The sequence below is a fragment of the [Clostridium] clostridioforme AGR2157 genome (genome assembly GCF_000424325.1).
Classification (GTDB): domain Bacteria; phylum Bacillota; class Clostridia; order Lachnospirales; family Lachnospiraceae; genus Enterocloster; species Enterocloster clostridioformis_A.
In genome coordinates this window covers 1-57671 of sequence record NZ_AUJR01000007.1, presented here as the reverse complement: position 1 = coordinate 57671, position 57671 = coordinate 1, and the positions used below count along the sequence as shown (strand labels likewise).

Below are 57671 nucleotides of genomic sequence, written 5' to 3'. Positions count from 1 at the left end.
GGTGACAGACGGATTCTTTGGCTTTCCTGAACTTAAACAATTTCTTCCTCTCCGCTTAGATGAGGATAATGACTCCCTGCTTTTGATTCAGTCCGTTGAAAACTCCCAGGTGGCTTTTGTAGTCATTGCGCCAACCATTCTATGCCCGGATTATTCCCCTGTCCTTACAGAGGAAGATTTGGCCGCACTGGATACAGAAGACTGCAATGAGCTTTCCTATTATGCAGTATGTGTTATAAAAAATGACTACCTGGAGGACACTGTCAACCTCAAATGCCCGCTGGCTATCAATCCTAAAACAAAAGCAGCCCGTCAGGTAATTTTAGAAAATACCGATTACGGATACCGCCATAAGCTGAATACCTTTTCCAGCATTACAAAAAAAACACAAGACAGGAGTAACTGCCATGCTGATACTGCACCGGAAAACGAATGAAAGTATTTTAATAGGGGATCATATCAGAATTACAGTGATTGAAAATTCATCTATGGGGGTTCGTCTGGCGATTGACGCCCCCAAAGATATTAAGATCATGCGGGAGGAGTTGGCCATTGCCGCCAAAACAAACGAAGCATCTCTTCTGCCTTCCATCAGTTCCATCCATTCCCTGCAGGAGATATTGGAACAGCAGCGAAAGGAAGTCCAGGAGTAATATCAATCCGGCTTCTTTTTAAACATATTGCTTATGATCAATCCCTTTAACTGCCGTATTCCCCTCCATATCCAGCAGATTGGCAAAAGAATTGAAAAATCCTCCAGTATGGGATAGATAACGCACATATATTTATATTCCGGAAATACCCATCTCAATATCCGTCCTATGTTTTTCCGTCTCTTTCTCCACTTTTCAGTGAAAGCAGCCCTCTTTTCCCGGGACTGTTCCCTATTAATTTCCCGTTGGACTAAACGCTCCAGTTTTAATGCCTGCTGGTCCGTCTCCTTGTTCAGAAGGCCTCTGCTCAAAACCCGGTTCTCCAGAATATCATATACCTTTATATCCTCAGTCAGGCCGTCAGATGCCTTTTCACCTTTGCTCCCAAACCACATATATGCAATCTGAAGGATTTTCTTTCCCAATTCATCAACCCGAAATCCCTCCATCCTTTTCTCAATGGATTCTTCATTCATTTTTTCTCTCCACGTCCTGTGAAACACATACAGATCCAATACATCGCGGATTAAAAGCTCATCCGCCGCATATGCGTAAGCCGCTCTTGCCAGCATAAACACAAATTGATTTTCAAGGGAAAATCCCCTCACATATTTATATCTGCCCCAAAAAGGCGCGGTCTCCAGCATAAGCTTCATATTTTTATCATACAGCCTGGTGCGTAAAGGCAGCTTATAATAGATCTCCATGTCAAAGCCGGCTGCATTCTTCATATGTTCTCCATAGCCCTTATAATAATAGTCTGTCTCATAGCCCAAATCCACCATATACCCCTTGGCCAGGACATAACTTTTTTCATCCACCAAAAGCTTAAGCAGTCCGCAGGCCGCCATCTCCGGAACCGGGTATAATTCGCGGATTGCACAGGAAGAAATAACAAAACAGGGAAGATTCATCATTTCCATCATCATCAGAACTTCCTGCTGAGCCTCCCTGCACACATCCCCAAACCCCAGGGCTTTCTGATAGCGTTCAAAAAACCGTTCCCTCCACCGCTCCGGTATTTTGTCGCCATTTCCCAATGAAGCTAAATATATGATATTGGCAATTTTATGGTAATCCGCTTCCCGGAACATTTTTTCCCAATTTACCCTGCTGTACATTACCCGCAAATCATCCTGACGCATAATCCCGCCTACTGTGTTAACAAGAAAACGGCCTTCGTAGATTAATCGTTCCATAAAAATCTCCTATTATTGAACTAAGTATACTTCCTTCCTCTGCCTTCCGAATCTGACCGCCTCCTCATGGGTATCAAAATAAATGTCAATCACATTGCCTGTCGCACTCTCCCCTGTATCCTCTACGGTATAGACAATCCCACCGATTTCCACTTTTGTACCCATTTCCAGAATGCTTGGATCTGCCGCCACAGTATGTCCGGCTCTTGGTATGGTCTCTGATTTTGTCAAATAAATCTCCTTCTTTCCGCAGCACACTTCACAGCTGCAGTAACCGGTAATATCAAATACCCCTAACAGCGTCCCTTCATGCACTTCCTTCTGATGGATCATATGTACCGGAAGTCTCGTCCTTCCAAAAGCCAGGGCAGCCTCATGGCTGTCAAAATACAGGCTCAGGGTTTCTCTGGCCCTGGCCGACAGCTTATCCTGTACTTCGTATACATGTCCTCCAATCCTTAATTTATCTCCTATCCGGAAAACCTCAAGATTGGCAGCCACAGTAATACCCTGTGCGGGCCTCTGCCCGGAATAGGTAAGATAGCCGTCCGATTTCTTTACACAGATTTCGCAGCTGCAATAAGCAGCTATCTCCATCTCTCCCAAGTATTCTTCTGTTTCCAATTCCTCGACTGATGTTAAAAAATCGCCCCTTTGTCCTTCATCCACAACAGGTGCGGTTACATCCTCTTTTAACGGGATAATTGCTGTTAAATCCGCTCCTGCAGGTTCCGTATCGCCATTACTGGTAACTACCGCTGCCAGGACGCTGATTATAATTACCGCCACTCCTACACTGCATTGAATGGCAATGGAAAACCGTGATCTTGTGCAAAAACGTTTTTTCAACATCGGCCTCACTCCCTCCCAAGTTCCATTTGCGAGTATTACTTCTGTGCTGCCCTGACCTGGCAGCCCCATGTACGGTTTACTACAGCTTATAAAACGTGTCTCGGCTCTTCCTTGACCTGCAGGCAGGATTTAAGAATCTCAGTAAAAATTCTGACTTTAAATTTATTTTCGTAAAATCCTATCATTGGAGCCACCGAATCCTCATGGGCCACAACATATTTGGACGGAAGCCGGGTTAAAATCAATGCCTTTACATCTGCGCAGCAGCGGCTGCACCTGCACACACCGTACTGCTCCATATATTTTTTTAAATCCATGCGCGTAATGATATTTTCCATAACATTTTCAATGTGGCATTCCTCCTGTCCGGAATCCCGGTCCCCGTCCTGGGGTTCCTGACCTCCGCCCTGGGGTTCCTGACCTCCGTCCTGGGGTTCCTGACCTCCGTTCTGCGCTTCCTGGTTCTCCAACTGCTTTGCCAAATCATCTAAAATCTTGTGTGAGATATACTCCTCCTGATCATCCACCACAACTACCCTCTTATCGCCCGAAGGAGATACCTTTGGCACTCTTTCTCCAGCCAAATCCTGTCCGGAGATTTCCTCCGGGTCTGCACCATTGGTAAGCAGGCTCAATACATGAGATGTCTTATTCGTTTTCTTTGGCATATCCCGCCGCCTCCTTTAAGTGAATCCTGTCTGCAATCTCATCAATCAAATCCTGATAATCTTTTACCGCGGCTGAACGGGGATTATAATCAAAAATGCTTTCCCCATGGGCCGGCGCTTCTGCAATCGCAACTCCGCTTCGTATTTTCGTATCAAATACAGCTGTTTTTATCTGCCCGGCCAGCTGCTGCGCCATTTCCAGCACATCCCTTGAAAGAAGAGTCCGCCTGTTAAAACGGGTTAATAAAATTCCCAGCACATTTAATTCCGGGTTCAAATTTTCCTGCACGGATTCTATGGTTTCCTTTAATTGTGACAGCCCCACCAGACTAAGGATATCGGACGCCATGGGAATGATCAAAAAATCAGATACCACATAAGCATTCACTGTGAGAAGGTTTAGCGCCGGCGGTGTATCAATAATAATATAATCGTATTTCTCCATTACGGGCATCAGGGTATCGCGTAAAAGATATTCTTTTCTTCCGGAATTTCCCTGCTCCAGGCCGCTGCTGCTGAGTGTAATATCCGAGGGCAGGATATCACAGTATTCTGTCCGTATGATGGCTTCCTGTATTGGGATTTTTCCTTTTAAGGCATCCAGCACTGTGGACATATCAGAGGAGCCAAGCCCAAGGCAGAACCCCAGATTTCCCTGGGGATCCAAATCAATCCCCAATACCCGCCTGCCCGTGGAAGATATTCCTGTAGCCAATGCGGCTGAGGTAGTGGTTTTCCCGACACCGCCTTTCTGATTAGAAACAGTTATGATAATAGCCAAAATATTTCCTCCCTATTCTTTCGTGTATGTTCATATCAAAATCACCGGACTGTTTTCAGATACATTTTAACGCTGCCACAGGGCAAGCTCATTCTCTGACGGACTGCAATCCACCTTCCGTTTTATATTCTCTTCATTTACCGGCAGCAGATATTCAGAAAACGGCGCCCCTGCCTGGGTCTGCGCAATTTCAGCCGCATCCTCCCATTCCTCTGCATCCGCCTCATCCCCATTGACATAATACACCGGATCTCCCCAGTCATCGTGTTCCAGCTCCAGGCTCCATACATTCTCAAAATCGCAGCCCCCTTCCTTAAGGGAAAAATAATTTCTTCCCCCATTGTCCTCCACGATTGTAAGATAGGTTAATTGTTGTTCCGCATTATAGGTGAGGAAGGATTGCTCCGCCGCATCGGAATCCGATTTTGATGAGACGGCCAGTTCCTCATCCTCAGGCATCCACACTGCTGCCAGCAAAACACGTTCAGGTAATATGGCATTGTCAAATACCGCAATATCCCTGTATCCGTCCCCGTTTAAATCCGCCAGCAGAAAACCGGGCTGTTCCATATCCGCCGCCTTTTTATCAGCAAATGCCTTCAGCTGCTTTGATACCTTCCTGCGGTAAGTGTCAAACTCCTCCAGTATGATTCCTTCCGGCCCCACATAATGGTTATCCGGGGTAAAGACATTAAAGCATTTCGCTCCGTCTTCCCCCAGGTAATAACGCTGCTTGTCTTTCCTGTCAGTTACCCATCCTGTACGCATGTATCCATTGGAATCCACATAATATTCCTTTCCCTGGTCTTCAATCCATTGGTCCACAGCAGGTTCTCCGGGAGAATACATGTATTTCCACCGTTTTCCATCCTCCTGAAGTTCCCAGGTACCCTTTGCGGCCAGAGAAAGGAAGGGGGACAGCAGGGAAAAAGCAACCGCAGCCGGCAGCATCCGGAATATGATGCGCTTCCCCTTCTCCATATCCATACTACCCCCTTGCTTTTGCCCTTTCCTCTTCATATTCTTTGAGAAGCTTATCCATCAGCGCCACCAGGCGCCCGATCTCCGGTTTTGCCAGCTGGCCATCGGCTCCCAGTTCCTTTCCTTTTCTCCGCATCTGGTCGTCAATCAGGGATGAAAAGATGATGACAGGAATCTTCTTAAGCCTGGAATCATCCTTAATAAGCTTTGTGAGACGGTGCCCGTCCATCTGGGGCATCTCAATATCTGTTATTATAAGCTTGGCTTTCTCATATAAATCAGGTTCATCCTTAATGGATGACAGATAATCCCAGGCCTCCTTTCCGTTTCCAAAATTATGTATGTTGGTAAAGCCTGCCCGTTCCAGTGAATCGTCAATCATTTTCCTGAGCAGAACAGAATCTTCCGCAATCACAATGGGCGCCTCGTTTAAAGGCCGGTCTCCCATGGCATCTACCTCTGAAACCTGAATGGTGGTTTCCGGGGCAAGCTCCGCCACGATTTTCTCAAAATCCAAAATAGTAACCAGCTGGCCGTCGCACTGGGCAATCCCTGTGGCTATGCTTTCATCCCCATTGGCTATGGTTTTATCCGGTTTCTGGATATCTCCCCAGGATATGCGGCTGATCCCCTCAATCCCATGAACCCGGAACGCCACTGTCATTTTATTAAAGTTGGTCACAATAAATAAATCCCTGGCCCCTTTTTCCACCTGCGCCCCTGAAAGATAGCATGCCAGGTCGATCACTGTGATAAGCGTATCCCTTGGTTTAAAGATTCCCTCTACGGACGGATTGGCATGGGGCATGGATTTTACCTTTTGACTCATCATAATTTCCTTGACCTTTGCCACATTAATGCCGTAAAACTCATCCTGGATCGTAAACTTCATGATTTCAATTTCATTTGTTCCGGATTCAAGCAAAATTCCTTCCTTTTCCCTTTTCATCAGTTACCTCCTCTATAAATGCCGCTCAGGCTTTCCCATTGTTCGGATTGCAACCTCACCGCTTTCAATATCCAATATCATGGTCCTTGCAAAGGCGCCGCCGGTATCCTCTGCCGCAATCCTCATATTCTCTTCCTGCAGTATCTTTTTTACCATAAAAGTATTCCTGGAGCCGATATTTCCAAACTCCGCATTTCCGCGGATTTCAAACATCTTCGCGCCTCCGGCGATTTTAACCACGGTTCTGGATTTTACCATGCCGAAAGCGCTTAATTTTCGGATCGTCTCATGGATACCGGAATCAGCGTATTTATAAACATTCCCCTCCTCCGCGTCATGACGTTCAGGAAGCATAATATGAAGAAGCGCTCCCAGATGTAAAAAGGGGTCCCAAAACGAGATTCCAATGCAGGAGCCCAGAGCATATGTAATGATCTTCCCGGTGCCTCTGGTAAATTTCATATCTCCAATTCCTACCCTCAGTTCCCTCTCCTGCATTATAAGACTCCTAACTTGTCTAAAATATCATTTAAAGACTTCATATCAGGAAGCATTAAAAGCCAGTCTGAAAGCCGCGTTTCATCCATAATAAAATCCGAGTTAAAATACATCAGTTTATCTGTCTCATATCCGTATTCCGCCATAGGAACCGTCAATATACCGCCCAGCATATTCACGGTGGAGCTGGGCACTGAAAGCCGTATATCCATCTTCACCAGCTGTGCAAAGGCATTTATATATGAACAAATCGTGATATTTCCTACCTCTTCCAATGCGGAATAAGCCAGGGCGTCCAGTTCTTCAAAGCTGGAGAAACGTTTTCCCAGAAGCTTTTCCAACAGCGTATTGGCAAACTCCATGTTAAACAGAAACAGCATCAGCCCTTCCACGTCCCCGCTCATTTTAACCAGGGTCGCTGCTACGATCTCTTCAATATTGCCAATTCGGTTCACTGCGTCCTCATATCCCAGGACATTGACCTGGGGAAGGGTAATGCGTATTTCCTTTTGAAGAAGTTTGGAAAGAGCCGTGGCCGCATGGCTGGTGCCAATACTGCTGATCTCCCGCATCACATCCAGTTCCTGCAGCTTCAGTTCCCCGTAATCATTTATCTTCATGTCCATCTCACCTTTACCGTTTATTCATCATCTTTCCCTATCCCCGCAGAGAGTTAATGGTCCCCTCAATTTCATCTGATGTAATTACCATGCGCAGCGCATAGGAAAATGCCCGCTGGCACTCAATCAGCCTGGTCATCTCTTTGGCCATATCTGTTCCCGACGCTTCCAGGGCTCCCTGTGCCAGGGCCGGTTTTTCTATCAGAACCGCATCCACGCCCGCATCCCTGGGAACATACTCCTGGCTGCCCGTGCTCACAAGCCTGCTGGGATTCTGAAACGTATATAGACTGACCTTTGGCTTCTCGTCCTCATCCGTTATTTCCTCATCCCTCTCATACCCTTCTTCCATCTCCGCCCGCAGCTCTTCCACATCCGCTACTTCCAGTTTAAGCGGTTCGCTGTTTTGGTCCAAAACCAGCTTTCCGGCATCTGTCATCAGATAAAAGCCATCCTCCCGCTCCGCCCGATGAAAGTGTCCGTTTCTGGTATAGCTGATTGCCCCTGTGCCCGGGTCCTGGACCTTAAAAAATGCGTTGGGCTCCAAAATTGCGTAATCATACTGAGCCCCGGTCTGAGTAATTCCCGCGCTGTCAAAACTGGTATATGTCCTTTCAACACGTGAACCGGCTCCTGCCTGCAGTTGTGTCACCGCGCCGGGAGAATCATTGAGATTGTAGTTAATCAGATCGGAAAAAACAGCTGTCTTAGGCTTAAATCCATTGTTATTTACATTGGCAAGATTATTTGCAATGACGCTGAGCTTTTCCGTGCAGCTTCCGGCGCCAACGGCTCCCACATAAAATGACTGGTTCATATCCCTTCCTCCTTATACCCTTCCTACGTCAGATGCAGACTTTCCCATGATCTGATCGTACATTTTTAATACCTGGGCCGCGCTCTGAAGCGCTCTTTGGGAAGACATCATTGCAGTCATTTCATCCACCATGTCAACGTTTGATTTCTCAAGTGTCTTCCAGAGAATCTGCGTTTCTTCCCCGCTTACCTGCGCCCCTGCCTGGTTTGCGGAGAACAGCCCGTTATCCTCCTTATGAAGCTGTCCGTAATCCCCAAAATCCACAATCTGAAGCGTCCCCAAATCCATCTGTTCCGCGTTTGCGTCCGTCTGTTCAGAGGCTGTAATACGCCCTTTATCATCCACCGTAAAATTTTCATTCTGAATCCGGATGGGCTGGCCGCCGGCTGAGAGTACCCTGCCGTTTTCCCCCAGTACAAGGTATCCTTCAGAATCCACGGCAAAGGAACCGTTTCTGGTATACTGAACCCCATTTGGCGTCTGTATGCAGAAAAACCCCTTTCCCCCAATTGCAAAATCATATATGCCTTCCGTAGGCTCATAGCTTCCCTGCTCATAATTCACATAGGTCCTGGAAGCTGTACGGATCTTTGATGTGGAGGCCAGCGGTTCAGCTGTTCCTTTACCGCGCCTTCCGGTGCGGTAAAGCATCTCCTCCTGAAAGGTGCTGGAAACCATTTTATCCCGCTTATAACCGGCGGTTTGAAGGTTTACCATATTATTGCTGATAACATTTAAGTTCCGGTTCTGGGTAAGCATTCCAGAAGCCAGATTATAAAATCCCTGATACATTTTTGCTTCATCCTCCTTTTTATTATCCAAGATGTGATTTCATGTATGCTTTCAGCTTTCGGATCGCCTCGCTGTGGATTTGGGAAATCCTTGGCTCGCTCACATTTAAGACCTGAGCAACCTGCGTCATGCTCAATTCCTCTACATAATAAAGAGAGATAACCAGCTTTTCTTTTTCTTTCAGCTTTTCAACTGCCTCAACCAGTGTTTTTACCGTTTCTCCCTTAAAAAAGATATCCTCCGGCTGTCCCTCGATATCATCGCTTGGCACCTGAACCGTCTGCCCGTTCTCATCCCCCCGTGTAATCATATCCAATGAAAGTACATTCATCATGGTGCTCATCCTCTGGATCCGCTGAAATTTTCTTAGATTCATCCTCAAATACCCTGCTATCTCTTCATCGGACGGTATATGCCCCTGCTTTTCATACAAATACTGCCTTGCATTTTCAATGGACTGACGGTTCTTGTGATAATTTCTTGGTATCCAGTTATTTTGGCGGATAAGATCTATCACTGTTCCTCGTATGCGCCGCGAAATAAATGTCTCAAATTTACTGTCCCGTTCCGGCTCATATCGGTCAATACCTTTCATGATCGCAATAACCCCCTCATGAATGATATCTTCCATCTGCATAAAATCAGAGTACAGATTGTTCATTTGAATTGCCACGGACTTTGCCAGGTAAAGATACCGGAGTGTCAATTCCTGTTTTATTCCCTGGTCCCTGCTCTCCTGGTAAAGGACAAACAGCTCCTCATTCGTCATTTCTTCCATTCCCTTTTGCATCTTAACCACCTTCGCTATCATCACATATGGTTCCTGGTCTCCTCCAGTCTAAGGCTGCCGATTGATTGTATCTGCACATTGTTTGCAATCTCATTAAATGACAGAACACGCACTTTCGGATAGAACTGCTCGATTAAATGGTAAAAATGTATCCGCATTACCTGTGAGGTCAGAATAACCGGGTTTTGTGTAAGGCCATTAAATTTTTTCATCTGTTCAGCCAGCTGGCTTATAAGACTCTGGAGAATATCCGGCTGCAGGGCCAGATACATTCCGCTCTCACCTTTCTGTACAGACCCTGCCATGGTGCGTTCCAGCTCCGTATCCAGGGTAATGACTTTCATGCTTCCATCCTCGCAGTACAGTCTGGTAATCGTCCGTTTCAGCGCTATCCGTATCTGCTCAATAATTCCGTCAAAATCCCTGACGGGAAGACCTGCCTCAGATATGGTTTCTATCATGGTTTCTATGATGGTCTCCAGGTCCTTGACAGGCACGCCCTCTTTTAAGAGAGCCGTGAGAACACGCTGAAACAGATTATAGGAGATAAGGCCCGGAAAGGCTTCCTCCACCAGTTCCGGAGAAGTCTTTTTCACATTCTCGATCAAACGGAGCACTTCCTGTCTTGTAACAAGCTCAAAGGCGTGCTGCCGTATGATTTCCGAGAGATGCGTTACCATAACGGAAAGAGGGTCAATGACCGTATATCCGTACAGTTCCGCCCGTTCCCTGTCCTCCGGCCGTATCCAGCGGCTGGGAATCCCGTAAGCCGGCTCAATGGCTTCGATTCCATCCACCTCTTTTTCCGGGTGTTCCGGTTCCAGAGCCAGGTAATAATCCACCAAAAGCTCGCCCCTTGCCACCTCCTCTCCCTTTATCTTGATGCAGTATTGGTTGGTGCTAAGCCCTGAGCTGTCCCTGAGCCGGATGGATGGGATCACAAAACCCATATCCTGGGCATATTGTCTGCGGAATATGACAATCCTGCTGATAAGCCTTCCTCCCACTGATTCATCGGCCAATGGAATAAGGCTGTATCCAAATTCCATCTCTATGGGCTCCACTGACAAGAGTGTGTAAACATTATTGACATCCTTGAAATACTCGTCCTCTGCAACAGCATTGGACGCCGCAGCTTCTGCCTGGGATGCCTGAGCCGCCTCGGAATCCTGATAGAGCACCGCTCCCGGAGCATAGGAGGCTTCCGCCACTTTTCCGGACAGATAGTATCCCCCTGACATTAAAGCCGCGGAGATAATAAGCAGCTGCAATACCGGCATCCCCGGGATAAAAGCCAGGACCGCCATTACCACACCGCTCATCATAATGGCATAGGGCTGTGACATAAACTGTCTGGAGATATCCTCATTCAGACTGCCGTCAGAAACAGCTCTTGTTACGATCATTCCAGTTGAAACAGATATGAGCAAGGCCGGAATCTGGGATACCAGTCCATCTCCCACTGTTGCAATAGAATATGTATTTAATACCGTTCCAATGCTGCTTCCTGACTGAAGGATGCCTATGACGCTTCCCCCGATCAAATTGATCGCCGTTGTAATCAGGGACATGACGGCGTCTCCCTTAACTATCTTTGTGGCGCCATCCATTGCGCCGTAAAAATCCGCCTCTCTCTGAACCTTTTGTCTGCGATCCTTTGCCTGCTGCTCGTTAATAAGGCCGGAGCTCAAATCCGCATCAATGGCCATCTGTTTCCCCGGCATGGCATCCAGGTTAAATCTGGCCGCTACCTCCGCAACGCGCTCAGCTCCTTTTGTAATGACAATAAACTGCATTAAGACAATAATAAGGAAAATGATAAAACCCACTACCACATTCCCGCGAAGGATAAAATCACCAAAGGCTTTTATGATCTGTCCTGATGAACCTCCATTGGAAAGAATGTTCCGGGTTGTAGAAACATTGATGCCAAGCCGGAAAAGAGTGGTTACCAGCAGAAGGGATGGAAAAATTGAAAGTTCCAGGGGTTCCCGTATCGTCATGGTGGACACCAGGATCATCATGGAAAGAGCCATATTTAATATGATTGCAACATCCACCATTCCGGCCGGCAGCGGTATGATTAATAAAAGTATGATGGTCAGTACAAACAGCACAACCGAGTAATTAAGTATCTTTTTCATGAAACTAACTCCATCCTGGTTTTATTGGAACATGTCTTCCCTGCGGCTGGCTCTGTAGATATATATAAGTATCTCCGCTACCGCGCCGTAGAACTCCGCCGGAATCTCCTGATCCAGCCTGCAGGAAGCATACAAGGCTCTTGCCAGGGGTTTATTTTCAATAATAAAAACCCCGTTTTCCTCTCCTGCCTTTACAATGCGCAGCGCCAGCTCATCCTGGCCTTTTGCCAATACCACCGGCGCCCCATGGCGCTTTGGGTCATATTTCAGGGCCACTGCAAAATGCGTAGGGTTCCTTACGATCACATCCGCCTCCGGAACCTTCTGTATCATCCTGCTAAGAGCCATCTGTCTCTGGATCCTGCGTATGCGTCCTTTTATTTCAGGATTCCCTTCCGTCTGCTTATATTCATCCTTTACCTCCTGCTTGGTCATTTTCAGATTTTTCTCATACTCCCATCTCTGATACAGAAAATCAAAAAACGCTACAATTACAAATACCATACAGACCTTGAGAATTAACTGAAACGCCATTTGGAGCAAATGGATACATGAATTCAGGGGCTCCACATCAATCATCCGGGCCACCTGTACGATATCGCCTTTAATCAGGTTAAAAAGCAGGATTCCCAGTACTGCGATTTTAAGCAGGTTCTTCAGCAGCTCCACCGCATTTCTTACAGCAAACATTTTTTTTATTCCACTGATAGGATTAAGCCTGTCAAATTTAGGCTTTAACGTCTTAAACGATATATTAAAACGCGTCTGGACCCCATGGGCCGCAATTCCCAGAGCCATGGAGGAAAGGAGCAGCGGAAGGCTGCATTTTAAAAAAGTAATGGCTGTGGCTGCAAATAGCCTGTATGCCAGGACAGACTCCTGTTCCAGACTGATGCTGTCAATCACAAACTTCATATAATCCCGTATATTGCGGTATATAAACGGCATCAGCAGCCGCATCACAAAAAAAATCCCCAAAAGCATTACAACCGTGGCAATATCCTTGCTCTGGAATACATTTCCTTCTTTTCTGGCATCTTTGCGGCGTTTACTGGTAGGTTGTTCGGTCTTTTCCTGTCCGCCGTGATCCGCCACCCCTCACCACTCCCTTCTCCGTGCAATCACCTCATCATCAGCGCCATCCTCCAAAGGGACCGGAACATGGCATCCATTATCACGTTCAGCTTATCTGACATGGGGCTGAACAAAAACATCAGCATCAAAATTCCTACAATGATCTTCATCTGGAAATTGATCACAAACACATTGATATGGGGAATCATACGCATAATGACCCCCACTGCCACCTCCGCCACCAGTTCCATTGCAATAAGGGGCATTGCATACTGGAGCCCCATCAGGATGCTGTCCTGGAATATTGTCAATACCGCTTCCGACAGTTCCGGCCTTATTGACACAGAACCAAAGGGTATGAAACGGGCCGCGGCGAAAAAAATCCCAAACAGCTTCAAATGGCCGTCAACAGCAAAAAAAAGCAGCATCAAAAATGCGTAGTACATTCCTGATGTAATTGTCATCTGGGAGTTGTACTGAGGATCGTAAATCTGCGCCATGTTAAGTCCCATCATATAATCCATGACAGACGAGGCAAAACGGACCACCAGAACGCATAATTCTATTCCAAAGCCTAAAATAAACCCAAATAACAGTTCTGACGCCAGCATCACACCGTATTCTATCAGACTGGCTGGTTCGCGTTCCAGAGCCTGCCCCATACCGGCGTAAAGCATAAGCGAACATACAAACACAAAAGCGGCTTTTGCAGAAGACGGGAAATTGTTTCTTCCAAATATGGGGTTTAAAGCAATTGCCCCGCTCATCCGCATGACGATCAAGGAAAATAATATAAACATCCCTTATCATCCTCCGGCTATTATTTCAAAAATCATCCTGACAAAATCCTGAAGCATTACCAGCATGGAACTGCCCAGTACTCCAAGAAGCCCTAAAATAGCCAGTAACTTTGGAACAAACGTAATCGTCTGTTCATTAATCTGCGTTGCTGCCTGAAAAATGGCAACAAGCACGCCAACTGCCATGCTGATGATCAAAAAGGGCAGCGACAGCCTCATCATCAGCTGTAATGCCTGGTACATCACATCCAATACCTGGACGTTGCTCATAATTACCTCCCATCCGGCCTGCCTAGCGGAAGCTTCTCACAATACTGGAAAACAGCAGTTCCCATCCGTTAACAGTTACAAACAGCAAAAGTTTAAAGGGCAATGAAACCATTGTGGGAGGCAGCATGACCATTCCCATGGACATAAGCGTTGTCGCAACCACAATATCAATCAGGAGAAACGGCAGGTAAATAAGAAAGCCTGCCATAAATCCGCGCTTCAGTTCACTGGTCATAAAAGCAGGAGTCACTATGGTCATTGGATAAGCCGTTACATCCTCCCTTATCTCTGCTCCGGACATTTCCACAAAATGATCTAATGTTTCCTTTTCCGTGTTGCGCAGCATGAATTCTTTCATTGGAACAGACATCTGAGCCACAGCCTCCTCCTGCGTAAGCTCTCCCCGCAGATAGGGCTGATATGCGGTCTCATTGATCTGTCCTATAACAGGCCCCATAATATAAAGGGTCAAAAACAAAGAAATCCCGGCCAACACCAGATTAGGGGGGGTCTGCTGAATCCCCATTGCATTTCTGGTGAAAGAAAGGATAATGATGGTTCTTGTAAAAGAAGTCATCATGACTACAACGGATGGAAGCAGCCCCACTAATGTAATCATAAAAATCAATTCCAGAGCCGGTACATTGCCTCCATTAAGCCCTGTCAGAAGATCATTCATTTTCTTCCTCCTGTTCCTTTCCTATACGGGCCTCATATTCTCCTTTAAAATCCTCTCCCAGTTCAGCCAGCATCTGAATCCCTGCCTGGCTGACTCCGATCAGAAACACTCTCTCCCTCATCTTCATAAGCAGAAGACGCTGGTCTGTCCCCAGACGTATTTGTTCAAGAATCCTTATGTTTTGATCTGAAGACGCTTTCATATAACGGCTGCCCAGCTGCCGGCTGAACCACCAGGCCAGCAGCAGCACAAGACACACTATAAATATGGCGCTGAATAATGAAAAAAATCCCATCATAACTATAAAATCTCCGGGTTTAAATTCCTGGCAATGATTTCAGTGATACGGATGCCAAAATTGTCTTCCACCACCACAATGTCTCCTCTGGCAACGCACTGGCCATTGACATACAAATCAGCCTGCTCTCCTGCCATTTTGTCCAGCACTACCAGGGACCCCTGGGTCAATTCCAGAATATCCTTGACCAGCTTTTTTGTCCGGCCGATCTCCACGGATATTTCCAATGGAACCTTCATCAGCATTTCCTGGTTTACGGTCTCCTCCTCTCCGCTTAAGGCGCCTGCCTCCAGCGGCTTATTTTGGGCCGGATGAATCAGCGTGCTTTCCCGGCTTCCCCTTTCCTTCATATCCCTCATCAGTTCCATCATCTGCATCTGAGACTGCTGCATCTGGTTTATCAGCTGCAGCATCCCTGAATCCACAGGCGTTGGCTGATATCCGGGAGATACCGTAAAAGCGGAAGGTGATACTGCCGGCTGTGGCTGTAACACTGGCTGCGGCTCCTGTACCGGCTGCCCCTGCCGGTCCGCCGTCAGCTCTTTTGGCCCTTCCGCTGAGTCCGGTTCCGGAATTGCCCCGCTCTCTTCTGATTCCGCCGCGGTTTGGCTTTCATTTTCTTTCAGGCTTTCTGTAAAAGGCTCAATCAAGCGCTTTGCCAAATCAGTGGACATAATATTCAAAAATTCATTTTTCAGCTTTCCTTCTATTTCAAGCAGGAAATGTACCACCACCATCTTTTCGCCCTGGGGAAAGAATCGTTCCTTAAACCACTCTTCACTTTCCACAGGAAAGGATACCGGCGTGGATATATTAACGGCATAGCCAAAGAACTCAGAAAGCGCAGTTGCTGATGACCCCATCATCTGGTTCATAACCTCGCATATTGCACTCATATTGATCTCATTCAGCTCAAATTCCTCCGCCGGTATCTCCGCCCCCATGAGCATCCCTACGATAATACGGACATCATTGAGGGCAAACATCATAACATTATTGCCCGTTAATCCTTCTACATAGGCAATCTCAACCCCTACCGCCGGTTCCAGTTTTTTAAAATCAAAATCATCTCTCATTAATACCCGGACAGTAGGGGTGGTAATATTTACCGTTTCGCCAAGCATTTTAGATACGGCTGTTGCCGACGCCCCCAGGCTGATATTCATTATCTCGCCTATGGCATCCAGTTCCATTTCCGTAAAATCACAAGCGCCCATTGTTTGTCTCCTTTTGCTCTTTCATTTTCTTACCGTACCTCTATTTCCCTATATCCAGCGCTTTCTGAGCCATAACCTTCATTGCATTTAATGCCGTCACATTTGCCTCATAGGATCTGGTGGCCGACATGCTGTCTACTGTTTCCTTTAGTAAATCCACATTTGGATAATTCACATATCCCTGTGCGTCGGCATCCGGGTGTCCCGGATTGTAGACCCGCTTCAGTTCCCTGTCATCCTCAATAATACCTGCCACCCTCACCCCCGCATTCCTGCTTAAAAATCCCTTTCCCAGGGAAGCATTGCGCAAAGCCTCCCGGAAGGAACCGGCCCCGTAGCTCTCAAACAGCACATCCTTTCTTCTGTAAGGCCCTCCTGCCTCTGTCCGCGTGGTGTCAGTATTAGCTATATTTTCCGCTGCGATATCCATCCGGAGTCTCTGAGCGCTCATACCGGAGGCGGCAATATCAAAAGAGCTTAAAAACGCCATCTGTATCCCTCCCTATTTTCCAAAAATGGAATTTACTGTCTGGACAATCCTGTCCGCATTAAACGGCTTTACAATAAAATCCTTTGCCCCGGATTTTATGGCATCCACCACCATACTTTCCTGTCCCATTGCGGTACACATAACTACTTTTGCGGACGAATCACCTTCCTTGATTTTCTTTAGGGCCTGAAGGCCATCCATATTGGGCATGGTAATGTCCATGATAACCAGATCCGGCTTTTCCTCCTCATACTTTTTCACTGCCTCCGCCCCGTCCTGCGCCTCGACAAAATTACTGTAACCGCTCTTTGTTAAAGCATTTTTTATCATCATCCGCATAAACGCAGCATCATCTACCAACATAATTTTTTCCATCTTCTTATCCTCGCTTTAATTTGTATTTTCCTGCCTAAGATGCCCTTCACTTTCTCCGTTTTCAGCTTCCTCATAAATCTGTTTTTCAATGCAGACAGCTATGTTCTTCTTATAGGCCCCCATCTTTCCGGTAAACCAGGGCTGGCGGCCCACAAAAATCTTTACATTTCCATCCTTGGGTTTATTCATGGAAATGACATCCCCCACCTTCAGGTTATAAAGGGTCTCCAGCTCCAGTTCCACGGTGCCCAGCTGTCCTGTTACAGGAAGAGCCGTATAGCGCAGGTTATCCATGATCACTTCTCTGTTGTCCTCATAGGAATAGCCTCTGGCAATATGCTTGCGGCTGTCGATCAGATGGAACATGTACTCCAGCAGCGTGCCTGGAATGCATATTTTTATCTTTTCTACCGCCATGCCTGCCACATCCACATTGAGAAGTATGATCGCCACTGTCTCGTCAAGACCGATTTCCTGGACCATGCTTGGGTTTTCTTCAATTCTTTGTACCTCAAAACCGGCATTGATATAATTGGAAAAACCGTCTTTTAGCGCCTGCACAAAATACTTCACCACTCTCCGGTATAATGCCACTTCCACATCAGAATAATGGTAATTTTCCTCCAGCTTCACGATTTCATCTCCGCCGCCCAGCATGTGGTTGATCAGTGTGATGATCAATCCGGGAGTAACATACACCATGAGCGGAACATTATTCTTTCCCTTGTCAGAAATCTCAACATCCGCCAATGTAATACTGTCATTTTCATGAAGTGAATTGACGAACTCATAGTATCTGCGCTCCTGCACTTCCATCACGGTTATGTCTGTAAGAACCCTGAATATTCCGTTTACCTGAGAAGTCAAAATACGGGCATAATTTTCAAAGACGCTGTTCAGTATTTTTATTTTGTCCTTTGTAAACTTTCTTGGACTGTAGAAATCATATTTACTGTACTTTGTCTCTTCGGCCTCCGGCTTCTTCTCAACTGACTGCTCCATCTTTTCAGGACCATCGCTCTGCATTGACTTAAGAAGCGCATCTATCTGGCTTTGGGATAGTACATCTGCCATTGCTGAAACCACCTTTACTCTTTTATTCTGATGTCTCTCCGCCTGCAAAAGCCTCTGTGCCTGAGGGCGGCATTGTGCTGGCTATATTCTCAGGCGAGGGCTGTGTCTGTGTAAAACCAGAGTCAGCGTTCCCGTTCTGACTGCCTGTCACAACGGTCTTGTCTGTATTTTTTTCACTGTTATATTCTTCAATATATTCGCTTATGGAACGTTCAGCCGTGCCCTCATCAATCAGCAGCATCTCAACCCTGCGGTTTTTTGCCCTTCCCTCCGAGGTGTCATTGGAAGCCACCGGCCTGAACTGTCCATAGCTGATATTGATTAATTTATCCGGTCCGATCACATTCTTTTCCTGTATAAAAGTGCACACCTCCGCCCCCCGCATGGCTGACAGCATGCGGTCTACACGCGGATTGTTAAGCCGTCTGGGGTCCCCCTGGGCCGTATGGGCCATAATATTAATCTGGGACAGCTTATCACTCACCGGGCTGATTGCCGAGCAAAAGGCAGCCAGAATCCTTTGGCCGGATTCCGTTATAGCAGACTCATTGCCGTTAAAGAACACATTGTCGTTAAAGCTTACGTATGTGTATCCGTCTCCTCTTGAAATTGTCACGCCCTCAGCCCCATTCTCATTCATTCGCTGGGCAATGGTCAGATAAAGCTTATTCAAATCTTCCGCGTCATCTGTGGTGAGTTCGTCCGGCTTCATTCCCTCTACCGCTGCATCCGGGTCAATGATTCCGCCAACATCAATCTGTTCCTGGGCTTCCTTCAAATCCTCAGGATATATACTGCGGACAAAGATTTCCCATTTCTGTTCGCTTAAACTGGACATAGAATAGAGCATGATAAAAAATGTCAACAGCAGGGTAACCATGTCGCCGTATGTATCCATCCAGTTTCCGCCCCCGTCTGTGGGACGGTTCCCTTTCTTTTTCTTCATTGCTACTCACCTGCCTCTGGATTGGGGGCCTTTTCTGCTTTTGCCAGCAGCTTACGCTGAACGGATTGTTTCGTGGAAGCCAGAAGGTGCTCCCGCAGATATTTTGGATTTTCCCCTGCCTGTATGGCAATAATCCCCTCAATAATGGTGGAACAGTAAAGCTCCTCTTCATCATTGCGGATACGCAGTTTTTTAGCAATTGGATGGAAAAACAGATTGGAGAGAAAGCTTCCGTAAAAGGTAGTAATAAGAGCTACCGACATATCCTGCCCCAGATTGGAAGCTCCTCCGCCGCCATCCAGATTAAGGCCTTTCAGCATGTTGATCAGTCCAACCAGCGTACCCACCATTCCAAAAGCCGGAGCATAGGCAGACGCCTTTTCATACAGCCCCGCCGCCGCGTCATGGCGGACCATCATGTTTTCCAGTTCCCGCTCCAGCACAAACCGGACCTTGTCCGGATCATTGGCATCAACGATCATCAGCACACTCTGTTTAAAGAACGGGTCCTTAATCTCCTCTGCCTTTTCCTCCAAAGCCAGCAGGCCATTCTGCCGCGCCACCATGGCCAGATCCACCATCTGCTCCACCAGTGCCGGAATATTATATTTTTTTCCCCGGAACAATATTAAAATATGTTTTGGTATATCCAGCAGGATGGATAAGGGATAGCTGGCAATGGTGGCGGCAAGGGTGCCTCCCACCACAATCAGGATACTGGGTATATCCACAAAATTTCCAATTTTATCCAGTCCAATTCCGTTGATAACCAGAAAAATACCGCATACGATTCCTATTAATGTTGTTAAATCCATACGAAAATGCCCCCTGTATCAATGCAATAGATGAAGGCAGCAATCCCTCATAACTTCTTTTACCTGTTGGGTAATGGATTCTGCGCTGTCTTTTACAAGATAAAATGTCCCATTCATCATCTTAATTTTTGTCTCAGGTATCATTTCCACGGATTCAATCTGGAAGAAATTAAGTAAAAGTGCCTCACCATTCAAACGGATTACTGTAATCATAATATTCTCTTTTCGCCCTTATCCTCCCGGGGCCGCCGTCAGACAGCCCCGGGAAGAGAATTTATTATCGTTTCATACTGATCAGGTCTGATAATATCTCATCGCTGACAGTAATCATCTTAGTATTTGCCTGGAATCCCCTCTGTGTCGTGATCATTTCTGAAAACTCCTTTGCCAGATCCACGTTGGATGCCTCCAGGTAACCGGTCATCAATTTGGATGTGGAACCGCCTGGAATGGTTGCGGAACAAAAGCCCGTATTATCGCCAATGCTTGCGGAGTAATAGCTTCCCCCGCTTTTCATAAGGCCTTCCTGATTTTGAAAGGTTACAATGGCTATCTTCCCCAAAGATACCTGGACGCTCTCGCCATTGTCGGGGTTCGTAACAGTGGCTGTAACCTCTCCCAGTTCATTGATCTTCACACTGGCAGCCTGAAGCGCGTCATCATCAAACCCATTGTTCAAATCAGAGGGGACCCTGAGCGCCACTAAATTGTCTGTCTCAAACCCCTTATTGCCATCCGGGCGGAATCCGTATATAAAATTCGTTCCGTCGGTAAGGTATCCCTGACTGTCAAGCTGAAACTGCCCCACACGGGTATAGGCAAATTCCGCTTCCTTTAATGCATCTGTCACCTCAGCGGCATCCCCGCCCACCTCAATCTCTTTTGTTGATATGGCCTGGGTTGCAAAAAAACCCTGTCCATTAATACATGCGTTCAGGCCTCCCACATAGGTAGGTGTGGAGGAAAGCATATCCGTACTGATGGAGCCCATCATACTTCCGTATCCATACTGGGCTCCGTTTGTACCGGCCGCCGTCGTGTCATCATTCTGAACTCCGCCCGTTGACTGGGTGGCTGTCTGATACATGGCCTCCTTAAAACTGTAGCTCTGAGCCTTAAACCCAAAGGTGTTAACATTGGCAATGTTGTGTCCGATTACATCCAGTTTGTTCTGATGTGCCCGCAGCCCTGATACTGCTGAATCCATTGCTCTTAACATTTTTTATCTCCCTTTCCGCTGTCTCTACTGTTGCACTTCCGGCACTTCGCCAGGCATCCTTTCGGTCCTGCCTATTTTGAAATGAGAACAGCACTGTCAATATTTGTAAAAATCCTGTCCTTCATATCCTCTTTGGACATGACTGTAACTACTACATTATTAGGTACATTTACAACAAAAACCGCCTGGCTTCCAATAACCGCCAAATCCTTAGCCCCCTTTTTCCGGGCCTCCTCTACCGCATGTTCCAGAACATTCTTAAACTGTCCGTCTGTTGTAATCCCCCGCTCTATACTCCGCTTTGCGGCATGTTTGGAAAAGTTCAGGCCTTCTACTGCTTTTATCTCCATATTTTCTTTTTCCTCTACACAAGAAACTGAACCTTCTCTTCCTCTCCCTTATCTGTTCCTCCAAAGGGATTATCAATCTTTCCCATTCCCACTATATAGGAAAGAGAATAATCTGTGCCGTCATCCGCAAGCCTGATGGTGGGGTTTCCTCCCACTAAGCTCACGGACTCAACAATTCCATATTTCACATCCACGGGCACCGGCTGTCCATATTCATTTTCTTTTGTCACGGCAACTGTGATTTCCTGTCCCACCAGCCCGGCTGCGTAGGTCTGTGTCGTAATGTTCATAGAATTATTTACAGCGTCTGTCATTGTGCCCAGAGACTGGACCATTGCCATCTGCGTCATCTGCGCCATCATCTCGCTGTTGCTCATGGGATTTGTCATATCCTGATTCTTAAGCTGCGCAGCCAGCAGCTTGAAGTAGCTTTCGATTGTCAGCGTATTCTTCTCATTGGAAGATGCTGTATAGTATTGTGTTATGTATGGGTTATTTGTGCCGCTTACTCCTAAACTATCAGCCATTTTTCCTCCTTATCAGACCAGCCCCAGCCTGACCTGCTGTATAAAAGACTCAGACTGCTGTTTTTTTCTGTCATTTTGCTGTTTTTGTTCCCGGCCCTCTGACCCGCGTTTCCTTCCGGAATCCTCAGGATAGGCTTCCTGCTGCGGTATGTAAACAACTGTCTCCTGGCCGGTTTTTTCCTCAATCATCCCTGCAATGCTGCCCGCATCCCGGCTCAGGATTTCAAGAGTTCTGGGATTAGCGGACATAAGCGCCACCGATGCCCTGCCTGCGTCGTAGGTCACACGGACAATAATTCTGCCAAGGCTCGCCGGTTCCAGTTCAATGGTCATTTCCCCATTTCTCTGCGGCATCCTGTTGGCAATGGTTTTTCCAACATCTGCCGGAAGTTCCTGCCGGGTCGTTCTGACTGTCTCAACATGTCCGGCCGCCTGATGTACGGCGCCCTCCGCCCCTTTACTGCCTTTTGCCGCGGATGCAAAATGCGCTTGTTCCGGCGCTTCATTCTCCCTTCCCAGGCTCGCCTGCCCCGGCCGGCCTGCTTCTTCCTTTTTCGAGGCAATCTCAGTTATTTTTCCACCTGCCTGGCGGGACGGTTCATCAGCCTGTGGTTTGATGCCTTCCTGCAAATCCCTGGCCTTTTCCTGCCGCAGAACATTGGAATCCTGCCCTGCTCCGGCCTTTTGGAGTTTTTTTGTCCCATCCATGGGAAGTCCCATATCAGCCATTGTCTTTGACTCCTTTATTTCCTGTTCCGCCTGAAGCATTTTCCCATGGACGGCAGCTTCCTCCGGGGTTGTCCGGCTTTCTGCAAATATCCTGGCCGTTTTTTCTCCTTCCGCCATCCCGCTTTGCCGCGCCTTCACAGATTCCAGATCCAGGACTGCTTCGCCCTGTTCCAAAAGCAGCTCTTCACACACCAAAACAGGCTGGCTCATACCCCATTCAAACCTTGCCGCAAAATCATGGTGCAGTTTCAGTGTCTGGAAATCATCAGCGTCCGGCCCCTCCTTTGGTTTTGTTTTCCCGCCGTCCTCCTTTTCCCGGACTTTCCCATCCGGCCGCGGCGATCCGGCATCCCTCACATCCGCAGCCTTTGCGCTGAGCATGTGGGAAAAATCCGCATTTTTCTTTCCGGATGGTTTTGATGGATTGGACAGCTTCTTATCCTGCCTTATCATCCGCACCATCTCAACATTGGCCATAAGCGTTTCCTCCTCATTATTATTTTTATAATCAACAGCAGTTGCTGCAATTATCAGCCTTATCCCCGGTGCTGGCTGCGGTTTAGCACCACGCTCCGGATTACAAATTCCTCGGAAAACCGTTCTTCCGCTCTCATCAGCTCTTTATTATACGCGGTCTGGCGCCTGTCCTTCAGCTTCTCAAATTTGGAGGTGTCTATCTTAGCCGCCACAACCTCCTTTTTTTTGCATTCTTCCTTTTCCCTTAAATCCTCAAGCCTTCTCTCTTCTTCCTCCAGGATTTTTCCCATCCGTTCAATGCACATATCATACAAGCGGTAATGTTCAATTAAGGCCCCTGCCCCCTTTGTCCGGTCAAATGCATCTTCATAACCGCTCAGGCTGCTGTGGGCGCGGATCACTTCTTCCTCCTGACGGATGACTTTTCTGTTCATGGCAGCGTGTTCTGTTTTTAAATGTTCCAATGTCTGCATTTTATAATCAAGGACTGTATCCAGGCCAAACCGGAATTGTTTCATGGTATTGTCTCCTAGCCGGTAATTTCTTTCATTAATGCCAATATCTCATGGTATTCAAAGCTTTCATCAATGTCCTGCTCCAGGAACTGGTTCATGCGGTCAATTTTAGAAACCGCCTCGTCTAAGGCTCCATTGCTCCCTTTTTTATATGCGCCGATTGAGATAAGATCTGCGTTTTTCTGATACAGCCCCATCATATTCCGGAAACGGGAGGCCAAAATCCTGTGTTCCTTTGAAACTACTTCTACCATTAATCTTGAAATACTGGCTCCAATGTCAATGGCAGGAAAATGGTTCTCACTTGCAAGCTGCCGGCTGAGCACGATATGGCCGTCCAGAATCCCCCGGACCGTGTCGGAAATCGGTTCGTTTGTATCATCGCCCTCCACCAGCACCGTGTATACCCCTGTTATGGAGCCCTGATTAAAATTCCCGCTCCGCTCCAAAAGTTTTGGAAGCTCGGCATAGATAGAGGGCGTATAGCCCCTGGCAATAGGCGGTTCTCCAATGGCAAGCCCAACTTCCCGCTGGGCCATGGCATAGCGGGTAAGGGAGTCCATCATCAAAAGCACGTCATTTCCCCGGTCCCTGAAATACTCCGCTATTGTAGTGGCGACCAAGGGGCATTTCATTCTGAGCATGGCGGGCTGGTCCGATGTCGCAACCACTAAAACCGACCGGTTCATTCCCTCTTCTCCCAAGTCCTTTTGCACAAACTCCAGGACCTCCCGCCCCCGCTCTCCCACCAGCGCGATCACATTAATGTCAGCCTTTACGTTTTTAGCGATCATTCCCATCAAAGTGCTTTTTCCCACGCCTGAGCCTGCAAAAATCCCTATTCTCTGGCCTTTCCCAATGGTATTAAGTCCATCGATCGCCTTGACTCCAAACTCCAGGCGTTCCCGGATCGGCGGCCGGCTTAAAGGATTTGTATAGGAACTGTTAACCGTATAAAACTGGGTTGGCTGAAATTCCTCTTTTCCATCCAGGGGTTCTCCCAGGGCATTGATGATCCTGCCCCGCAGGAAATTCCCCACCGGCACCTTAAGCCTGCGCCTTGTGTTGCGCACAAAGCTTCCGGAGGTTATCCCGCTGGTGGGCTCATAGGTCATAAGCTGGACTTTCCCGTCTTTAAAGCCCACTACTTCTGCCGGCACCTGACGGTTCTGCTCTTCGTTATAGATCATGACAATATCTCCGACGCCGGACCGGCCGCCGGATGCTTCTATGGACATCCCTACCACATTTTCAATTTTCCCAATGTGGCTTACAGCCTCCGCCTTGGCCACCATCTGAGGGATTTTCTTAAACATAAGCGCTCCTAAACTTTGATATTTTCCAGCAATTCCCTTATATTATCCATCTGGGTATCCACACTGATATCCACGATTTCTTCCGGCATTTCAATGATGCAGCTTCCATTGCTTTCTTTATTCATGACTATAAATTTGATATTGTCCGACAGCCTGGCCAATTCATTTACAACGTCCGCGTCCGCCTCCATCATCATGTTGTAATCGCTTTTCTCCATGTATATCTTTACCCATGCGGTCCGTTTCAGTTTTTCTATTTCTGAGACAAGCATTCTCTTGATGATATGGCCGCTGGATTTAAGACTGACGCAAATCACTTTTTCCGCCACGGCAAGAGAGCAGTCTTTTAATTCATCAAGGTATTTTTCAATGCTTCTTTCCTTGGCAGCATCAATGGCGCTGAGGGCGGTCTCCAGGCTGCTGCGAAACACGTCCTGCTGCTCTCTCAGCAACCTGCCGCTTTTTTCCATGCTCTCTTTCCGCCCCTGCTCATATCCCTCCCTGTATCCCTCCTCCCGCCCCTGGGAGGCGGATTCCTTTTTTATCCGGTCTGCGGTCTGCCTTGCTTTTGCAATGATATCTTCAGCCTGTGCATTTGCTTCCATGATGATCTGCCGGGCGTCCGCTTTTGCTCCCTCTATGATTCCTCCGGCCCCGCCAAGGGCCATGTAATCCGCCTCCTCCCTCGACTCCGGGCAGGGAAGAGGTACATCTTCTGCCTTTGGCCCCTTTTCCTTTACTGATTTTTTTGCAGGAGAAGACAGCTGGACAGGAAAAGAAAAGGCTTCCACCTTCGCCTCCCCCGGCTTTACAATGCCTTTAAACGATGATGTTATCATCCTCTCCTCCCTTCTTTATAATGACCTCTCCTGCTTCTTCCAGACTTCGGATAATATTGACAATGCGCTGCTGCGCCTCCTCAACATCCTTAAGCCTTACATTGGTGGTAACCTCCAAATCTCCCTTTACAGTTTCAGCCATACGCTTGGACATATTGGAAAAGAATACCTGCTTCATCTCATCCGGGGCGCTCTTAAGGGCATACACGATATCCTTTGTATCGCAGTCACGGACAAAACGCTGAATGGACCGGTCATCCATATCCAGAATGTTTTCAAATACAAACATCCTGGACCTGATATTCTGTGACAGATCAGGATTATGTTTATCCATCTCATCAAAAATACGTCTTTCACTGCTTCTGTCCACATTGTTCATAACATCTGCCACAAAGTCGATTCCGCCAAGGTTCATATTGTCCTCGCTGGTGATAATGGTTGCAAACTTACGCTTCATCTCCTCCTCAACAATGGCAATGGCCTCCGGGGACACCCTGTCCATATTAGCCATTTTTTCCAAAATCGGGATCCGCTTTTTATCCGGAAGCTGCTCCAGTACCAGGGCAGCCTGCTTGGGATCCATATAAGCCATAATAAGGGCGATTACCTGGGGACGCTCATGCTGCAGCAAAGACAGCAGCGCCTTCGGATCCCCTTTCATGAAGAAATTAAAGGGTTTGGACTGCAAGGTTCTGGAAACCTTTTCCAAAAGGCTTCTGGCTGCTGTTTCTCCAAATGCCTTTTCAAGTACATTTCTGGCATAATCCAGTCCTCCGTCTGACATCATCTTGTGTGTCAGACACAGTTTATAGAATTCATCCAGGGAATTTTCCACCTGACTGTTGGAAGTTTTTCCCATCTTCGCCACTTCATAGGTCAGATCCTCAATATCCTGCTCGCTGAGATACTTGTAAATCTGCGAAGCCCGGTCCGCTCCCAGGGACACGACCACAATGGCAGCTTTTTGCCTGGTATCAGTAATGATATCTGTCTCACTTTTCTTTTCTTCTTGTATCACTGCCTTTTCTGCCAATGTCCTCGACCTCTCCTCTCAGCCAACTCTGCACTAATTTTGCGGCAATCTGCGGATTTTGCTCCACAAAATCGCCGATATTCTGTTTCAGCTTCATACTATGCTGCATACGAAGGTTGATGATTTCTTCGTTCCTGCGCATCTCCTCATCCTGTGCGGCCACCCCCGCTTCAGCAGCTGCCCCATCAGCTATTCCGGGCGATTCTCCGGCCACAAACTCCTCCTCTGTATTTTCCACAAGGTCGAACAGCCCGTCCATGTCCGCATCCCCGGCTTTTGCCTTCTTCCTGCCCCTGCTGCGGAGTATAAGTAAAAGAACCAGCAGCACAAGCAGCACTATGCCCGAAATAATTGCAATCACCACTGGCAGCGGAAGATTCAATGCCTGATCCGGCTGGGCGCTCACCTGCCGGGCTTCTGCACCAGGAGACTGGCCCGCGCCGGGCGCTGCCGCACGCACGATTGCGATGTTCTGCTCCGCCGCATCCTGGGGAATGCCTGCGGAGTTGGCAACCAGCTTTACAAGGTCATTCCGGCTTACAGACATATCATCCGTATTGATCACAATGCCCACCGTGATATTTTCCAACACCCCCGGCTCTACCTGGCGCTGTTCCTTCACTGTGTTATACAGCCATTCCCTTGCGGCGCTGCTGTTGGCATAGTTGTCCGCCACAGTCTGGGTATTATCATTATTTGTATATCTGGGCGTATCCGCATTGGCATCCGCGCCTGCCACACCGCCGGCAGACACATCTGCTGCCAGTGAATTTTCATTTACAACATCTTCTTTATGAAGCAGACCGGTTTTATCCTGCTCGTCAATCTTATCCGGAGTGGAATACTGTGTATTTTCCTGGATCAGTTTTTCCATGTTCAGGGTCCCCTTAACTGAGACAGCCACATTTCCCTGGCCGTAAAGCTTTTCCAGTACCCGCCGCACATTTGCCCCGATATTGTTTTCAATCAGGCTTGTAAGGGCAGTCAAATCCTTTGCGCCGCCCAGGCCGCTTTCATCCGCGCTGTTATCCCCGATCTCCATCATGGTTTCCGCGTCAAAAACAGAGACGCTGGTAAAATTCATCCCCTTTACAGCGCGGGCGATCAGGTTCTTTATGGCCGCCGCTTTATCCGGCGTAAGGGCCTTTCCACTCTCCATGGTTACCACAACGGAAGCAGACGCGTCCGTGCCGGTCTGGTCAGAAATAGCGTATTTCTGCTCACCTGCCTCTGCAATCGTTACCTTCGCATCCCTCACTCCCTCAAACAAACGAATCTGGGCACCCAGCCGGTCCTGCAAGTCATAAAGCGTATACTGCTTTTTATCTGATTCTGTTGTCATCAGGCCTGCGTTATCACGATACATATCATAGGTAAACCCGCTCTTGGGATACCCCTGGCTTAAAAGTCTCGCTCTTGTCTGGTCCACATTTTCCTTGGGGACCTGGATTGCACCCTCCTTATCATTAAACCGATAGTCAACATTTCCCTCTTGAAGAAGCGACACCACCTCCTGGGCTTCCTCCTGATTCAGCCCTGTAAAAAGGGTGCTGTATTCTGGCTGCCAGCCAATTTTAAGGGCTATAACCGCCAAAACAACAACCACTGCCGTTACTCCAGTGATTGTCATTAACATTTTCTTTGATTTATCCGACAATTTCTGCCAGTTTTCCTTTAGAGTGTGCATTTTCCTTCCAGCCTTCTGCCATTATTGGTTTGAACTATACGCTCATTTTCATGATTTCGTTATAAGACTCCATTGCCTTATTCCTCAAAGCAACCAGCACCTCAACGCAAAGGGCTGCTTTTGCCTCAGCAATAGGCAGGGAATGAACATCGTCCAACTGCCCTGTGGCCAAAAGATATTTTTTATTCTCCGCGTCTTCCTGAGTAATGCGCACCTGTTCCACGGCGTTTTCCAATACGTTCTGAAAAAGGGATTTCTTTTCCCCAAAAACATCTTTGTTTTCAGCAGACCCTATACCCGGCACGGAATTCCACTCCTCCATTGGCCTGATAAATTCTGCTGATAATTTCATTGATAATTCCATCTTCCGTATCTCCTGTTAATTGAATTTAATGATCAATGCCTGCTTAAAAGGTTTTGGCCGCAGTGCGCAGACGGTTTAATTCACTGTTGATTGAATTCGCCGCCTGCTGATACTCGTAGGCCGTGCGCACAAGCTCCACCTGCTCCTGATCCATGTCCACATTATTGCCGTCCAGACGGGTAGCTTCATTCCAGGTTGTGAGCAGGCCTGCCCTGCTTGACCTGATTGCTTCCGCTATTGCGCTTTGGGTCTTCCTCCCGTCTGCGCCGCCGGCATTTTGGATCTTCTTTGCCAATTCTTCCTCAAACGTTACATACTGGGCTTTAAAACCAGGGGTATCCACATTGACAATATTATTTAAAGTTATGTTCTGTCTCCCCCATAAATAGTCCAGAACCTTTTCTGTAAGCCCTATTCCATTTCCATACATTCCCGACACATTACCACTCCTTTATATTTCAAATTTCGACATTTATATATAGCAACAATCAGGCCTTATGGTTATGAAACCGCCATTAACAATCTCATTTTAAAAAGTACTGACTGATGTCTATCGTAAAACCGTACAAAAAAATATATTTATATAAGCACCTGGTATGCGCATTTTTCACAATCAATATTTTAAGCCTCAATAAAAAATCCACCTTAGTTACGACATAATGTGGATTATGTCATAAACTATAGCCGGATTAAATAATTTCCTGTCGAATTTCTATGCATAAATTATTATTATTTTATTACTTTTAACAAATTTTAGGGATTTTGAAAATTTTGGGTTGCAATCTTAAGATAATTGTCATATCATGGTATCAGTTGCACCGTGCCGTCTCATGGAACCAAATAAAATCGTGCTGTAAAAAACACAGCAGCAACTAAAAAAAACCGAGGAAAAAGTATGGGGATTCCCATACTTTAAGATGTGGCAGAAGCCACTGGATGTATGAGTTGTTCTGTTGTCTGCATAATTTGAAACATTAATTACAGTATGTAGTTTTTCTATCTTGTTTTTTTAAGACATAATCCACATTATGTCATAATGCTGATTTTTTCTTGAGGGTTTTCACTCTTATCATCAAGCACAAGTCCCAGTTCCAATTGCTTCTGGTAGGCCTCTTTGCTGCTGACCATGGTATAACGCCTGGTTGTTTCCACACTGCTGTGTCCCAGGAAATCAGCCAGCCGGACCAGATCTTTTTTCTGCTCGTAGTAACAGCGCGCAAACAGGTGACGCAGATTATGAGGAAATACCTTTGTTTCCGCTACCTGGGCCGCACCGCATAATTCTTTCATCCCTGCCCAGATATTTCTCCTGTCCATCGGCTCTCCCTTGTCTGTAACAAAAATGCAGCCCTTTTTGATTTTTTTCTTGCGGCAATAGTCTTTCAGTACAATCACAAGGGCAGCAGGCAATGGGATAAACCGGTATTTTCCCTTACAGTCGATTTCCACCATTTGGCCTTTCAAGGCTTCCACGGTGATATATTTCAGTTCACTGACCCGGATTCCTGTGGAAGCAATGGTCTGCAGTATACAGCTCAGCTGTATTTTTTTCTGCATATTGGCCGCTCTCACCAGGTTTTTATAATCCCGATAGGAAAGTTCCCGGGATTCATCCCGAAAAAGGCATCTCTGCACCCGGCAAATATTCACGGAGCACTCCGGCCTGCCAATAAAAAGCAGATAGCTGTTTAAAGCTACCAGCATGGAATTGACGCTGGTAATCTTATATTCTTTCTGCAGATAGCCCTTGTACAGAAGCACCTGTTCCCGTCCCCAGTTATCTGTTCCCGCAAATTCAAGGAAACGTCTGGCGTCTCTTACGTATTTTTCCACCGTATTCTTACTGCGCTCCCTGTCACGCAGCCAAGCGGCAAACTGTTCCAGTTTCTGATCTTCCATGTTGTTTTCCTCCTCGTACTGTGATCAGCTTTGTTATTAGGTTATCTTTTTATTATAGTATACCCAATAATGGAAGTAAACCTGATTTCCAGTTTAAGTAAAAGGATGGATACAGCTTTAACTGGACGGCTGCCGGGAATTCCGGCATTTTCGCGCAAAATGCCGGAGCGTAATTTATTACGCTTCGGCAAAACTTTTCCCGCTTCATCATGGAAATCTTAGTATTTGCTCATGTCCTCCCGTGTTTCCCTTCTCTTTTCCGATGTGTACGGTTCACTTTTATATCCTGTGTCCTCTGATATCCGGAACTGGCTTAAAAGGGACTTCATAACATTGGCCTGCCCGCTCAGCTCCTCGCTTGCCGCAGCGCTTTCTTCAGATGTGGCGGAATTCATCTGTACCACTGAAGATATCTGCTTAACGCCCTGGGAGATGTTTGCGATAGCGTCAGCCTGCTGCTGGGAGGAATCCGCGATTTTTTCTACCATATCCAGTATTTGTGTTGTCTGCTCAGCCATTTCATCAAATGCCGCGTCTGTGTTAGCTGCCAGCTCCTCTCCATTTTTTACATGCTGCAGGGATCTTCCAATCAGCTCTGTGGTATTCTTTGCCGCGTCCGCGGACTTCTGCGCCAGGTTGCGCACCTCATCTGCAACAACAGCAAAACCCTTGCCTGCATTTCCTGCCCGCGCTGCTTCCACAGCTGCGTTTAATGCCAAAATATTGGTTTGGAATGCAATATCGTCAATCACCTTAATGATTTTTTGAATATCCTCTGAAGCAACAGCAATATCTTTTATGGCGCCAAGCATCTGTTTCATTTCATCACGGCTTCTGTTTACAACCTCGCTGGCTTTATGCCCCACCACATTGGCATTCTGGGCGTATTCAGCGCTTTTTGAAATCTGTTCGGAAATTTCGTTAATCCTGTCGGACAAGTCTTCCACGCTTCCGGCCTGCTCGGTGGCTCCCTGGGCCAGGGCCTGCGCCCCGCTGGCAACCTGGCCGGCACCCACATTCACCTGTTCAGAAGCAGCATGCAGCTCGCTTAACACATCGCTTATCTTTGAGCGGAAATTCCTGACCGAAATTTTTATATTCTTGAAATCCCCCAGGAATTCCACATCCGTGGCGCAGGCAAAATTGCCCTTTGCGTATTCTCCCATTACATAGTCTATGGTTTCCACATACTTCAGAAGCTCTTTGAAGGAAAAATTCATGCGCTCCACCAGGCTGCCGAATTCATTGTTTGCCTGGTAATCAATTGTACTTTTCAAATCTCCCTTGGAAAGCCCGATCACCACTTCCTCCACCTTCTTCACAATACCGGTAATCTTTCTGGTTGTGACAATTGCAAGGAAAAGGCTTCCCACCAGTACGATAAGGAATGTGAAAATGCACAGCCACCTGAAGATTGTAATTTCCTGCAGAGATGCTTTTTCACTTTCATTCCTTTCCTGGGTTGTGGCTGCGTTGATTCTCTGAGCGATGGAAGAGAGACTGCTGAGAACCGGAGAGCATTCATTCAATATAATCTGCTTTGCCTGTTCCTTATTGCCCCTTTCTATTTCCGAAACCGCCCTGTTGGCAATATCAACCCACTGGTTAAACGCAGCCTCATACTCTGCCGCCAGCCCGTCCCGCTCTCCGTGAACGCTTTTAAACTGGGTTATCTTCTCCCTGGCAGCCGCCAGGCTTGCGTTAATCTCAGATTTCAGGTTTTCCTCCGAGGCCCTTTCTTCCGTCAGCATCATCTCCCGCAGGTCCCGGGCTGCAACGTTCACATAAATCCTGCTGTCCTCCATGGCAGTATCCGCGGCAATTATATTGTCCAGCAGTTTATTGGTGCTGCTTTCGATTTTCCCCATTCCGAACACAGAAACAGCCGTAAGGATGCCTCCCAGGAAAATAATGGCGGAAAATACTGCTAACAAATAAGATTTCAGTTTCATCTTTTCAAACATAATGGCTCTCCTTTATCTTATGATTTATAGAAAACACTTTATTTTATATGTCGTCAAAAAATGGAAAAAGTTAAGAAAAACTTTTACATTTTTTCATCAGCCTGGCGCTGTCCGCCGCGCCGGCCACATAAATCCTGCGCGCCAGTTCATTTCCATTTTCCAGCGGGCTTATGTATTGGCTGTAAAGATACCCTGCCTGTTTTGACGGAACCACAAGAATATCTGACTGCAGGGACGCGGGGCTTATACAGTCTTCTTTTTTTGGCTCTGCGCCTCCTTCCCAGTGGGGAAGGTAGATTACAATCTCCGCGTTTTCCCTGACCGGCCCGAACTCACAGGCCGCTTTTCCCCCCGGTCCGTCCAGGAACACAAAATCCGGACGTTCTCCGGCCATATGGTACAGCTCAAAGGCCTCTGCTTTTACCCCGCCAAAGACATCAGGGCATGTGTCTGATACACGATAAAGACGGCGCTGCCCTTTGTCCCGGAAGCTGTCCCAGAAGGGTTCCATAAGATGCCATCCCTCCCGGCTGCCAACCAGAAACACAGCCACCAGGGTGCCCTCAAATTCCGTTTCCAGGTATTTGCTGATTTCTCCCCGCTTTCCGGCCAGCGCTCTTCCTATTTTGAAGCGTGCCCTGGGTTCCTGCTCCGTCAGGTACTCATAGAGCAGCTCGCAGTATTCCTCCAGCATTGCCACGGTCTTTGTTCCGTATCCCTCTTCCTGTTCAATGATCTTTCCAATGGCAATCGCTGAATTCTGCATATCCTCAAGCAGCTGTTCCAGCATGTCCGTATCTTTTTTCTTTACCCCGGAATCCAGTAGCGCTTCCCCTTTTCCAAGGGTGGCAACCATTTCCCGCATCTTCTGTCTCAATTGCTCCCGCATGTTACTGCCGCCTTTCCTCGCTGTTTTTATTTATATCGGCACTTTTCCACAATCCATAACTATTATTTTAATTCCCATATTTTTTTCTTATTCTTTTCTGTTTTTTGCCGATAAATAAATAAAGCTTTATGATTTTCAACTATATTTAACGAAAGTGGTGGGAACACAATGGATAACGGCATGGATAATATTCTTGATACCTATCTGTATGAATCCAATTCTCTGTTGGATCAGCTGGATGAAATGCTGGTAAAGGATGAAAAAGAAGGGGACTTTTCCCCTGATGATGTGAATGAAATTTTCCGGATCATGCATACCATCAAAGGCTCCTCTGCCATGATGGAATTTAATTCCCTTTCTACAATCGCTCATCATATTGAGGATTTGTTCTTCTACATCCGCGATAAAGGAATCGAGTCCCTGAGCCCGGAGCACAAAAGGGAACTGTTTGACCTGATGTTCAAATCAGAGGACTATTTAAGGAGTGAGGTAGGAAAGGTGGAAAGCGGTACTCCGCTCTCTGATAACATTGACTCATTCTCATCTGAGATCAATGAATTTCTCAAAAAAATCAGTGCTGAAGAAAACAGTTCCATGGAACCAGAAGCCCAGGAGGCTTCTGTGGGTCCAAAAGCCAGGGCGGATGCGCCTGCCCTGCCCCAGGACCCCAAAGCGGTCTGCTTTTTCCATATTTTCCTGGAGGAAGGGATAGGGATGGAAAACCTCCGGGCTTATATTATCGTCAATGCCCTCAAAGAATGCGGATTGGATTTCAGATATTATCCGGCGGATATGGAGAGCAACCCTTCCGTCTGCCAGGACCTTATTGACAACGGTTTCTTCCTGTCCTTTGAAAGCCATGAAGCCGCCGCCCAGGCAGAGGGCATTATAAAATCACAGAATTACATACGGTCCTACGAACTGCTGGATTCCCCGGACCATACTCAGGACAGGGACGTTCCTGCTAAAACCCAGGATTCCCCGGCGGCGGACAATGTCTCCCTCCCCGCCGCAAAGCCGGCAGCCGCTGGTCCTTCCGCCTCCGCGCCCAGCCATTCGCCGGTAAAGCAGAGCCTGATCAGCGTCAATCTGATGAAGTTAAACAGCCTTAATGATATTGTGGGCGAAATCGTTATTACGGAATCCATGGTCACCTCCTCTCCGGAGCTGAACCTTCTGCCCAAAGAAAGCTTTGACAACTTTATGAAATCCGCGCGGCAGCTGCGCAAACTCACCCATGACCTTCAGGACATTTCCATGTCGCTGCGCATGGTGCCCATATCAGGGGTATTCCAGAAGATGAACCGCATTGTCCGGGACATGAAGCAAAAGCTGGGAAAAGATGTGCGTCTTACCATTATAGGTGAGGATACGGAAGTGGACAAGACAATCGTTGACAGCATACAGGATCCCATTATGCATATTGTCCGCAACAGCATGGACCATGGCATTGAGGAAACGCAGGAGGAACGGATCGAGGCCGGCAAAGCAGCCCAGGGAGAGATCATTCTCAGCGCTTCCCACACCAGCAGCGAGGTAGTGATCTCTGTATCTGACGACGGCTATGGAATGAACGCCCAAAAACTCCTTGCAAAAGCGGCTGAAAAGGGGCTTCTTACAAAACCCGAGAGCGAGTACAGCCAAAAAGAAGCCTTGGGGCTTATTATGCTGCCCGGATTCTCAACCAACCAGGCTGTAACGGAATATTCCGGCCGCGGCGTGGGAATGGATGTTGTTAAAAAGAACGTGGAATCAGTGGGGGGGACTATTTCCATTTCCAGTGAAGCAGGTTTAGGCACCACGATCAGCATGAAGATCCCCCTTACGCTGGCAATTGTGGACGGCATGAAGATAACGGTTGGAGATTCGATTTTTACCATCCCTGTTTCCAACATCCGCCAATCCTTTAAGGTAACGGAGGAACAGGTGATTCATGATGAATACGGCAATGAAATCGTAGACTGCCTGGGCAGCTTTTACCCCATCATCCGGCTTCATCAATTTTTCCACATGGATACCAATGCTCCCAATATTAAGGATGGAATACTGATATGGGTGGAAGCCAGCGACTGTTCCTACTGCCTGCTGGTTGACAGCCTTATAGGAGAACAGCAGGTTGTGGTAAAACCTCTTCCCGCATATTTAAACACGTTTGAACTCAAAAATTATGGTATAAGCGGATGCACCATTCTTGGGGATGGGAATATCAGCATCATCCTGGATATTCTCGGCCTGTACGCTGCCGCTATTAAAAATATGTAATTGAGGGAGGTTTTGTGTCATGTCCAATCACATTGAAAATCAAGCAGAGAAGCAGCCTGAAATTCAGACAGGAAGTCCGTCTGTTGAGCGCTGTCTTGTTTTTGAGTCCGGAGCCCTTTCTCTGTTCATGAGTACAAATTATGTCATCGAAATCATAAACGGCCACTCCATCACTCCGATTCCCATGATACCTTCGTTTATTAAGGGGATTTTAAACCTTCGGGGACAGATACTTCCAGTTGTCGATATCCGCCTTTACATGGGTCATGAGGAAATGGAATTCACCCGCCAGACCTGCATCATTGTTCTCCAGGTGGACTCCCTTTCTTTGGGAATCATTGTGGATTCCGTGCAGCAGGTAATTGATATTGACCTGGCAAATGTCCGCTCCATTCCTGTAAAGCGGCAGCAGAAGCTTTTAGACGGCATGGTAACCCTGGAAGACGGGCGTGTCCTTATGTCCTTTGACTGCAAAGCCCTTATTAACGATCCGTGCTGAAATACTACGAGAGGAGGATTGATTTTTTATGATCAGCCTGAGTGAAGCGGATTTTCATCGGATGTATGTTTATATCCAAAAACATTATGGGATTGACTTGTCCAAAAAAAAGCAGCTGATTATAAGCAGGCTTTCCAATACCCTTGCAAAGATGGGGTACACGGATTTTACCAGGTATGTTGATGACCTGGTATCTTCCCGAAAACCTGAAATGGTTACGGATATGCTAAATAAGCTCACCACTAACTATACATATTTTATGCGTGAAGAAGAGCATTTTAATTATCTGTATCAAACAGTGCTCCCTGACCTGGCTAAAAAGCATGCCCATGATAAAGTGCTTTCCATCTGGAGCGCGGGCTGTTCCTCAGGAGAAGAGCCATATACCATTTCCATGTATCTGAAGGATTATTTCGGTTCCCAGGCTTCTGCCTGGGATACCCGTATCTTGGCCACAGATATTTCACAGAATATCCTGGATACCGCCCAACATCCCTCTTACCATGAAGAAAGCCTGGCCCGCGTCCCCTCCTCATGGAAGCACAGATATTTTATAAAGGATGGCAGCGGCTCCTATACCATTGCGCCGGCTATCCGTGAGAATGTTATTTTCCGCCCTTTTAATCTGATGGCTCCGATTCAGTTCAAGCGGCCTTTTGATATTATCTTCTGCCGGAATGTTATGATTTATTTTGATATGCCCACAAAGGATGCCCTGGTCCGGCGCTTTTATCAGGCTACCGTACCGGGCGGCTATCTTTTTATCGGCCATTCAGAAAGCTTAGGCAAAGAAAACTGTCCCTATAATTATATCGTTCCCGCAATTTACCGCCGCTGCCTATAATCCGCGTGATGCAGAAAGAAGGGATCTTGTTTATGGATAAAAAAATACGTTTGATGATAGTTGACGACTCCGCGGTCTACAGAAGCTGGCTCATAAGCTCCTTGTCAAAAAACGACCGCTTTGAGATTGTGGGCCACGCGGTGGACGCCTTTGACGCCCAGCGGAAAATCCCGCTGTTAAAGCCTGATATACTTACGCTGGACATTGAGATGCCGGGGATGTCCGGCATTGATTTTTTAAAGAAACTGCTTCCACTCCATCCGGTTCCTGTTATTCTTGTATCTTCTTTAAGTATAAAGGTAATCGATGCCCTTGCTGCCGGAGCCGTGGATTATGTAAAAAAACCGGATATGGGAAGCTCTGCTGAAAAAGAAGCCTTTTTGACAAGGTTATCTTCCAAGCTTATGTTTGCCTCCAATTTCCATGTGCGCATTCCGGAAGATACAAAAAAAACAGAGGTGCGGCCTCTTAGCCAGGCAAAAGGCCGCGGCTTTTTTCATCCTGTAAGGTCAGGTTCAGGCAACGGCATAATCATCGCCATCGGGGCCTCCACAGGAGGGACCGAGGCCATTCTTGAGATCCTGACCCGCTTTCCTGCCAACATGCCGGGTATTGTGGTTACCCAGCACATGCCGGAAGGTTTTACATCCATGTACGCGGAGCGCTTAAACCGGCAGTGCCGCCTTACGGTAAAGGAAGCTCAGGGCGGAGAACGGATTCAGCCTAACCTTGTGCTGCTGGCTCCTGGCGGCAGGCAGATGCGCGTAGTACGGATGGGGACCGGTTATGCGGTACAATGTGTGAACGGTGAAAAGGTAAGCGGGCACCGGCCCTCTGTGGACGTGCTTTTTGATTCAGTGGCCTACACGGCAAAGGAAAACGCCATGGGCATCCTGCTTACAGGCATGGGGGCCGATGGGGCCGCCGGACTTCTGCGCATGAGGAAAAACGGGGCCTTTACCATCGGACAGGACCGGGAATCCTGCGTTGTCTATGGGATGCCAATGGAAGCGCATAAAATAGGGGCCGTATGCGTCCAGGCAAACTTAAGCTCCATTCCTCAAATAGTGATGAACCGTCTGACCGTAAAATCCGGGATGACATCATAGACAGGCCATGAAACGCGCAAAAAAGAAACTACCGGCACTGCATTTATCTCTCCAGCATATTTTGACAGCCGGCATTGCTCTTTCCGCCCTCACGCTGTGCGCCAGTATTTTAGTATGGGCTTATCCCAGCCTTCTTTCAAGGGCTGTCTCTCTGCCAAAGGAGCTTTTGGCACGTCCAGAGCAGGCATTCATCGAAACGGAGGCGGATCCCCGCATGGCATCTTCCCCAAAGCTATCCTCAGCGGGAGATGATTCCAAAAAAGGATTGGAGGAGCTTATTTCCTCCGGGGAACTGGGAGAAATAAAAGATTTTGATACATACCTTACGGCAGAACAGGATGAGACCGCATATTATTATATTATGGACAGCGCTATGGGCCCTATGATTTATTACAATCAGGGAGACAGCCGGTGGGCGGATTATTTATACGGAGGCAGCGATCCCATGCGTTCCCACGGCTGCGGCCCCACTGCCGCGGCCATGGTCATCTCCAGCTTTTCTCCTGCAAGCCTTACGCCGCCTGAAGCCGCTGCGTGGGCAAAATCCAATGGATTTTACGCCCGCGGTCAGGGTTCATATCACAGTCTCATTACAGGTTCGCTGACCGCATATGGCCTAAATGTACAAAGCGTGACGGAGCGCTCCCAAGAGCATGTGTCAGATTTGCTGAAAGAAGGTTCAATTTTAATAGCTCTTATGGGCAAAGGCTCCCTTACCCAAAACGGACATTTTATTATAATTACCCAGATTCTGGAAAATGGAAATGTCCGTATAGCTGATCCCAACAGCTATGCAAACAGCACAAAGGAATGGAAGCTTTCCCAGCTTCTGTCTGAAATGAACTACCCCGCAGCAAGCTGCGGGGTATCGAAGGTTGCAACCTCTACATATAATCCCATATGCTATACTGCTTTGTTTTCTCTACGTTTTTATAGATTGTTTTATAATTTTTTTCCTGTCCCTGTTCTTTCACATATCTACTTATGATTTGCTCATTCCCATGTTCACTCACCGTTGCTACGTAATAGCCATCTGTCCAGAATTCTCCTCCCCACAATTTTTTCTTCACTTGTGGACATTTCGCGAACACCTCCCGGGCTATGATGCTCTTCACTATTTGGATGATTGAAAAAGTTTGTTACGCAGCAAGCTGCGGGGAATTAAACCCTCTTTTTGATTAAAGCAGAGCCGCGACAGCGGGGCTCCCCTTTGGGCAGTCAGCCTTCCTTCCGGGGGCTGACTTTTTAGGTTTCAGCCTTCTTTCCATGCTGTTCCATTGCTTTATCAAAACACTGCAGCTCTATGCCGGAACACTTCTGCCTTATCAATTCTTCCAGCCTGCCGTATCCTGCCTCTCTGGCAGCGCGCATTAGAAGGAGACGGTCCTTCAGCTGGTCCATATTGTATAACCTCTCCAAAAAAGCAGCCACCTGTTCCGCATTTTCCCGGCTGCCCCCATCCTCTTTTAGAAACGCGCGCAAAAGCAGCACCAGGGCGGACGGAATATGTGGATCTGCTTTCAAAAGAGCGGTACAGTACTTAACGCATTCTCCCAAATCCCCTGTCTGGTAACAGCACGAGGCAAGCAGCTCCCAGGCTCCCGGAAGATCCCCGGTGACCACCATCCCACAATTGGCGTTCCCATGGGTTTCGAGCAATGAAAGGCATTTTTTCAGATGAAAGGCGGCTTTTTTAAATTCATTTTTCTGCGCATAAAACCTGCCCACGATAAAGTCAAAATCGCTTTCCTCCGGCAGGAGCCGCGCTGCCTTTTCATATATTTCAAGAAGCGCTTTTTCATCGTCCTCCTCAACAAGGATTATCATAAGTTTCCAAAAAGCCATTGCGCTTATGATATCATGCCTGCTGAGTTTTTCCGGCATCAGATCAACGGCCTTGTAGTACCACTCCTTTGCCTTTTTGGATTCCTTTCCCGTCAAATAGGAATCCCCAAGATAGCCCATCAGATGATAATTATCAGGGTGTTCTTTTAATTCCATTAGAAGCAGCCTTATATTCCGCTCCCCTTTTTCTTTGTTATATACGTCACTGCCCGCATATCCTGTATGATAGATTGCAAGCAGGTCCGTTGCGTCAGCCGTATAGGGCAGTATTCCCTCCCCACGAAAGGAAAGCTCCTCATGAATCCGGTACCGGTAGGCCAGCCCCTCAGTCTTTTTAAAAAGCCGTGCCTGACTTCCTCCGGCAAATATGCTTTCATCCTCCCGTACCTGAAGCCATGAGGTCATTACCGCGTAGTACTCCTTTTTGTCAAAACGCTCCAAAAGAGGAATCAGCTTTTTGGTCTCCTCCAAAGGGAAATATTCATCTGCATCTAAAAACGCGATCCAGTCTCCGGAAGCTTTGCTGATGGCAAAGTTCTTGGCAGCTGAAAAATCATCCTGCCACTCAAAATAAAATACCTTTGCCCCCATTTTCTCCGCCAGCTCCACTGTCCTGTCCGTACTTCCTGTGTCTACCACAATCTGCTCCCAGACAACTCCCTTTCCCCAGCGCAGCGCCCTTTCTATATTACGCTCCTCATTTTTTACAATCATGCACTGTGACAAACGCATGTCCTTTCCCCCTTGTTTTAATTCAATAAATCATCCAGCCTGCAGACGTCCAGATAATCCGTTCCAATAATATCCACTCCCAGAAGCAGCCACTCTTTTATTTCTGACACCTTATTACAGGAAAACAGACCAGTCTTTTTTCCATATGCTTTTATTTTTTTCACCAGCTCTGGACAGCATAAGCTGCGCCGGATTGAAATCCAGCTAATCTCCTCATTCCTGCACATGCTTTCAATATCCTGATCATTGATTGACAGATCCATCATTTCTGCCTTTGACGGAATGTCGTACATAATTTCCAGACCCATGTCCCTGATTATGTCATATTCCTCCCGTTTCATAATCCTAAGGATCAGACGCCTCCGCAGAAAAGTATTTTTCATCAAGTCCCTGTTTATGATATTTTTAATCTGTATCATCTGCTCATTGGTACTATTTCTGATATCCAAAATAAAATGCGCATCCTCTAATTCTGTTATATAAGAAACCAGCATATCCCAGTCCATGGTCCTATAATGCCCATCATAATAGCTTGAACCTATAAACTGCTCATATTTCATACCATTGGCAAAACCCTGCTGCTCAGACGCCGGCTGTCCCAGCTTTCTCAGAGTATTTTTTGTCCAGCCATTGACGCATACCAGTTTCTTGTCCGAGGTCAATTTTAGATCTGTTTCAAACAGACGAAAGCCACTGTTATATTTTTCCAAAACGGTATCCGGAGAATTCATCCCTGCAAACTGGCTGTTTTTTCCTCCTAAAGCTGCTGCTGTGAGAATACGTTTCCAATCCTTTTTTCCAATCTTTGTTTCCTCCCCCTGTTTCTGCCTTTCCGTATGAAAGCCGTATTTTTTCAGGAATCCTCCCAAAGAATTCAGGATTTCATCGTCCCCCCCCCCCCGTTTTTTATGCTTTTCACTCATAGCCCTTTTAAGGCGCGAAACCACATCCAGTGCCTCCATGCGGTCAGCTTCCACAAACCGTTCCGGATGCCCAATTCCAGCCCCCCATTGTGCCAGCTTATCATTCCACACCAATCCTATGCTGGGACATCCCATGGAATAGGCTATGATATTGGTATGCAGCCTTGTTGCGATGATTCCCTTATAATCTGATATGATCCGCACCAGCTCCGCGCCCTCTGCCGGACGTTTTCTGATAAAATATTTTTTATTTTCCACACCGGCATATTCCAGAACATCTAATCCAAATTCGTAATCTGAATGCAGGCCATTGTTAAATATCTCCCACTGATACCCTAATTCCTCCAGCCTGAATATCACCTGTTTCCAAAAATCCAGAAGAAACTCTCTGGTAATATTCTGATGGCCATAATCAAAAAACAATCCGTCACGTGCTATTCCAAGCCCTATTTTATCCGTATTCGGATTTCCGGAAATACCATAAACCTCTGAACAAAATGCAGCGGGATCCGGAACCTGTCCAATCCACTCTTTTTCCGTCTCCAGATAATGCTTTATAAAGGTCTGGTAATCATCACGAACCGTAATTCCCTTAACGCAGGCATCATTGACCGCTATTTTAAGACGCCGGCATCTTTCATCCCTTTCATCATATCCCTCGACCCCGGTACAGTTAATAAAAACAGGAATATTATTTTCCGACGCAATCCTGATAATGTCCGGAACATACTGATAAAATTTCTCTCTCCTGTATTTGATCAATCCGCCGCCGGCAAAAATAACCACATCAGCATTTTTAACATATTCCATATCTTCCTGGTACATGTTATAATCGTGAATTATATAGTTTTGGATCCCCTCATTTTGCAGGGCTTTTTCTACAAAATACTTTGTACACTCCGCAATCACGGTATCCCCTAAATTGCGGTTGATGTACTCTGCCAGGAGGATATTCAGTTTTTTGTTTTCCATAAGCTATTCCATTCATCCCTTTCCGCTATGGCAACGTATCCGCCATGGATCGCTTTTCCTGCAGCTCTTGAGCAATTTTTTTCCAATCATATCCTGACGCAAGACTTTTTGCACATTCCTTAATCCCCTCATCCTCTGTGCGCGTAAGGGCAATCCTTATGTTTTGAATGGCTTCATCTACAGAAGCGCTTTTGTACAGGGCTGGAGAATCCGGAAGACGGCCCATATCAGATGCAACTACCTGCTTTCCGCAGGCAAGGTATTGAAAATATTCCTTTGGAACCGTATTCGCATGTCTTCCAAAAAAAGGAAGAATCCCTATATCAAAGGATTGTATCATTGATGGAAGTTCTTCATAAGACGCCGGTATATAATGAAGATTATCAAACCCGTGCATCCATACAGGATATGTTCCAAAAACCTCCCCTGCAAATATAACATCACAGTCAGAAAACACCTCACAGATACACTGCACCATTGCAAAATAAATCCTGTTATCTATTACCCCGGCAAATCCAATTCGTTTCCGCCCACCCATATATTTTGCACTGTGAGAATATGATGAAAACATTGGGTAATCCACTCCGCCGGTAATATTGCAAACCGTCACATTGGCGCATTCAGTTATGCCGTAATAATAGGCAATATCCTCAATCTCAGCAGAGGATCGGCCTGTTAATCTTCGTAATTTTCCAGGTATCTCTTCTGTGATATACAGATATCTTTGAGCTGGATTTTTACCAACTGCCTCCAGCTGCTGCTCTTTTGAAACAGGTTTTGTTGAATCAATGATTTCATATGTTTCCGGCACATACTTTTTTAAAAGTTCCGCTGAGGAGGGGTATCTTAACAAAGTGATTTCCTCTGCTTTTTCCTCTTCCCCCGGCAGCCCTCTGTAATTTGTAATTGTCTCATAACAGCGCCTGGCTGACTGGTCATCCTTAAAGTCAAACCTGTATGCCAGCACACTTTCCCGTTCCTTTTCATATTTTCCCGGATTATTAAACGCTTCCTCCAAAGCGGACAGCATATCCTTAAAATAAAGAACTTTTTCACCGGGCATAAACATATCTATATTATGGAATACAAAGCCTCTCTCAGATACATATTCCTCATAATCCGGAATAAGATATACAATGGGCCTGTTCAGCAGAAGATAATCGTATGCTATGGATGAGTAATCGCTGACCATGACGTCAAATACATTAAGCAGATCACAATATCGCGTATCATTCTCAAACAGCAGATCATCCGTTAATTCAAAGCAATCCGGGCCAAGAGAAAATTTCCTTCCTGAAAAAGCCGTTTGTTCAATCGGATGAAGTTTATATATAAAAGCCGCCTGGTTTTCCTTTAAAAAATCAGCAAACCCTTCTTTTTCAAAATCCTTCAGGCGAAAAAGGTTGTCTGAAAAAATCGTTCCGGAATGGCTGCTGCTGTTGGCCCGAAATGAGGGAGCGAAAAAGATATACCGCTTATAGTTTCTTATCCTGCTCCCAAACATTTTTTCCATCTTCCCATATCCCTGTGCCTTTTTGACACTGTCCAGGCGCGCCTGGCCTGTAACATAGCATTTCCGCAAATCAAAATGAAGCTGGGCCGAAAGCTTAAAACGGTCGTCCAGGCTATGTACACACATCAAATCTATTTTTTCAAAAAACTCTGCCAGTTTTTTTGCATATTCCGGGTCCATATCATGATTGTAGAAATCGTGGGCCTTAATTCCACTTCCATGCCAAAGATTGACAAATATCTGGTTTTCACGTTTTGGCAGGCGCTCAAAGGTGTAGGAATTCATAATGACATAATCTGCTTCCTTTAATAAAGCATTTCCCTCCACAGTATCGTAAACAGCACACCTGATGCCTCTTCTTAACAGTTCATAATACTTTTTATCCCTTTTTACCAGCCAGGCCGTCTCATGATTTGTATTATCTTTCACATATTCCCAGAGAGCATGTGGATTGCATGCAAAATCCGGCTGTGACATAAACACAAACAGCATTTAAAAGCACCTCTCAATTATAATGGAATCCCGTAATACGTCATCATCCGCCGGCAGGCCTCCTCCAGTGATACCTGCTCGCTCCACCCAAGACTGCTTAATTTGTTAGAGCTTGTGCAGACTCTTGAAACCGCATGCTTTACTGCCGGATCGTTTTTTCTTGTTTCCCGGTTAAAGTCCACCTGAATTGATTTCCCTTTTACCTGTCCTGCCATGGTCTGTGCCAGTTCCAGGACAGAAGCTTCGCCCATTTCCGTGCATATATTGTATGCCTCGGCGTTCTCTCCCTCCGTCATCACATAAAGCATCCCGGCAATGGCGTCTGTCATATATATAAATGTCCTTACCGGTGTCCCATCCCCTTTAAGGACAATCTTATCTGATTTCAGCATCTGGGATATAAAATCTATGTGAAGCCTTCCGTCATCCAATGCAATTCCGCATCCCATTATCTGTCCGGGCCTTACAATTTTACAAACAGAACCTCTCCGGCCATAGCAGACGCATAAATTTTCAGCAGCCCGCTTTGCCACTGCATATACATTTCTCACATCAAGGGAATCCAGTATTCCGGTCTCATCCTCTGCAAATCTCTCCTGATGGGATCTCCCATAAATATCAACACTGGAAAGGTAAAGAAATTCTGCATGATGATGCTGTGCAAGCTTCAGCAGGTTGCTGCAGCCAAACACATTTGTCTCAAAAGTGGCAACCGGATCTTCATTGCTGATTTTCACTCCGGCCGGGCTTGCAGCGTCAATGATAAAATCAATTTTCTTTTCAATTCTTATCTCTTCCAGAACATCTCCAATCAATAACGTAAAATCATCTCTGCCAAAATATTCCCCAAAGCGTTCTCTTGCCTTATTCTCATTCCTGCACAGGGCAATGACATGGATGTTTTCATTAGACATTTTGTTTCTCATCATAAACCCGTGTACAAAATGCTGGGGGACATATCCGTTGGCTCCGGCAATCAGGATGGTTTTGTTATGAAATTTTTGCCAATTAATAGGCGTCTGCGCAATCGTCAATGCGTCTTCTTCCAGAATCCTGTTCATTCCCCGCCTCCATACAATTTTTCCTGTTCTATAAACAGCGGATATAATGCTTCTGCTATGGCAAGATCCTCCGGATATGTAACTTTGATACAGAACCGATCCCCCATAACCATGCTGCATTCTACGCCAAGATTCAAAACAAGTTCACTGTCCTCATTTACTTCCACCCTCTGCTCGTCCTGCAGATAAGATTGATGTGCCTGTTTTAATACTGCATACCGGTATATCTGCGGTCCCTGCTGCACAAATAGTTTTTTCTTTTGCAGCGTCCTGTTTACCATCTTCCCATTGTTGCTGAAAGTAATAGCATCTGTTGCTTTAATAACCGTAATGCTGGCGTCATATAATGATATCTGCTCATACAATTTGTCCATTGTTTTTTGAGATACAAAAGGACATACAGCCGTCATAATAATAACCGTATCCCTTGCTTTAGCCGGAAGGGCCATAATCCCGTTATACACGGATTCATAGCGTTCTTTTCCGGATTCTGCCAAAATAAGCATCTTTGTTATTCCATATTTGAAGGCCCACTCTTTAATTTTTTCATGGTATTTGGCAGGTGCGCAGACGCAAATTACATCCACGTTCCTGTTTTCCTGGGCTGTTCTCAGAGAGTACACCAACATTGGATATCCTGTCATCTCAATAAACTGCTTCGGCACATCTCCCTGAAATCTGACTCCGTTCCCTCCTGCCAGAATAATCGCGTAATTCATAATCCACCTCATTTATTACATGTTGATATATTTTGCTTCCCACTGTTCCATCCAAATTTGCCAGGTGCTTCGAGATCACTTCCAGCCTATGGTCTCTAAAACCCGCAATTTCTTCATAATTTTCAAGAAACAGGCTGAGGGCATTTATATTCTTTTCCTTATAATAAGGCCTGTGCTCCAACGAGCCATAAAATTCTTCCTTTGTTATCTCGTTTTCCAGCAATTCTTCCGGATAATGGTAGGCTGTGAGCATCATTGGTTTTCCTGTAACTGAATAGATGGTCACAAGTGAACCGCCCGCTCCAAAATAACAATCAGACACAGCCATTGCCAAATGAGGTTCTTCACTTTCATCCAATATACCCAGTTCCCATTCCTCAAACTCCTTTTTCAGCTTCAGATAGCTTACGAGAAGTTCAGGGTGCATGGAGTGTAAAGTCTCCATGGTTAGAGGATGCTCCCTCCACAGCAAAACGAATTTGTCCCTGTGCGCTGCAAAGACATGAAAAATGCGGTATAGATTATCAATAAAGTGTGCTCCGTTATTTAAAATCAGGCTGACATTTGTATTAAAAAATATAACTCTCCTGTTTCCAATCCTCTGTTTCCATGTTTCCGGCATTTCTGCACGGTTCTTTATTTCCAGAAGCAATTTGTCTGTTTTGGGAGAACCAAGGGCAGCAATTTTTTTCTCCAGACGCCTGCTTTCCCCATGGTACAGATTTGTTTCAAGAAGTTTCACATACTGCTTTTTTATGGGTTCACTTTGAACAAATATGATATCTGCAGAAATCACCCCCGGAGTCAGAACAAAGTGCTCCGGAATAGACCAGGGCACAACATAATATGGAACATATACCAATTTATCTGTATATTCTTTTAAATGGTCCGAGTAAAAAAAGGGGGGTATACTTGTCACCCGGTTAAAGGCATCATAAGGATTGTGGATGAATATCACGTCCGGACGTTTCTCCTGGAAATTATAATCTCTGTAATCCACCACAGGTACATAAGAAGGATAGCGGTCTCCTTCATAGTGTTCTTCCTTAAAGCTGCCGTCCGGATTTTTACTATAATATGGTATGGGGATTACAACAGCATCCACATCCTTGTCCTCATCCGCCGCTCTCCAGATGCTTTCAAGGGAATCCCACATACTCACCTTGTACGGCAGAAAAACAATCTCCTTTCTGTCATCCGGCACTTCAATCCATACATCCTGTTCAAGCTCTGTCAATTGAACCCGGATTCTTTCCAACAGCCCTTTATACAAACCCTCATCTGAAATATTTGCGCTTACCTGATATATATGTTCGCAGTATTCTTCCAGAAGCCGGACCATATGTCCGCATCTTCCGCCTAAGGACTCAAGATATGTGCCTATGAGAATCCCTAATTCCTGGCAGGCAGCCAGCGTATCCAGGGTTGTTGAAGGATCAGACTTAATGGTTTTCCTGATTGCATCATTAGCATTCAATAGAGTTTCCACTGTATGGAGTATTTCTTTTTTCTTATATTTTCTCATTTGCATTATCCTGCTGTTTTTATTCTATAAATAGGTCATATCATAAAACTCTTTCCGATACAGGAAAAGCCATTTAAAGCATCGGCTTTCAAATGGCTTTTCCTAAATATCCCGCAATAAAACGGGTTACTATATGTACTGCTGATTACCGGAGCAGACTCAAAACATTCTGCGGAACAGCATTGGACTGGGACAGCATGGACTGTGCAGCCTGAAGCAGAACATTGTTCTTTGTGAACGCTGTAATCTCATCCGCCATATCAGTATCGCGGATACGGCTCTCCGCATCTGTGATATTCTCAGAAGTAACCTTCAGGTTGTTAATGGTATGCTCCAGACGGTTCTGGGAAGCACCAAGGTGCGCACGGTAAGTGGAGACCTTATCAATAGCGCTATTAATTTTTGCAAGAGCATCGCTTGCGTCACTCTGTTCTGATACCTTAGCATCCTTAACGCCAAGTGTTGCAGAATCCATTGCGCTTGCCTTAACTAAAATAGTTTCTGCCTTTGTCGGACCAATCTGGAATGTCATATCGCCGGTGCTGCCACTTGAAGCAATCGGCTTAACCCCGTTAAAGTCCGTATACTCTGCAATACGGTTAATCTCTTCATTCAGCTTATCAAACTCAGTCTGGATATTGTTTCTCGCAACAGAGTTGTAAGTACCGTTTGCAGACTGGGTAGCCAGAGTCACCATACGCTGAAGCATGGAGTGTACCTCGGTCAGGGCGCCTTCTGCTGTCTTGATCAGACCGATTGCATCATTTGCGTTAACCGCAGCCTGATTCAGACCATTAATCTGGGATCTCATCTGCTCGGAAATAGCCAGACCGGCTGCGTCGTCGCCTGCGCGGTTAATCTTATAACCGGAAGACAGCTTCTCCAGGTTCTTGTTCAGGGAGCTCTGATTTGTGCCTAAATTTCTGTAAGAATTAATTGCGGATATGTTGTGCTGAATTATCATAAAAAATTTCCTCCTTGAATTGTTCTCTATACTTGCCGAAACCTCCATGTACCGGCTTTGGTGTTCTTCATGGGCCCGTTTTAGAACACAGCTGGAAGGGTAATTATTTTCCCTTACATGATATAATATCGGCTGTTTTTCTACTTTCATAAGGATTTTTTTATTATATTTCATAAAAATAGCCTGCTGTTTTAACTTTCCGCACAGACAAATGGCAAAATATCAGCAATTATGAAGGCCATCCCCAGACCATCCTGGATCTTTCCGGGATCCGGATATAAACCGCCCCGTAAAATATATACTCTTCTACCATAATCTTTTTGGCGCGTTCCAAAACATGACGGTAGCAATCTTCCATACTGTCTGCAAAAGCATCTTTATTTCCCCTGCACAGATGCTGATGTGCTGTGAGAACCAAATTATTGAGCGTTAAAATGCTCCGTCTTTTTTTCGTATAATACGTAATATAGTACCCCCATTCAGTAAGCCGGAACGCTTCAGTCAGTATAACACGCATAGGCTCTAACTCAATATGTTTTAAAACAGCCTCAAACATATCGATTAAATAAACAGAACCGGTCCGGCTGAACCTTTCAGTTAATTCCTTTATCTCTTTTTCTGTAAACTGCTCAGCTGCAAGCAGCGCGGCCGGATGAATTACCAATGTGAGCAATTGAAGCGCGTTGAGATAGCGCAGCGCCTCCTTTGTGCGTCTTGGATTCGGAAGCAGCTGGCTTACCCTGGAATCATCCGGTTCCGTAACTATGGTTCCCTTTGCATTCATCTTTTTTACATAACCTCTTTGTTCCAGCTCAGCCAATGCTTTTCTGACTGTGGATACGGATACGCTGTACTGGTTGGCTAATTGCTTTTCATAGGGAAGATATGTTCCCGGCGGATAAAATCCGCTGACGATTTTCCGGTTTAAATCACTGACGATCCTGGCGTAACAGTAGTCCTGTCCCCGTGTGGGATTCCATGAAAACGGTACTGGGGATTGACTTGGACATTGAGGCACAGTGCCTGCCAGATATTTCATGGTACCGGAAATGGAATCCGAAAGCCTTTGATATAAGGCTGTTAATTGCCTGTATTTTACAGAGGAATCCTTTCCTTTCAAAATATCCATGAGAGCGCCTGCCCCAAATATATTGTCCTGTAAAAAGATTTCCGTAAAATAAGAACATTTCTCTGTAAAAAACGTGAGTTTACTGTGGAGTTCAAATGTTGAATAGAGATCTCCGATCAAAGGGCTTCCCCCTGATTTCAGAATATCTCTGTTTAAAGCGGAAGGCGGACGCCACCCACCGGCAGCCATACCTGCCTTTGCCGCTTCTGCTGCCTGCCCGTAATGAGGCATTATCTCCAAGTCGCAGCCTTGGGATGCAAATGTCAAAAGCGGTGGCATTATGTAAACTAAAGTTTGATATAGCTGTATGATACTATCCCTCTGTTTTAATATACTCAGCACCATATTCTCTGACTGAGGCATATCCTTTCTTAAAAGAACCCGCGGGGCAAGGCGGGGCTGGTTTTCAATCAGGCCCTCCTCCTTTAATGCCTCTAATACGTTGTTAATTGTATACAGGCTTACCTGAAATTCGTCGCACAGCCGTCTGGAAGACGGAAGGCGGCTTCCGGGCAATATCTGACCATCTGTTATTCTCTGTTTTAATTCATCATACACATAAGAAAACTTGGTCGTTTGTGGAACCATGGTTTATCTCCTCCTAGTTTATAAGTTGTTTTTATTATATCCAATGCCTTCCAGGCTGTCATCGGCCAAAAATATCCAGCTATTTGTATACCTGTACAATAGTAGGGACATAAGTTCCGAAGGAACTCAAAAAATAAGAATAGGAAATCCCCTACTCTTATTTTTTTATAGCATCCGCACTCATGGCACAACCTGCTCCCTATTGTATTGTTATTCCTCCCTGGACCTTTTATATTCTTTAACCATATTAATTATTTGGTAATAATCATTTGATAATTGGGGCATCATATCAACGGCTTTATTAAAATCGTTTTCTTTTAATGCCTTTGTCACAAGGCTGCTGCTTGCATATAACCTGTCAAACGAAAGATTCTGGCAGATACCTTTGAGTGTATGAACAGCCCGAAGCGCCTCTCCATAATCCCTATCCCCCATAGCCGCTTGAAACAGATCAAAACTTTTATCATCCAGAAATTTATAAACAAATTTCTGGACAGTCTGTTCACGCCGCAATCTGCCAAGCACCTCATCAAAATCACCGCCAAAACTATTATAGCAATCTCTTAAATCCATAATTATATTTCCTCCCTTTTAGATGTCGTCTGCTTCTTTGTCAAGAAAACGTATTGCCACTTGGTTTTTTGTGATTTTTGCCTGATACATCATACTGTCTGCAACTTTAAACAGTTCCTTTGTTATTCCCATTCCATATGCTCCTCCTATGCTTACAGACATATGTATTTTGGGATATCCGTCCATCACCAGGATATCAACAGAGTGTCTTATTAGCTCCAGCTTTTGTTCAAAAACCTCAGCAGGTATACTGTTAAATATAATTACAAATTCATCACCGCCATAACGGATCACGGCGTCTGTCTTTCGTACACATGATAAAACAGTCTGGGCAATGCCTTGGAGCACGATATCGCCTACATTGTGTCCATACGTGTCATTAATGTGCTTAAAGTTATCTACATCTATCATAACGATAGCCTGGATATTTTCTTCACCTTGAAAATGCTCGTCATAATAACGGCGATTGAAGACATTGGTTAAGGAATCAATATATAATAACTGCAGGTGCCGCTGTTTGCGGGACAAGACAGTGTATTTTTCCCTGGAAAACAGCCTGTCATAGTCTATTTTACTTCTCATATCCTGAATGTTTTTAGTCTCTTTTTCAGGCGAGGCAAACGTCAACTCATGTTTAAGTGTATCCGAAATTTCCTGCAGGCACAGTAAAAGAACAGGATTAAAGGCCCCGCATTGACCTTCTAAAATCATTTTCAATGCTTCATCATGTGAATATGCTTTCTTATAGCACCTCTTGCTGATCAGAGCATCATATACATCGGCCAAAGCAACCACCTGGGCAGCAATGGGAATTTCTTCGCCCTTTAGTCCATCCGGATAACCATTGCCGTCATATCTTTCATGATGCCACCGGCAGATTTCAAAAGCCACTTTGACAAGCGGCGCCTCCTGCTGCTCCATTGGCAATTCCATCAGCATTTTGGCGCCGATTGCCGAGTGCGTTTTTATCACTTCAAACTCCTCTGCTGTAAGGCGTCCCGGCTTATTCAATATCGTATCTGAAATTGAGATTTTTCCAATATCATGCAGCGATGAAGCAGTACTTATTAAAGTTATATCAGATTTAGACAAAGGATACTGGTCTGTCCGCTGAACCAGCTGTTTCAGCAGATATTTCGTAATGATATTCACATGCAGTACATGCAAACCGCTCTCTCCATTGCGGAATTCCACAATATGAGACAGGATTGAGATCATCAGCCTATTATTTTTTTCCTGTTCATAGAATTGTTCTGCGATAATTTTTTCAAGCCGCTGCTGCCGCGCATATAAAAACATCGTATTAGAAATTCGGCGCTGGACAATTGTCGGATCAAAGGGACGGCTGATATAGTCAAAAGCCCCCAAGTCGTAGGCGCGTTTTATATTCGCGGGAGAATCATCAGCAGAAATCATAATAACAGCGAATGTATCATTCCAATGGTATTTGTTTATGTAGGTTAATACTTCAAATCCATCCATTTCAGGCATCATAATATCCAGAAGCAGGAGTGAGAAATCCGTTCTCTGCTGCGAGAGAAGCGCAACCGCCTCCGCACCGTTATCAGTTTCTACAATATCATATTGATCTTCCAGAATATCTATCAATAGGTCACGGTTCATCTCTGAATCGTCCACAATTAAAATTTTTTGTTTTTCCATATGCCTTAATCTCTTCAAAAATAATTTTACGGTTTGATTATAAATATACATTCATACGTAATGAAATCAAGCTGCGCATCTTATAAGGCCAGATACTTCCCGGGAACTGCTGCCTCGTCAAGGGTCTCTGCAATCAATTTCATGTGAGCCGGTATACAACTAACATGTTTTAGGTTACATTGAGAAGAGGGATTGGTTGAAATTAAATACCAAGTGAAAGCTCCTGCCGGCGATTCAAAATTCAAAGGGATGGCAAGGCGGTAAATCCACAATACCGCTTTGCCATCCCTGTTCCTGATTGCGAATAAAAATCAGGCTTTATGATAGCTCCCCGGATTAGTTTTCAAAATACAATGTTGAACTATACTTCTCCCCGCTGCGCATAATAATCATCAAACAGCTTTGTGACCGCTGTATGTGTATTGCCGCAAATAGACGGCAGTTCACCTCCCCATGCCGCTCCGGCCTGTTGAAACCCCTTTTCCACAGCTGCCTGCATCTCCTTCATTTTATCTACATCATCTCCCGCAAGAGCGTACGCGAAATCAAAGATTCTCTGAGAAGTCTGCGACACTCCCCAATATCCGTTCTCCGAAATTGCCTCCTGGGCCTCTGCCCTGGTCTGTGAGTCCACTGTAAAGTTACCGCTCGCTATCATCTTCCAGAAATCATTTCCATTTGCCTGATTGGCTGTAATCCCCTGCTTCTGGAAGGTCTTCATCATCATATTGGTAAAACGGGACATTTGATTGTCCAAATCCACTTTTAAACTCTGTACAAGAGAGGCTCTCTCCGAATCGCTCATCTTGCTGGTGACCGCCATATCCTTGTTAAATTCAGCACGATCCGTATCCTGCTTCTGAACGCCGGAAACCGTTTCTTTCATATATGCTGTCTCGGCTGCAGCTGTTGATATTTTTTCCATATTCTGAACTGTCTGTGTATATTGTTTGATGGCTGTATCCTGATTTACATTAACTTGCATGTTTAATCTCCTTTCTCTCAGGCACAAAAATATTATGAGATTGCCTGGACCTATTTTTCTGTTATGTTTTTTAATCGCGGGGAACTGGGAAAACTGTTATTATGTTGACAACTTTGTACAATCTCCTCCTTCTAACCTCATGGAAACTTATCTTTTTAATTTATATCGGCAATTTTGAATAAAAGATAAGGGAATTACATCTCTTTTATACAATAGTTTATGCCCAGCTCGTGACAAGCGTATCACTGGGCGAAGTCGGTGCGGTACTCGGGTTGAAGATATCGCGCCTTGCCCGGTCAATGCGCAAAAAGCCGAAATTCGCTGGATATCATATAGATTTTCCTTTGTTTCAGAAAGCAGTTTTCTATCGAATACAGAGCCAGTCTGTGGTAGCTGAACCGCGACAAATCAACGGAAGAAAGATATGAAGAGTGTCAAAAGCAGGCAAAGCCGCTTTTAGAGGCTTTCTTCGAGTGGCTACATACCCTGAAGGATGCGGTAGACAGATTCTCTAAGATAGGGGAAGCAGTTTAGTATACCCTGAATCAGGAAGCATTCCTGAAACGGTATCTGGAAAATGGTCATCCGCGGTAGCTGCGAATGCGCTCTCCGACAGAGGGGCATTTTATGTTACTGTTCACAGGTCGGCTTGCCATAAAAGAACCGATGGTGTAGACTGAACTCAGTCCAAACCATCGGTTCTCTTCAGCCAAATATCCGGGCGACTCTGTCATACAGAGTCCCATCTTCATTTTGGCGCATTCTAACTAGCATGCTCATGCACTGACAGAGATAATCGATGGTTTCGAAACTCCGGAATGACATGGCCTGCACCTGCTTCCTTTTAAAGGCTCTAAGCATTCTCTCGGCTGTATTGTTGGTTGGCGGAACGGCTGTCATGGAGAAATAAAAGATGACTCTCCATATACTCTTCCATGCGTACGGACAGAATGTATCCTTCTCTCCAGCTGCGCTCCGGTTCATTTTCCATACTGCCTTTGAGGCAGCGCAGGATATGCGCCAGGCACGTTGCGCGACAATATCGGCTTCGTGAATGGGCGGATCAGAATATTATCGATTCAGACAGGTTCAAATGGCATGTCTTGAGAATCTTCCTGAAGAAGCGGAATCACAAAACATCATATCTGTTCCTTCTGAACTGATGAAAAGTGTTTCTTCAGCATCGTCCTGTCTGGAACTGACAGTGGGCACAATACTTTTACTTCGCATCGCTCCTTGTATAGAACGTACTGCGTCCCGATCCATGTTTTACCAACGCCCCACTGTCTACCAGTTTTTTAATTGAGCTTTCCACAGATGTCTTTCCGAGCGTTGGGCACATCTCCATAATGTCACTCTTGGTGAATTTACCTATCTTCCCATATACTGCACGGCGCACCACTTCAAGGGCAGAAAGTTTTTCGCTCACAATATCTACACGATCCTCAAAATCTCTATATGCTGCGAGTATCGTTTGAAGCAGATACTTGATAAACGGAGTCACATCTTCCTGATTTTCATGCCATCCTTTCTGGCATTTCTCAAGGGCATCGTAATACAGGCCTTTATTCTTTGCAATCTTGCTTTCCAGAGAAATATATTTTCCAATCACATAACCCGATCGGTACAAGAGCAATGTCGTAAGCAGCCGGCTCATACGCCCATTTCCATCATTGAATGGGTGTATACAAAGAAAATCATGAATAAAGACCGGAATCAATATCAGTGAATCAATTTCTTTTGTATCCGCAAGGCGGTTGAAATTTTCACAAATACTGTCGATTGCAGGTTCCGTTTCCCACGGTGCCAGCGGAGTAAACAGAACAAACGAATTCCCATCAGCATCCGTTGCACTGATATAATTCTGCGTATTCTTGAACTTTCCACCAATGTCTCTTTCTGAATAGCCAAACAAATCCCGGTGCATCTGCAGAATATAAACCGGACGAATGGGAATGTATTCATAACTTTCATGAATTGTGTTCAACACATCACAATATCCCATTATCTCTTCTTCGTCCCGGTTTTTGGGTGTTGTCTTGTCTGCCACAAGCTGGCGCAGTCGTGTGTTCGTCGTCCTGATTCCTTCAATCTCATTCGATGCCTCAGTACTTTGCACTTTTGCAATTACCACCAGCTTATACAGTTCGTCTGGTTTCTGCCTCAAATATTGCTCCTGTCGGCCTTTATACTCATGTATCTGTGCCACAAGACCAAGTACCTCGCTATCCCATTTTTTATCTTTCAGTACCGAATAATCAAAAACTTTCATATCCAAACACCTCGCTTGCTATAATAGCAACTTCAGATTTTCCTCCCACTTTGCATTCCTTTCTCCCGAATCATACTTATATTTGGGATATAAGTCAAGACATCGGGAGAAAAATCTCCCAAACCATATTATGTTTCGGGAGAAAGTGAAATATACATGAGATAAAAAAGTCCCTTTTTGCCGCTGAGAAATCGTGTTTGACATGCAAAAATTAATACATGAATCATTAATTAATTGTTGGTATGCTTGATAAAAATCATTTTGTCGAGAAATTGAATAATATTTACTTAAAAGTTCTTTTTCATGCATCCATTTATACATCCTTGTACCCGGAAATATATTTAGATGGTATAAATCAATACAATTTATTCCAGTCCCAAAGCAACAATTAATATCGTCTAATGGATCTTCCGACTCTTGATATGGTAAATTGTACATTAAATCTACATTACAATCCAATTGTGAATCACGTACATTCCATCAATCGATTTACGGTGTCGCACCTCTATCATAAATCGGAAAGGTGATTTTGTATAACATCTTGACTCGCACCCGCAAAGCGGGTGGTTTTTAGTTTCGCATGTCTCCATTTTTCGGAACACCAAAAACTCCGACATACTCAACAGGCTAAAGCCCATAAATTTGAGCCGCCCTTTTGGGGCGGCTTATTTTGAAAAATCAAGGTACGGATGATTACCTACTTACTTTCGTTCCTCACAGAGGGCTAGAATTCTTATTTTGCCAAGCTCACAACTCCAGATACCCACTGCTGAACAATATTCAAACCTACCTCCAGTAGGTCGGCAATGGTGCTATCAGAGTAACCTTTTTTCTTCATATTGATAGCAGTTTCCTTTTTTGCTTTCATCTCGCCTTCCTTGTAAATCTGATCCATCTCACGGCACATAGTATCAACTCCTTCCTGAGTCTCTTTCAATTCATACACACGCTTTGCCAGGATTTCACTGTGGATATCCTCCGCATCTTTACAGTAAAAATCATGCATCAGACGCCCCAATACTGTGTCATCCTGCCTGCTGGAATTCACATATATAATATACGCCTCATCCTTAAAATTCTCTCCGACCTCTTCGATTTTTCTTCCAATGTGGTAAATCGGAAGGCCATATCCAAGCGCATCGTCCCTTGTAATGAAAATCACATGGGATTCTGGCAGCTCATCAAAATCCTGTCCGGCATTCAAGGTGTTCATATCCATCAAGCCGCTATGGTATCTGGCTCTCTTCGGAGACGCCCCTTCATTATCCTGCTGAATTTCTACATCAAACTGTTTCCCATCCGCATCCCGTGCCACACTGTCATGCGTCGAATTATAGTTCCTACCTACGGCAACATTACCGCAAATTAAATTCGGCATCTCCTTCATATTATCTATCTTAACGTGCTGTATT

58 protein-coding genes and 1 pseudogene (1 of these 59 running past the window's edge) are annotated in these 57671 nt (G+C 45.8%); 7 read left to right on the top strand and 52 right to left on the bottom strand.

All coding sequences use genetic code 11. The features are described from left to right. Positions 1-436 carry the 3' portion of a flagellar assembly protein FliW gene (gene fliW / locus G614_RS0104130; protein WP_027640923.1) on the top strand. The gene continues 59 nt to the left of window position 1, outside the view, so only the last 436 of its 495 coding nucleotides appear in the window; the start codon falls outside the window, past its left edge; its stop codon occupies positions 434-436. Then, positions 408-653: a carbon storage regulator gene (locus tag G614_RS0104125; RefSeq protein ID WP_027640922.1), complete on the top strand. Its 246-nt coding sequence runs from the start codon at positions 408-410 to the stop codon at positions 651-653. Before fliW ends, G614_RS0104125 begins: the two co-directional genes overlap by 29 nt. Before the next feature lie 2 nt (positions 654-655). On the opposite strand, the gene G614_RS0104120 is transcribed toward G614_RS0104125, so the two are convergent. The 38 genes from G614_RS0104120 to G614_RS26730 all read right to left on the bottom strand — a co-directional run bounded on the left by G614_RS0104120 (position 656) and on the right by G614_RS26730 (position 33590). After that, complete coding sequence (locus G614_RS0104120; protein WP_027640921.1) at positions 656-1852, bottom strand: nucleotidyltransferase family protein; 1197 nt, start codon at positions 1850-1852, stop codon at positions 656-658. Positions 1853-1864: 12 nt separating this feature from the next. Continuing rightward, the gene (locus tag G614_RS26760) at positions 1865-2704 is read right to left on the bottom strand and encodes a 3D domain-containing protein (protein ID WP_027640920.1); all 840 of its coding nucleotides are present in this window, start codon (positions 2702-2704) and stop codon (positions 1865-1867) included. 86 nt (positions 2705-2790) lie between these two features. Then, positions 2791-3372 (bottom strand): late competence development ComFB family protein, encoded by a 582-nt coding sequence (locus tag G614_RS26755; RefSeq protein WP_044917400.1) that lies wholly within the window; start codon positions 3370-3372, stop codon positions 2791-2793. Next, positions 3353-4153: a ParA family protein gene (locus tag G614_RS0104105; RefSeq protein WP_027640919.1), complete on the bottom strand. Its 801-nt coding sequence runs from the start codon at positions 4151-4153 to the stop codon at positions 3353-3355. Before G614_RS0104105 ends, G614_RS26755 begins: the two co-directional genes overlap by 20 nt. A gap of 66 nt (positions 4154-4219) precedes the next feature. Further along, complete coding sequence (locus G614_RS0104100; protein ID WP_242827995.1) at positions 4220-5140, bottom strand: hypothetical protein; 921 nt, start codon at positions 5138-5140, stop codon at positions 4220-4222. Between the two features lies 1 nt (position 5141). Further along, a complete protein-coding gene (locus tag G614_RS0104095) occupies positions 5142-6083 on the bottom strand; it encodes a chemotaxis protein (RefSeq protein WP_044917399.1) in 942 nt (313 codons plus the stop codon). A gap of 12 nt (positions 6084-6095) precedes the next feature. Next, on the bottom strand, positions 6096-6581 hold the full coding sequence (locus G614_RS0104090; RefSeq protein WP_027640916.1) for a chemotaxis protein CheD: 486 nt from the start codon (positions 6579-6581) through the stop codon (positions 6096-6098). Next, complete coding sequence (locus G614_RS0104085) at positions 6581-7201, bottom strand: chemotaxis protein CheC (protein WP_027640915.1); 621 nt, start codon at positions 7199-7201, stop codon at positions 6581-6583. The genes G614_RS0104090 and G614_RS0104085 overlap by 1 nt, the downstream gene beginning before the upstream one ends. Positions 7202-7238: 37 nt before the next feature. Beyond that, on the bottom strand, positions 7239-8018 hold the full coding sequence (locus tag G614_RS0104080; RefSeq protein ID WP_027640914.1) for a flagellar hook-basal body complex protein: 780 nt from the start codon (positions 8016-8018) through the stop codon (positions 7239-7241). A 12-nt stretch (positions 8019-8030) separates the two neighbouring features. Next, entirely contained in the window at positions 8031-8810 is a 780-nt protein-coding gene (locus G614_RS0104075; protein ID WP_027640913.1) for a flagellar hook-basal body protein, read from the bottom strand. A gap of 22 nt (positions 8811-8832) precedes the next feature. Beyond that, the gene (locus G614_RS0104070; RefSeq protein ID WP_027640912.1) at positions 8833-9621 is read right to left on the bottom strand and encodes a sigma-70 family RNA polymerase sigma factor; all 789 of its coding nucleotides are present in this window, start codon (positions 9619-9621) and stop codon (positions 8833-8835) included. Next, entirely contained in the window at positions 9621-11744 is a 2124-nt protein-coding gene (gene flhA, locus G614_RS0104065) for a flagellar biosynthesis protein FlhA (protein ID WP_027640911.1), read from the bottom strand. Before flhA ends, G614_RS0104070 begins: the two co-directional genes overlap by 1 nt. A gap of 21 nt (positions 11745-11765) precedes the next feature. After that, entirely contained in the window at positions 11766-12839 is a 1074-nt protein-coding gene (flhB, locus tag G614_RS0104060; protein ID WP_027640910.1) for a flagellar biosynthesis protein FlhB, read from the bottom strand. A gap of 26 nt (positions 12840-12865) precedes the next feature. Further along, positions 12866-13618 (bottom strand): flagellar biosynthetic protein FliR, encoded by a 753-nt coding sequence (locus tag G614_RS0104055; RefSeq protein ID WP_027640909.1) that lies wholly within the window; start codon positions 13616-13618, stop codon positions 12866-12868. 6 nt (positions 13619-13624) lie between these two features. After that, on the bottom strand, positions 13625-13888 hold the full coding sequence (locus G614_RS0104050; protein ID WP_009296868.1) for a flagellar biosynthetic protein FliQ: 264 nt from the start codon (positions 13886-13888) through the stop codon (positions 13625-13627). A 22-nt stretch (positions 13889-13910) separates the two neighbouring features. Next, complete coding sequence (gene fliP, locus G614_RS0104045; RefSeq protein WP_027640908.1) at positions 13911-14567, bottom strand: flagellar type III secretion system pore protein FliP; 657 nt, start codon at positions 14565-14567, stop codon at positions 13911-13913. Then, positions 14560-14865, bottom strand: a complete 306-nt coding sequence (locus G614_RS0104040; protein ID WP_027640907.1) for a FliO/MopB family protein — start codon at positions 14863-14865, stop codon at positions 14560-14562. Before G614_RS0104040 ends, fliP begins: the two co-directional genes overlap by 8 nt. 2 nt (positions 14866-14867) lie before the next feature. Then, positions 14868-16082 (bottom strand): flagellar motor switch phosphatase FliY, encoded by a 1215-nt coding sequence (fliY, locus tag G614_RS0104035; protein ID WP_027640906.1) that lies wholly within the window; start codon positions 16080-16082, stop codon positions 14868-14870. A gap of 40 nt (positions 16083-16122) precedes the next feature. Beyond that, positions 16123-16572, bottom strand: coding sequence for a flagellar basal body rod protein FlgC (gene flgC, locus G614_RS0104030; protein WP_027640905.1), 450 nt, complete (start codon positions 16570-16572; stop codon positions 16123-16125). A gap of 12 nt (positions 16573-16584) precedes the next feature. Next, positions 16585-16947 carry a response regulator gene (locus G614_RS0104025; protein WP_009296873.1) on the bottom strand — a complete coding sequence of 121 codons (363 nt, stop codon included), beginning with the start codon at positions 16945-16947 and terminating at the stop codon, positions 16585-16587. A gap of 15 nt (positions 16948-16962) precedes the next feature. Continuing rightward, positions 16963-18021: a flagellar motor switch protein FliM gene (locus G614_RS0104020; protein ID WP_027640904.1), complete on the bottom strand. Its 1059-nt coding sequence runs from the start codon at positions 18019-18021 to the stop codon at positions 16963-16965. A gap of 22 nt (positions 18022-18043) precedes the next feature. Further along, positions 18044-18967, bottom strand: coding sequence for an OmpA/MotB family protein (locus tag G614_RS0104015; protein WP_027640903.1), 924 nt, complete (start codon positions 18965-18967; stop codon positions 18044-18046). Between the two features lie 2 nt (positions 18968-18969). Then, entirely contained in the window at positions 18970-19782 is an 813-nt protein-coding gene (locus tag G614_RS0104010; protein ID WP_027640902.1) for a motility protein A, read from the bottom strand. An 18-nt stretch (positions 19783-19800) separates the two neighbouring features. Beyond that, positions 19801-19995: a flagellar FlbD family protein gene (locus tag G614_RS0104005; protein ID WP_027640901.1), complete on the bottom strand. Its 195-nt coding sequence runs from the start codon at positions 19993-19995 to the stop codon at positions 19801-19803. A 64-nt stretch (positions 19996-20059) separates the two neighbouring features. Beyond that, a complete protein-coding gene (locus G614_RS0104000; protein WP_027640900.1) occupies positions 20060-21001 on the bottom strand; it encodes a flagellar hook-basal body complex protein in 942 nt (313 codons plus the stop codon). Positions 21002-21072: 71 nt separating this feature from the next. Beyond that, entirely contained in the window at positions 21073-21351 is a 279-nt protein-coding gene (locus G614_RS26750; RefSeq protein WP_080664469.1) for a hypothetical protein, read from the bottom strand. A gap of 14 nt (positions 21352-21365) precedes the next feature. Beyond that, positions 21366-21878, bottom strand: coding sequence for a flagellar hook capping FlgD N-terminal domain-containing protein (locus G614_RS29670; protein ID WP_044917397.1), 513 nt, complete (start codon positions 21876-21878; stop codon positions 21366-21368). Positions 21879-21890: 12 nt separating this feature from the next. Continuing rightward, a complete protein-coding gene (locus G614_RS29210) occupies positions 21891-23084 on the bottom strand; it encodes a flagellar hook-length control protein FliK (protein WP_027640899.1) in 1194 nt (397 codons plus the stop codon). Between the two features lie 59 nt (positions 23085-23143). Beyond that, entirely contained in the window at positions 23144-23602 is a 459-nt protein-coding gene (locus G614_RS0103980) for a flagellar export protein FliJ (RefSeq protein WP_027640898.1), read from the bottom strand. An 11-nt stretch (positions 23603-23613) separates the two neighbouring features. Next, positions 23614-24915 (bottom strand): FliI/YscN family ATPase, encoded by a 1302-nt coding sequence (locus G614_RS0103975; protein ID WP_027640897.1) that lies wholly within the window; start codon positions 24913-24915, stop codon positions 23614-23616. An 8-nt stretch (positions 24916-24923) separates the two neighbouring features. Further along, positions 24924-25754 carry a FliH/SctL family protein gene (locus G614_RS0103970; RefSeq protein ID WP_027640896.1) on the bottom strand — a complete coding sequence of 277 codons (831 nt, stop codon included), beginning with the start codon at positions 25752-25754 and terminating at the stop codon, positions 24924-24926. After that, a complete protein-coding gene (gene fliG / locus G614_RS0103965) occupies positions 25735-26787 on the bottom strand; it encodes a flagellar motor switch protein FliG (RefSeq protein ID WP_027640895.1) in 1053 nt (350 codons plus the stop codon). Before fliG ends, G614_RS0103970 begins: the two co-directional genes overlap by 20 nt. After that, on the bottom strand, positions 26747-28474 hold the full coding sequence (locus tag G614_RS0103960; RefSeq protein WP_027640894.1) for a flagellar M-ring protein FliF C-terminal domain-containing protein: 1728 nt from the start codon (positions 28472-28474) through the stop codon (positions 26747-26749). The genes fliG and G614_RS0103960 overlap by 41 nt, the downstream gene beginning before the upstream one ends. Positions 28475-28508: 34 nt before the next feature. Next, positions 28509-28838, bottom strand: a complete 330-nt coding sequence (fliE, locus tag G614_RS0103955) for a flagellar hook-basal body complex protein FliE (protein ID WP_080664468.1) — start codon at positions 28836-28838, stop codon at positions 28509-28511. Between the two features lie 43 nt (positions 28839-28881). Further along, positions 28882-29277: a flagellar basal body rod protein FlgB gene (flgB, locus tag G614_RS0103950; protein WP_027640892.1), complete on the bottom strand. Its 396-nt coding sequence runs from the start codon at positions 29275-29277 to the stop codon at positions 28882-28884. 587 nt (positions 29278-29864) lie between these two features. Beyond that, the gene (locus G614_RS26735) at positions 29865-30737 is read right to left on the bottom strand and encodes a tyrosine-type recombinase/integrase (RefSeq protein ID WP_044917395.1); all 873 of its coding nucleotides are present in this window, start codon (positions 30735-30737) and stop codon (positions 29865-29867) included. A gap of 218 nt (positions 30738-30955) precedes the next feature. Beyond that, complete coding sequence (locus G614_RS0103940) at positions 30956-32701, bottom strand: methyl-accepting chemotaxis protein (protein ID WP_027640891.1); 1746 nt, start codon at positions 32699-32701, stop codon at positions 30956-30958. A gap of 70 nt (positions 32702-32771) precedes the next feature. Further along, on the bottom strand, positions 32772-33590 hold the full coding sequence (locus tag G614_RS26730; protein ID WP_044917394.1) for a hypothetical protein: 819 nt from the start codon (positions 33588-33590) through the stop codon (positions 32772-32774). Between the two features lie 168 nt (positions 33591-33758). On the opposite strand from G614_RS26730, the gene G614_RS0103930 reads away from it, so the two are divergent. The 5 genes from G614_RS0103930 to G614_RS26725 are packed head-to-tail and all read left to right on the top strand — an operon-like array spanning position 33759 to position 39292. Next, positions 33759-35852 (top strand): chemotaxis protein CheA, encoded by a 2094-nt coding sequence (locus tag G614_RS0103930; protein WP_027640890.1) that lies wholly within the window; start codon positions 33759-33761, stop codon positions 35850-35852. Between the two features lie 19 nt (positions 35853-35871). Beyond that, on the top strand, positions 35872-36351 hold the full coding sequence (locus G614_RS0103925) for a chemotaxis protein CheW (RefSeq protein WP_027640889.1): 480 nt from the start codon (positions 35872-35874) through the stop codon (positions 36349-36351). 28 nt (positions 36352-36379) lie between these two features. After that, positions 36380-37195 (top strand): CheR family methyltransferase, encoded by an 816-nt coding sequence (locus tag G614_RS0103920; protein WP_027640888.1) that lies wholly within the window; start codon positions 36380-36382, stop codon positions 37193-37195. Positions 37196-37227: 32 nt separating this feature from the next. Further along, positions 37228-38304: a protein-glutamate methylesterase/protein-glutamine glutaminase gene (locus G614_RS0103915; protein ID WP_027640887.1), complete on the top strand. Its 1077-nt coding sequence runs from the start codon at positions 37228-37230 to the stop codon at positions 38302-38304. Positions 38305-38311: 7 nt separating this feature from the next. After that, entirely contained in the window at positions 38312-39292 is a 981-nt protein-coding gene (locus G614_RS26725; protein ID WP_049948044.1) for a C39 family peptidase, read from the top strand. Here the strand turns inward: G614_RS26725 and G614_RS34220 are convergent. The 14 genes and pseudogenes from G614_RS34220 to G614_RS0103840 all read right to left on the bottom strand — a co-directional run. Next, positions 39189-39431, bottom strand: a pseudogene (locus tag G614_RS34220) (transposase); the annotation flags it as partial. The gene G614_RS26725 and the pseudogene G614_RS34220 sit on opposite strands and share 104 nt — an antisense overlap. A 118-nt stretch (positions 39432-39549) precedes the next feature. Further along, positions 39550-40881 carry a glycosyltransferase gene (locus tag G614_RS0103905; RefSeq protein ID WP_044917393.1) on the bottom strand — a complete coding sequence of 444 codons (1332 nt, stop codon included), beginning with the start codon at positions 40879-40881 and terminating at the stop codon, positions 39550-39552. Positions 40882-40898: 17 nt separating this feature from the next. Further along, complete coding sequence (locus G614_RS0103900; protein ID WP_027640885.1) at positions 40899-42776, bottom strand: polysaccharide pyruvyl transferase family protein; 1878 nt, start codon at positions 42774-42776, stop codon at positions 40899-40901. A gap of 25 nt (positions 42777-42801) precedes the next feature. Then, positions 42802-44781, bottom strand: a complete 1980-nt coding sequence (locus G614_RS26720; protein ID WP_044917392.1) for a CDP-glycerol glycerophosphotransferase family protein — start codon at positions 44779-44781, stop codon at positions 42802-42804. Positions 44782-44798: 17 nt separating this feature from the next. Then, on the bottom strand, positions 44799-45842 hold the full coding sequence (locus G614_RS0103890) for an NAD-dependent epimerase/dehydratase family protein (RefSeq protein ID WP_027640884.1): 1044 nt from the start codon (positions 45840-45842) through the stop codon (positions 44799-44801). Beyond that, the gene (locus G614_RS0103885) at positions 45839-46561 is read right to left on the bottom strand and encodes an IspD/TarI family cytidylyltransferase (protein ID WP_027640883.1); all 723 of its coding nucleotides are present in this window, start codon (positions 46559-46561) and stop codon (positions 45839-45841) included. Before G614_RS0103885 ends, G614_RS0103890 begins: the two co-directional genes overlap by 4 nt. After that, complete coding sequence (locus G614_RS31065; RefSeq protein ID WP_155245018.1) at positions 46488-47519, bottom strand: hypothetical protein; 1032 nt, start codon at positions 47517-47519, stop codon at positions 46488-46490. The genes G614_RS0103885 and G614_RS31065 overlap by 74 nt, the downstream gene beginning before the upstream one ends. A gap of 712 nt (positions 47520-48231) precedes the next feature. Further along, on the bottom strand, positions 48232-49050 hold the full coding sequence (locus tag G614_RS0103875) for a flagellin (RefSeq protein ID WP_027640882.1): 819 nt from the start codon (positions 49048-49050) through the stop codon (positions 48232-48234). 229 nt (positions 49051-49279) lie between these two features. Then, positions 49280-50767: a GntR family transcriptional regulator gene (locus G614_RS0103870; protein WP_027640881.1), complete on the bottom strand. Its 1488-nt coding sequence runs from the start codon at positions 50765-50767 to the stop codon at positions 49280-49282. A 210-nt stretch (positions 50768-50977) separates the two neighbouring features. After that, positions 50978-51340 (bottom strand): Hpt domain-containing protein, encoded by a 363-nt coding sequence (locus G614_RS0103865; protein ID WP_027640880.1) that lies wholly within the window; start codon positions 51338-51340, stop codon positions 50978-50980. Between the two features lie 18 nt (positions 51341-51358). Continuing rightward, positions 51359-53002, bottom strand: coding sequence for a diguanylate cyclase (locus G614_RS0103860; protein ID WP_027640879.1), 1644 nt, complete (start codon positions 53000-53002; stop codon positions 51359-51361). Between the two features lie 361 nt (positions 53003-53363). Continuing rightward, positions 53364-53987 carry a hypothetical protein gene (locus tag G614_RS0103855; protein ID WP_027640878.1) on the bottom strand — a complete coding sequence of 208 codons (624 nt, stop codon included), beginning with the start codon at positions 53985-53987 and terminating at the stop codon, positions 53364-53366. Between the two features lie 1219 nt (positions 53988-55206). Next, positions 55207-56259, bottom strand: a complete 1053-nt coding sequence (locus tag G614_RS0103845) for a Fic family protein (protein ID WP_027640876.1) — start codon at positions 56257-56259, stop codon at positions 55207-55209. Between the two features lie 733 nt (positions 56260-56992). Next, complete coding sequence (locus G614_RS0103840) at positions 56993-57670, bottom strand: hypothetical protein (protein WP_049948042.1); 678 nt, start codon at positions 57668-57670, stop codon at positions 56993-56995. Between the last annotated feature and the right edge of the window lies 1 nt (position 57671).

Excerpts from the sequence above, each read along its gene's own strand:
- G614_RS0103975 (WP_027640897.1), bottom strand. The coding sequence starts at position 24,915 with ATGTTTAAGAAAATCCCTCAGATGGTGGCCAAGGCGGAGGCTGTAAGC.
- G614_RS0104050 (WP_009296868.1), bottom strand. The coding sequence starts at position 13,888 with ATGAGCAACGTCCAGGTATTGGATGTGATGTACCAGGCATTACAGCTG.
- G614_RS0103905 (WP_044917393.1), bottom strand. The coding sequence starts at position 40,881 with ATGCGTTTGTCACAGTGCATGATTGTAAAAAATGAGGAGCGTAATATA.
- fliP (WP_027640908.1), bottom strand. The coding sequence starts at position 14,567 with ATGAATGATCTTCTGACAGGGCTTAATGGAGGCAATGTACCGGCTCTG.
- fliE (WP_080664468.1), bottom strand. The coding sequence starts at position 28,838 with ATGGAATTATCAATGAAATTATCAGCAGAATTTATCAGGCCAATGGAG.
- G614_RS26720 (WP_044917392.1), bottom strand. The coding sequence starts at position 44,781 with ATGCTGTTTGTGTTTATGTCACAGCCGGATTTTGCATGCAATCCACAT.
- G614_RS0104010 (WP_027640902.1), bottom strand. The coding sequence starts at position 19,782 with ATGGATTTAACAACATTAATAGGAATCGTATGCGGTATTTTTCTGGTT.
- G614_RS0103885 (WP_027640883.1), bottom strand. The coding sequence starts at position 46,561 with ATGAATTACGCGATTATTCTGGCAGGAGGGAACGGAGTCAGATTTCAG.
- G614_RS0103930 (WP_027640890.1), top strand. The coding sequence starts at position 33,759 with ATGGATAACGGCATGGATAATATTCTTGATACCTATCTGTATGAATCC.
- G614_RS26730 (WP_044917394.1), bottom strand. The coding sequence starts at position 33,590 with ATGCGGGAGCAATTGAGACAGAAGATGCGGGAAATGGTTGCCACCCTT.
- G614_RS26725 (WP_049948044.1), top strand. The coding sequence starts at position 38,312 with ATGAAACGCGCAAAAAAGAAACTACCGGCACTGCATTTATCTCTCCAG.
- G614_RS0104090 (WP_027640916.1), bottom strand. The coding sequence starts at position 6,581 with ATGCAGGAGAGGGAACTGAGGGTAGGAATTGGAGATATGAAATTTACC.
- G614_RS0104070 (WP_027640912.1), bottom strand. The coding sequence starts at position 9,621 with ATGATAGCGAAGGTGGTTAAGATGCAAAAGGGAATGGAAGAAATGACG.
- G614_RS0103970 (WP_027640896.1), bottom strand. The coding sequence starts at position 25,754 with ATGATAACATCATCGTTTAAAGGCATTGTAAAGCCGGGGGAGGCGAAG.
- G614_RS0104100 (WP_242827995.1), bottom strand. The coding sequence starts at position 5,140 with ATGGATATGGAGAAGGGGAAGCGCATCATATTCCGGATGCTGCCGGCT.
- G614_RS0103940 (WP_027640891.1), bottom strand. The coding sequence starts at position 32,701 with ATGTTTGAAAAGATGAAACTGAAATCTTATTTGTTAGCAGTATTTTCC.
- G614_RS0103855 (WP_027640878.1), bottom strand. The coding sequence starts at position 53,987 with ATGCAAGTTAATGTAAATCAGGATACAGCCATCAAACAATATACACAG.
- G614_RS0104125 (WP_027640922.1), top strand. The coding sequence starts at position 408 with ATGCTGATACTGCACCGGAAAACGAATGAAAGTATTTTAATAGGGGAT.
- G614_RS0104040 (WP_027640907.1), bottom strand. The coding sequence starts at position 14,865 with ATGATGGGATTTTTTTCATTATTCAGCGCCATATTTATAGTGTGTCTT.
- G614_RS0103875 (WP_027640882.1), bottom strand. The coding sequence starts at position 49,050 with ATGATAATTCAGCACAACATATCCGCAATTAATTCTTACAGAAATTTA.
- G614_RS0104025 (WP_009296873.1), bottom strand. The coding sequence starts at position 16,947 with ATGGAAAAAATTATGTTGGTAGATGATGCTGCGTTTATGCGGATGATG.
- G614_RS0103890 (WP_027640884.1), bottom strand. The coding sequence starts at position 45,842 with ATGAACAGGATTCTGGAAGAAGACGCATTGACGATTGCGCAGACGCCT.
- G614_RS29670 (WP_044917397.1), bottom strand. The coding sequence starts at position 21,878 with ATGGCTGATAGTTTAGGAGTAAGCGGCACAAATAACCCATACATAACA.
- G614_RS0103915 (WP_027640887.1), top strand. The coding sequence starts at position 37,228 with ATGGATAAAAAAATACGTTTGATGATAGTTGACGACTCCGCGGTCTAC.
- G614_RS0103845 (WP_027640876.1), bottom strand. The coding sequence starts at position 56,259 with ATGAAAGTTTTTGATTATTCGGTACTGAAAGATAAAAAATGGGATAGC.
- G614_RS0103960 (WP_027640894.1), bottom strand. The coding sequence starts at position 28,474 with ATGCACACTCTAAAGGAAAACTGGCAGAAATTGTCGGATAAATCAAAG.
- G614_RS0104005 (WP_027640901.1), bottom strand. The coding sequence starts at position 19,995 with ATGATTACAGTAATCCGTTTGAATGGTGAGGCACTTTTACTTAATTTC.
- flhA (WP_027640911.1), bottom strand. The coding sequence starts at position 11,744 with ATGAAAAAGATACTTAATTACTCGGTTGTGCTGTTTGTACTGACCATC.
- G614_RS0104085 (WP_027640915.1), bottom strand. The coding sequence starts at position 7,201 with ATGAAGATAAATGATTACGGGGAACTGAAGCTGCAGGAACTGGATGTG.
- G614_RS0103860 (WP_027640879.1), bottom strand. The coding sequence starts at position 53,002 with ATGGAAAAACAAAAAATTTTAATTGTGGACGATTCAGAGATGAACCGT.
- G614_RS0104075 (WP_027640913.1), bottom strand. The coding sequence starts at position 8,810 with ATGTATCAGGGATTTTATAATCTGGCTTCTGGAATGCTTACCCAGAAC.
- G614_RS0104055 (WP_027640909.1), bottom strand. The coding sequence starts at position 13,618 with ATGTTTATATTATTTTCCTTGATCGTCATGCGGATGAGCGGGGCAATT.
- G614_RS26755 (WP_044917400.1), bottom strand. The coding sequence starts at position 3,372 with ATGCCAAAGAAAACGAATAAGACATCTCATGTATTGAGCCTGCTTACC.
- G614_RS26760 (WP_027640920.1), bottom strand. The coding sequence starts at position 2,704 with ATGTTGAAAAAACGTTTTTGCACAAGATCACGGTTTTCCATTGCCATT.
- G614_RS0103920 (WP_027640888.1), top strand. The coding sequence starts at position 36,380 with ATGATCAGCCTGAGTGAAGCGGATTTTCATCGGATGTATGTTTATATC.
- fliY (WP_027640906.1), bottom strand. The coding sequence starts at position 16,082 with ATGGGCGCTTGTGATTTTACGGAAATGGAACTGGATGCCATAGGCGAG.
- G614_RS26735 (WP_044917395.1), bottom strand. The coding sequence starts at position 30,737 with ATGGAAGATCAGAAACTGGAACAGTTTGCCGCTTGGCTGCGTGACAGG.
- G614_RS0103865 (WP_027640880.1), bottom strand. The coding sequence starts at position 51,340 with ATGGATTTAAGAGATTGCTATAATAGTTTTGGCGGTGATTTTGATGAG.
- G614_RS0104095 (WP_044917399.1), bottom strand. The coding sequence starts at position 6,083 with ATGAAAAGGGAAAAGGAAGGAATTTTGCTTGAATCCGGAACAAATGAA.
- G614_RS0104080 (WP_027640914.1), bottom strand. The coding sequence starts at position 8,018 with ATGAACCAGTCATTTTATGTGGGAGCCGTTGGCGCCGGAAGCTGCACG.
- G614_RS26750 (WP_080664469.1), bottom strand. The coding sequence starts at position 21,351 with ATGGAGATAAAAGCAGTAGAAGGCCTGAACTTTTCCAAACATGCCGCA.
- G614_RS0104120 (WP_027640921.1), bottom strand. The coding sequence starts at position 1,852 with ATGGAACGATTAATCTACGAAGGCCGTTTTCTTGTTAACACAGTAGGC.
- G614_RS0103925 (WP_027640889.1), top strand. The coding sequence starts at position 35,872 with ATGTCCAATCACATTGAAAATCAAGCAGAGAAGCAGCCTGAAATTCAG.
- G614_RS0103900 (WP_027640885.1), bottom strand. The coding sequence starts at position 42,776 with ATGGAAAACAAAAAACTGAATATCCTCCTGGCAGAGTACATCAACCGC.
- G614_RS0103870 (WP_027640881.1), bottom strand. The coding sequence starts at position 50,767 with ATGGTTCCACAAACGACCAAGTTTTCTTATGTGTATGATGAATTAAAA.
- G614_RS0104015 (WP_027640903.1), bottom strand. The coding sequence starts at position 18,967 with ATGAAGAAAAAGAAAGGGAACCGTCCCACAGACGGGGGCGGAAACTGG.
- flgC (WP_027640905.1), bottom strand. The coding sequence starts at position 16,572 with ATGGCGTTTTTAAGCTCTTTTGATATTGCCGCCTCCGGTATGAGCGCT.
- G614_RS0104020 (WP_027640904.1), bottom strand. The coding sequence starts at position 18,021 with ATGGCAGATGTACTATCCCAAAGCCAGATAGATGCGCTTCTTAAGTCA.
- G614_RS0103980 (WP_027640898.1), bottom strand. The coding sequence starts at position 23,602 with ATGAAACAATTCCGGTTTGGCCTGGATACAGTCCTTGATTATAAAATG.
- G614_RS0104000 (WP_027640900.1), bottom strand. The coding sequence starts at position 21,001 with ATGTTAAGAGCAATGGATTCAGCAGTATCAGGGCTGCGGGCACATCAG.
- G614_RS29210 (WP_027640899.1), bottom strand. The coding sequence starts at position 23,084 with ATGGCCAATGTTGAGATGGTGCGGATGATAAGGCAGGATAAGAAGCTG.